Below are 57,671 nucleotides of genomic sequence, written 5' to 3' on the forward strand. Positions count from 1 at the left end.
AGCCTTTATACTCCATATTTTCTAAGCGAAAAAAATTAAATCTATTTCGGCTAGCCCAATGTTGTAACATCGCTAAATTCGGCTGGCTCTCATGTGTTGGCTGAAAAGCAACTTTCACCTGAATCAACAATACACCTTTTAGAGTTTGCTCCCCATTTCTTAGCACCGTCATAGCATCATGCAGATCGTCCAGCACAAGCATATCGACGTTTGGCAATGCTTCAATGCTATCCAAAGCCACAGTGCTTATAGGTAACTCAGCAAGCACCTTAAGCTTTTCACGCTGGCATTCTGGTTGCTGATCTTCCGGCAGTGGTTTTAGAGTACTGCCTTTTTCGGCATCTAGCGTTGCATATAATGTAGCAGGCTGACCATCGCCTAAAAGCGCATGCGGATAGTGATGCAGTTCACCATACTCTTTTAACTCATCTATTTTTTTGTTGAGCAAGCTAGATGGATCAAAGCTGATTACGGCCAGATGCCCACTTGCCATCCATTTAGGGTAGTCAGGATGACGCGGCATTACGGCGGCATTATCTACAATGATTATTGGCTCATCGAACTTCCATTCAAATGGCTTATCCTCAGCTAATTCTTCGCTCAAAACCTCGGGTATTTCAACCAGCTTGTCTTCATCAGCAAACCACATTTCACCCTCTTTGTTGAAGGTGAGAGCTTCGGGGGCTTTACCATCACAATAGCGTACCCAAATAGCACGTAGGGCATTATTAAAGTGGTTAGCAAAGCGTGGCGCATCGCATACGGGCGAATAGTGCAAAATAGTACGTAGTCCCGCACGTATAACCGCCAAATTAGGCAAGTCATTGGCAAGCTCAACTACTCGTTGACGATACTCATCCCAGCTATTAGTGACTAGTTCTGGCAACCCTGCATTAATCAGGTGGGTAGCACTATGTCGACCCGCGAAGGTGGGACCAGGCAAGGTGACTACTGGCACGCCCATTAATAAGGCTTCACAAGTAGTCAAACCACCTGAGTAAGGCCAAGTATCTAAGGCAATATCGATACGCTGATAGGTACCTATAAAATTTTTATGATCTGTCGGCCCTTCTAAAATTACTCGGTTACGCTCAATATCATGTGAAGCCATTTCATCCCATAACCAGCAACAGAAATCCTCGCTTTCATACTGCCCGCCTCTTAAAAGAAGTCGGCTATCAGGTATCTGGTGCATTAAACGCGCCCATTCATTGAGCAATTGACCACTGATTTTTGCAGGGTTATTTAAACAACCTAATGTAATAAAATTATTTTTAACTGCTGGCAGTGAAGATGTAGGAGGAGCATAAGCGCAAGGCATATAACAGATGTAGTCATCCGGTAGACGAATTAGCTTTTCAGTATATTGGCTATCCACGCCTTGAGGCGTCTCGATATGATCGGATAACAAATAGTCAATCGACTCAAGACCCATCGTATTGACAAGCCCTCCAACCCACTTAACACACAGTGGTGCAGGGCGCATCGAAATTGCCTGCAAGCAGCTGCCATCACCATGGCCAGAAAGATCTATTAGAATATCTATATTGTCGTCATAAATTTTTTGAGCTATCTGTTTTTGAGTAAGAGAGCGGATTGCACTCCACTGTTTACAGGATTTTTTAATCTGTTCGGTTACAAAATCATTATTATCATTTGTTGTGTACGCGTAAAAATCAATATCAGAGCGGCTATTTTCTAAAGCACTGGCAATCATTTGACCTACAGGATGTAAGCGGAATCCAGAGGAAACCAAACCAATGGAAAGCTTTTTTAAAGGTTCTTTAGAATTTTTATGTAAACCAAGTCTAGGTAAAGAAAACTTCTGCTCCCAGCTACGGCCAAGCTCCAAAATCTCTGATGTAGTTGAGTTAACATTATAATGCTTAGCGAAGAACAGATTGGAGTAAGCCATCCAATTATCGGGCTGTACTGCTAAAGACTTTTCATAATAAGCCTCAGCTTTCTTATGACGCCCTAAGTCTTTGTTGATATTTCCCAAGTTATTATATATGACAAAATTTTCTGGATATTCTTTTTCTAACCTTTCAAAAATAAGTAACGACTCACTAAACTCACGAAGCTGATATTTAATTGTACCTATTAGTACTTCAACACGTAAACTATCAATCCCCAGGACTTTTGCTTCTTCTGCATGCATTAATGCTTCTTTATGCAACCCTGACTCTTTTAGCATTTCAGCCAAGCGATATCTGGCTGGAGCATATTTCTCCTGTAAATTGACAGCATGTTTTTGATACTTTATTGCCTGCTCACTATTTCCTGTTTGATAAAATGCTGCCGCCAAACTTGTTAGCGCTAGAAAATCATTACTATCGATTTCTACAGACTTTAACAGGGGGTTTAATGCCTCACTAGGATTTTCAGCTTCCAGGTAGCTTGTACCTAATGCTTTCCAAGAAAAAGCACTTTGGGGATAGCGTTCTACCAAATGCTGCGCTGCCTGTTGCGCTTGTGGCAACTTCCTGGCGTTGTAGAGCGCCATAAATGCATCGACCATTGCTTGAGGTAACCCCAAATCAGCTCCATGGCGTGTGTAATTTTGGGCAACCGTTGATTTCTGCTTGCGTACTTTTTTCTTAGCCATGGGTCTCTACTTTACGTCGATCTATAAAGGGGATATGTACCACTATACTGATTAAATGCTTCTTACAAACGGCAAAAAACCCGGGCATTGGCCCGGGTTCTTTAGGTTTAAAACGGTCTTACTGGAGCAGAGAAAGAACGCTCTGCGGGGTTTGGTTCGCCTGGGCCAGCATGGAAGTGCCTGCCTGCTGAAGAATGTTGGCACGCGTCATGTTCGATACTTCTACAGCGTAGTCGGCATCTTCGATACGCGAACGAGCACCCTGCAGGTTGGTAGACGTAGTTTGAATGTTGTCCAGTGCTGTTTCGAAACGGTTCTGCATCGCACCTAAGTTACTGCGCTCTTGGTCAATAGACGCAATCATTGTGTCTACGGTAGCCATTGCAGTACTAGTACCTGCACCAGTTGCACGTCCTTCTAATACATCAAAACCTAAAGCTGCCACAGTACGGCCATCACCTGTACCGAACGCACTGAAACCACCTTGTACAGCAGTACTAGCTGTATCATCTAACTTATTCCAGCTAGATGCAGAGCCAACATCGATTTTGATGATTTGGCCATCTTTAGCGCCAACCTGGATAGAGAATGAAGCAGTTGCATCGGCAGAGAACAGGTCACGACCGTTAAACTGTGTTTGTGTCGTTACACGATCAATTTCTTTCAAGCGCTCGTTAACTTCTTCCTGGATGGAATCAATGTCTTGTGCAGTATTAGTGTCGTTTTGTGCTTGAACGGTCAGCTCACGAATACGCTGCAAGTTGTCGTTAACCTGATCCAGCGCACCTTCAGCGGTTTGCGCCAGAGAAATACCGTCGTTAGCGTTACGCGCCGCCTGGTTCAGGCCAGTTACGGTGCTGCTCATACGGTTGGCGATGGCTTGGCCAGCGGCGTCATCTTTTGCGCTGTTGATACGCAGGCCAGAAGACAGACGCTCTTGCGCTTGCTGCAGCGAGCTTTGTGCGCCTTTCAGGTTGTTTTGGCCAATCAACGCTGTGATGTTTGTATTGATAACGGACATTGTGAATCTCCTACGTATAGTTACTGGCCTGATCGGCCTGCCTGACGGCTTGCTGCCGTTATATTAATTAACGGCAGGCAGAGGAATTACTTAAATTTTTTATGCACTTTTTGTGTAATGAAATGTATCAAGCAGTAGTGCTTGCTATCTCTTTATTCATTAGCAGCAGGCCTACATCGACTAGCTGGAAGCTAGCTACAAAAACGCCAATAAAAAGCCCCTGCAATGAAGACAGGGGCTAATAGAAAGAAGGCTAACTCTTCACAAACTACTAATTATTTTTCATTTGCGAATTCATCATGTCCAATTGCTGGGCCAAATAGTCGCCTGTTGCGTTCATTTGCGCCATCATCATATCGAGCTGCGTGAACTGCTGGCGGTAGCGCTCAACGGTGCGCTCGATAGACGTTTCAGTCCGCTCAAAGCGGCTGTTCAGTGACTCGATACGCCCTTCGGCACTACGTTGGGCACTACCTAAGGCGCCGTTTTCGCTTAACACTCTCTCTAATACTTCGCTTACCTGCCCGCCCATGCCGGTATCATCACTTTCGCCTGCAAAAAACGCAGCCACGGCATCTTGATTATTGGCTACGGCATCGCTCATCTTGGTTGAATCAAGCTCAAGCGTGCCATCTGTTTTCAGCTCAATGCCGATATCTGTTAGGCGAGTAATATCACCGCCAGGCACATTACCTACCAGTGCTGAGCGCAGCTGAGACTCAATAGCACGAACGGCGCGGTCGCCGATCAAATCACCTGCCGCATCACCGCCGCCGTTGAAGGCGGTTAGCTCACCGATTTTGGTTTTAAGATCGTTGTAGCCTTTTACGAAGCCTTCAACCGCTTCACGCACGGCCAGAGTATTACGCGCGACGACGACGGTATTAGGGCTATCTGGTTCGGTCACTTTTTCTAAATTAAGCGTGACGCCAGCGATAGCACCTTGAACGGTGTTGGTTTCACTGGTGATCGCAATCCCATTGACTTTCAATTCGGCGCTGCGACCTTCATAAGCGGTCTCAGCAGCAAGCACTTCATCAACCGCAAGTTCCGAAAAGGTCATACCATCAATTGAGGCTTCTTTGCCTGTAGTAGCAGAGCTAAGCGCTAATCGATAACCGCTGCCATCGTTAACAATAGAAGCGTTCACTTTAGGCCCATCACCAAAGTCGAAATCATTGATCTGGTCGCGAATAGCTTCGAGAGAGCCTCCTTTCGTCAGGATGATCGTACGAGAGGTAGTAGGTTTGCCAGCAGCATCGTTACCGAAGTCCAGCGTGAGGCTTGCTCCGGCTCCCGTGAGCTCTCTAGTAAGCGCATCATCTCCTTGAATGCTATTCGTTGCTAAGCTGCCAGCACGCGCAAGCTGAGTAACTTCCACATCATAACGTCCTGCAGTCGCTTCACTGCTGGCTGTCGCTTTAATAGCAGTGCCGCCGCGTATTTCGGTAGATAAGCTTTGATAAAGCTCAGGATCGTTAAGTTTATTCACTGATGTCTGAAACTGAGACAAAGCGTTTTGTAACTGCCCGTAGCCAGAAATCTTGGCAGTCTGCTGCTCTTTCTGCTGCGTGATAGGCGCTAGCTTTTGGCGCTCTGCACCGCGTAGCTGTTCCAATAGACCAGTGAGATCTAGCCCTGATCCAACGCCAAGAGAGGTGATCGTAGCCATTGGCCCAGTTCTCCATATAATTAACTAAAATTGTCCATATAAAGTATATCGGCAGAAAAGGCGATAACTTTAGCCTTTTTTCTTAGTATCAAACGAGAAAAGCTAGGCTTGGCTAACCTGGCTTCGTACTTATTTATTTTTATGATAACTTACTGTTTTGGCTAATTTTGTGATGGCTGCTGATTCAACCCTGAAAGCTGTTGGGTCAAGTAGCTACTGGTAGAGTTCATTTGAGACATCAGCGTATCCAGTTGCGCAAATTGTGTTCGGTAACGCTCTACCGTCTCCTCGATACGACCTTCTGTGCGGGAAAAACGCTCACCAAAAGACTCTACTCGCCGCTCAGACCCACTGATGGCGCTTTGCAAAGTTCCAGAATCATTCAGCATTTGTCCAATAGCCTCATTGACCTGACCCGCCATACCACTTTTGCTATCGGCTCCTGTAAAGAAATTCGCCAGCGCATCAGGCTCGTTACCAATAACATTATCTAGCTTGTTCTCGTCTAGCTCTAAGGTGCCATCCACCTGCAGAGAAATACCAACGTCGGAAAGGGTTTGTAAGCCTTCCCCTTCCATCATCCCGCTGAGCACCCCACGTAGCGTTGACTCAACAACGCGAGTCGCACTATCACCATTCAGTTGGCCCGCCTGGCCGCTGGCAGCATCAAACGCTGTTAAATCGCCAATGGAACTTTTAAGCGTATTAAACGCTTCCACAAAGGCTTGTACTCCCTCCTTGATGGCTTGATTGTCCTGTGCAATGGTGATGGTGTTAGACGTATTCGCTTCGTTTAGATCTAATGTCACCCCCTGAATAGCACCTTCAATCTGATTGGAAGAGCTGACAATACCGATACCATTTACGTTAATACGGGCGTTTTGACCTTCTTGCACTACCTGCGCATCACTGGTGGTAACGTCGGTGGCTAAGATGTCACTGAAATTCGTGCTTTGGATGCTAGCATCAGCACCTGTTTCTGTTGCGTTAACAGACAACCGATATCCTTCGCCATCATTGATAATAGACGCGTTCAGGCGACCATCACTTTCTGTATTAATAGCATCACGAATACCTTCGAGAGAGCTTCCACTTGCAATAGCGATGGGATCCAACTCGCCGTCTGCAAGCGTAAATGTCAGTTCGGTATCACCATCAATAATCGTTTCATCTGGTGCTGTAACGCGCTCAGTTGCAAGACTGCCAGCAGTAGCCAACTGCTCTACTTCAACAGCATACTGACCCGGCTGTGCTTCATCACTGCTAGTTGCACGAACCCCATCTCCCTCTACAGAAGTGGTTAAGCCTCCATAAAGCTCAGGGTTATTAAGTGCAGATGCCGCAGTCTGTAGTTGCGACAAGCCACCTTTTAGCTGTCCATACGCGGATATTTTTGCTTCTTCAGATTCAACCTGTTGTTGAATGGGCACCAGCTTTTGCTGTTCTGCTTCACGCAGTTGATCTAATAAGCTTGTGAGATCTAAACCAGAACCAACGCCAAGCGATGTAATAGAAGCCATAAAACCAATGCCTTTTTTGAATACGTTTTGCTACGCTTGGTACTCCTCATTACCGCTTGTTCTTAAAGCTATGCGTAACACTATTTTTTAATACAATTACCTTAATATAACGGCTAAGTGAACTATAACTTGAATATTTGGCTGTTTTTTTCGTATTAAGACGTAATGCCAAGTAACAGTCCGTAATGCACGCTCGAAGTATTAAGGAAGGTCCGCTAGTAACGCCACGTCCTAATTACTCTTTCTCCCCACCCCAATGTAACGCAGCCCTGCCTCTTCAACGGCGTCGGGCGTGTACAAATTACGCCCATCGATAACGACGTTGTTGGTTAGCTGCTCAGCTAGCCAGGTGAAATCGACACTGCGAAACTCTTTCCACTCGGTGCAAATCACCAGGGCATCGGCGCCTTTCACGGCTTGAATCCGGTCGCCCGCTAGCATCAGGTCATCCCGCTCCCCATAAAGGCGGCGGCATTCCGCCATCGCTTCAGGGTCAAACGCTTGCACCTTCGCCCCCGCTTGCCATAGCGCTTCCATCAACGTGCGGCTTGGGGCTTCGCGCATATCATCGGTGTTGGGTTTAAACGCCAAGCCCCACACCGCTATGGTTTTGCCACTTAGATTGCCTAAGTTATCTTGCAGTTTTGTGAACAGGGTCTGTTTCTGGCGCAAATTAACCGCTTCGACGGCGCTGAGCAGTTCCGGCGTATAGCCTAACTGGCGCGCGGCGCGCTCTAACGCCTGAACATCTTTGGGGAAGCAGGAGCCGCCGTAGCCACAGCCTGGGTATATAAAGTGGTAGCCAATGCGTGGGTCGCTGCCAATGCCACGGCGCACGTCTTCGACATCGACTTCCAGCCGTTCAGCAAGGTTGGCGATCTCGTTCATAAAGCTAATTTTGGTGGCGAGCATGGCGTTGGCCGCGTATTTGGTCAGCTCGGCGGCCCGCACGCTCATAAACATCAGTTTTTCGTGGTTGCGATTGTAGGGGGCATAGCACTCTTGCATCCGCGCTTTCACCCGCTCGCTTTCCGTGCCGACAATAATGCGTGCGCCACGGGTAAAATCTTCAATCGCCGCTCCTTCTTTCATAAACTCCGGGTTGGAGCAAACGTCAAAGGCGTGAGATACGCCGCGCTGTTCAAGCACCTCGCTAATAGCGGCCTGGACTTTTTCGGCGGTTCCCACCGGTACGGTCGATTTATCGATCACCAGCTTGTAGCTATCCATATGCTGGCCAATGGTGCGCGCCACTTCCAGCACATAACGTAGGTCGGCACTCCCGTCTTCATCGGGCGGTGTTCCCACGGCGATAAATAGCAACTCGCCATCTGCTACGGCTTGTGCCGCATCGGTCGTAAAGCGTAAGCGCCCTGCGGCTACGTTGTGGGTAACGATAGTGCTAAGCCCTGGCTCAAAAATCGGTACGTCGCCCGCATTAAGCTGCGCAATCCGCTCGGCGTTAACATCCATGCAGGTGACTTGATGGCCCACATCGGCTAAACAAGCGCCCGCGACAAGGCCGACATAACCGGTTCCGAATACACTGATATGCATGACACATTGACTCGCTAAGATACGTTGCAGCGAGGGTAGCACATTGGCTTGAGGTTGATGAGCGCTAGCGCTTGAACGCGGGTGCAGATGATAGACCTTGGTCTAACATCGCCCTTAGTCTATAATGCGCTGCAACAAGCCCCTATTGGGCTGACCGCAGGAGATCATTCGATGCCTCCAGAACTAATGTCTTTAGAGCTTAGTCCTCCCGAGCTGGCAACAGAACGCCCTCTCCAAGCGTCTCGTGGGCTGCCAACCGCTGCGAACGTTCAACGCAGCCTTCGCCAATGTTTGTCGATTGCCGCTGAACTGCTTTACGACCACGGTCATGTGCTAGAAACCATCACCCTGCCCCAGCGCGGCTTAGCCCAACGCGAGCTTGTCGCGCTTAGCGCAGCTGCGCCCACCTGGGCGACCTGCCAGCAAGTGATGGAAACTAGTGAAGCCGCCACTTTTAATGAGTATGGCCGCTTTGTATTGACCAGCCTTGGCCGCGAGCTGATGTTTGATATGTTTGGTCAGGGTGCTGCTGATTGCGCTTAACTTTTGTGACTAACCCTCGCTTCCCTGTTTTTGCCACTCATCGTTAATAAACGTTGCGCATAAAAAAACCGCCCACAGCTTTCACGTGTGGGCGGTTTTTTGCTTGGCTTATTGTTTGAGGCTTAGCGTAGGCCAAGCATCGACAGAATGAACAGCACAACGACGATCAGGCCAATAATGTAGATAATGTTACGCATAGGGCGCTCCTTGCTTATTGCGTTTTAGGTAAAATCAACGGGTTGCTTACCCATGAGCCAACACCCCCATCCTAGCAGGCTTTTTCTTGTTTTGCGTAATTCCGCTGCCTCCCTCTAGCCGAAAGTGACTACTCCAGTGCTATCCAAGGTGTTGGTATTTTTCGTCAAAGGCGCGCTGAATAAGCTTCTGCTGCTGGTTATCGATCTCTAATTCATGACAAAGGGTCGGCCACCCAGCAAGGGCATCAAGGGTTTGCTCAATGTAGAGATCCGGATCTAAGTACCGAAAGGGTGCGCACACCTGTTTTAGCTTCTTCCGGGTAGCCACGCCTGCGCCGCTGATAGAGGTGGTGTGCTCATCTGCATAACCCCTAACAGGGGCATAAGTAAGGTCATAAGCTGGCGCCAACGTCCACCGCCCCTGATCATGCAAAAAAGCGAAGTTCTTTGCGTGGTCATCATGGTTGTGGGTCAGGGCATTGAACACCATCAGCCTCGCCATTCGCTCAACGTCTTCTGAATGGCGGGTGAACGCGTTAGTTGCCTTCAACAGGTCTGAATAGTCCAGCGATGGGGCGCTGTAATCAGCATAGAGAATACCGCTAGCCGTCATCATGTGAATTTTGCTATTACCATTGCGATCAAAACGCTGAGCGGAAAAGAAACGTTCGATGCCCGTTGCAGAGTTGATCTCAATCAGCCTACTCGCAGCCATTTTCACCCCAGCAAGCTCTGCCAGCAATGAATAGGCGTACTCAATGGCACCAGTGTCCCGATGCTCGGTGGGTGCGCGGAATTTCACTAGCCAGTGCTGGTAGCCAGCCGAAAGGTCTTTGAAAGAGGTACTGCAATGACGTCCATTAGGAGACAAAGCGACGACAACCTTGGGCCGGGCACCGGCCGGAGAACCACCAGCCAACCTTAGGACATCCAGAGTGGATGAAGTCTCACCTTCATAGACAGCATGAGAGGCCTGATAAAGTTGCTCCAAGTCGACATTGTCTTCATCGACGGTGCGCTCGAGAACGGGGCGATACTCTAGCGCTCCCATCCCCCTGTCGGCCATGTAAGCCAACCGGTCAAGAGGAGAAATGTCTCTCCGGTCTTTTTCATATTCGGCAAGAAAATAACGATCCATGAGCAGCATTCCCCAACCATCTGGCAGCGAGTCAGCAAATGCCCCCGGCAAACCAGCAAAAAGAAGTGGATCGGCCGCCTTTTGTGGTTGAGTAGTAAAAGCCATATTCAAGGGCGACAAATTGAAGCCTTCCGCCACCCACTGGGGGTGATAGGCAAAGTAGATCCCCTGTCGACTAGCGACCAGTTCCCCTACTGGGTTACCTGCTAGCAGCACCTCTATGGTGTTGATCCGCTTCATTTTCGCCCCCGGGTGCGACCTGTCCGTTTGATTTCTTCAAGGGATACTGGGTGTTCATGCTTGAATAGTTCGGCAATTTGACCTGTCGCGCCCAGTGCCGTGGCAATGAGCACAAGTCCTTCTAGGGTTATTTGCCCATGAGACTCGAATCGTTTAATAGTGGACTCGGAAACACCCGCCATCTGCGCCAAGGTTCTTCGGGAAAGGTTCTGCGCCAATCGGGCTGCCCGTGCGTTGGCACCGACCTGCTGGGCCAGTTCGCCAGGCGCAAGCAGAGAGTGAATCAGGGCCATAATAGCTCTCTCAATAAAGGGTCATTTATGATCTACTATATACTAAAATTGGCTATAAAAGCTCAAAAATGAGCCATTAATATAAATATTCATTTCCAGTCACAGGCGCAGAAAGTACCACCTAACCTTAATGCTCGCGGCTATCTGTTGCGGAACCTCTTCGGCTTCTTAGCCTCGAACCTTTGCCACTTATACTGAAGGTATTGCGATGCGCGTTACTGCTTTACTTGTTTCGTTTGCTGTTATGTCGTTTTTTACTACTTCTGCCGCGGCAGCAAATAAACCCTCTGCAACAGCACTCCAGGCACTAGACCAGCAAACCCGCCAGCTTGAACGCATTCACAGCATGGTAGTGGCCTACGATGGCGAGATTATCCATGAGCATCATCAAGGTGGGCCGGGTGTGGCATCGCCTGCCAATATTAAATCGCTCTCCAAAACCGTGCTGGCAGCGGTCACTGGTGCGGCGATTGAGGCGGATATTATCGACTCCGTCGAGCAGCCCATGGTGGATTTGTTTGGCGAGCATCTTCCTAGCGGTGTTGATCCAAAAGTCAGCGAGATCACGGTGGCCCATCTACTCGCACTGCAGGCGGGGCTTGAGCGTACCTCCGGCAGTCACTATGGCGCTTGGGTAGCCAGTGACAACTGGGTTAACGATGCCATTACTCGCCCTTTTGTGGATGAACCCGGCGGGGAAATGCTCTACTCAACCGGCACCAGCCATCTGCTTTCCGCCGCACTCACCCATGCCAGCGGTGAGACGACCCATGCACTTGCACAACGCCTGCTAGGCGATCCGCTCAATATCACTATCCGCCCTTGGCTGCGCGACCCACAAGGCATCTATTTTGGTGGCAATGATATGCAGCTTTCGCCACGCGCATTGATTGAGGTGGGTGAGCTATATCGCAACAATGGGTTAGTCATTGATGAGTCTGGAAATGAAAAGCGGGTTCTGCCGGAAGGCTGGGTAGAAACTTCTTGGCAGCCGCGCGGCACCTCTCGCTGGACAGGCGACGGATACGGCTTCGGTTGGTTTATTACTCAGTTAGCGGGGGAAAATGTTTACTACGGGCGCGGCTATGGTGGCCAAGCGCTGTTTGTTATTCCCGAGCGGGAAATGACGGTCGTGATCACCTCAGACCCCAACCCACCCTCGCCGGGCGGGCAGTTTCAGCAGCAATTGAATGGGCTCGTGGAGGGGCTGTTATCCTCCAATGAGTAGTCGCTTAGCCAGCCAATGCAGCCTTATTTACTCGCCTTTATGGCCTAGGCTCATCAAATAGAGCGCTGCTGCCAGTGCCAGCACTGAAAGCGCTAGGTAGATAGCGTCCAGGGGCGTTGCGAAGCGGATATCCACCACGGCGCGGAAGAACTCAATAATCACTGCCAGAATCACCACGCGGGCAATTTTGTCTTTCAGTTGGTCAAGCGATGCGACGTTAAAAGGGTGCCGGGGGTAACGCACTTCCGCTTGATCAATACGGGAGACAAACAGCCGGTAAACACCTAAACCAAATATCAGCAGCACGATGGCAATTAGATAAATATCGACCGCGATAATGATATCGGGCACCAAACTATCGTGAATGTTCTGCGAACTGCCCAGCAGGTAGTAGATGATAACGTCGCCCACCACTTTTAAGATATCCATGGTGCCGACGATAAACAACATTAACGAACCCAACAGGCTGGGTATCACCGCCAGCATGACCAAAAAGCGCGAATTCCATAGCGCCGTTTCTATGCGCCGCTCCCAGTGCCCCTGTTCTTCCGGCGGTTTAGGTGGCGTGGGTGGTGAAGCGTCTGACATTACACCGTTCCTTGTTAAAGCAGGTTCATCGCGATAAAGGCGCAGGTAGCGCCAAACAGCGCAAACCCCAGCAGCAGCGCCACGCCATCGCGGGCAACCAAGCCCAAGCCCAGCAGCAACAGCGCCAGCCCCGCACCATTAGCTGAAAAGGGAATAAACTCCATGGGCGGCATGGCGAGTGCGATAAGCAGGCATACCACCGCCGTTACGCGGATACCGATATACCCGGTCAGCCACGGCAGACGAACCTTCAGCAGCCCGTCCACCCAGCGGGCGGGCTTTTTCATGTAATGAATGCCTTTATCAAACTTTTGGCGCGAAATTGAGCGCTTTAATAGCCATTTAGGCAGCCAAAACGTTTCACTACCCGCTAATAATTGTACTGACACCAGCAACACCAGCGCGGCCATCAGCGTGGGCATACCGGGTATATCGCCAATAATCGGCGTCAGGGTAATTAAGCCAGCCACCAGCAGGAGCGGCCCAAACGAGCGCCGACCTACGGCATAAACCACATCATCAACGCTGATTCGAGGAGCGTCCTGCTCCATGTTCTCTATTGAGTCAATTAGGTCCATTAAATTCGAGTCTTCATTGCGGTTATGCATCGTGGTTATTGCGCTCCTCTACGTGCAGTTTGGTGCGGATAAAATCACTGTGGCTGACATGTAGCAAATCCGCGAGGCGGCGAATGCGGTGCTCTTCTAGCGGGTCAACATTGCCGTCGGCCCAAGCCAGTTGCCACATTTGTGCCACCAGCTCACAGCGCTGGCCGTAGTTATAGTGCTCTTTAATCAGGCTAACGAACTGGTAGTGATCAACGGCCTCATCTACTTCCGCCTGAGCAAGCGACATTAGCTCTTCTACATCGCTTTCGCTTAGTCGGTAGCGCTCAATTAGCATGCTGCGCAGTGTGGCCAGCTCTTCGTCGGTGGTGTCGTAATCAGCGCGGACGATTTCACACAGCAGCGCGGCGGTGGCAAGCTCCAGCGTCAGCGTTTGGTTTTCACGCTGTTCAGGTTGCGCCAGCGTGCGCTGGAAAAAATCACTAATGGCATTCAGCATTGGGGTATCCATTTAGCATGGTTAGTGCTGATCAAGCAGAACTTCCAAGCTATCTGCCGTCAGAATCTGCACTACCCATTCATCTAGCTGTGCGTCTGAAGCCAATGTTAGGCGCTGATCTGCCCAATCGGGCATCTCGCCAAACTTTAAGGCGATTTGCTTACGCAACGTACCTTCCACTCCTTCATGACGCCCTTCTTGACGCTCTTTCTCTCGCTCAAAGCGCTCAACAGTGTTGACATAAGGCATGTGTTTTTCCTCCTGTATGGCGTAGACCGCCTGGACAAACTCGGACTCCAGTGCTCTCGGTAGCTGAAGCATCCAGTCGATAATATTGAACAACCGTACAATCTGTTCACGGCTGTAGCCCCGTTCATACAGCAGCCGAATGAGAGCAATCTTGACATCTTTGCGCGTAGCGCCGTCCTTCAATCGCTTAGCGTAGACCTGGGCCATCACCACCAGCGCAAAGACATTGTCGCTGGTTTCCAGCTCCGTCCAGCGAGCTTCCCAATCAATCAGTTTAGCCGTGGGGAAGGTAAAGGTCAGCTCGCACCCCCAACGCTGATAGTGGAAAGTGGTGGGCCGGAAACTATCGCGGGTATCAGCCAACACCGCCAAGCTCACCACATCCACCCCGTAGCGGTCACGGAGCCGGTACTGATAGGTGTACATTCGCTCAGCAAAAGCTTCCTCCGGCTCCCCCTGAACTTCAACGTGGATCAGCACCCAAGTCTCGCTGCCATCTTGTGCATAGACCTTGATCAACTTATCAGCGTAACGCCTACCACTGTTGGCATCCGCCGTGATCTGCTGTAGCTCCTTATCGAGAAAGCTAAAGCCTTTCGACCAATCCACTTGTTCATGAATGGCTGGGAACAATAGCGCCAAAAACTCTTGGAAGTACCCTTCCAGCGCCATCTTCCAAGGGCTGTCGTGGTCGGCGGGTCGGGAGGTATCCGCTTCGCTCATGCAAGCTCCTATTTCAACTTCTCGAATCTAGCATAGAGCTCTTCTGGCTAGATATCCTTACCTCAATCCTGCTTGGTGAGCTGCTCTCTTAATTGCTTGGGCACTTGCTTAATGATTAAGCGATCCTGGGCAGCATCGTACTCAATGCTCGAACCGAGCAAGTGGGAGTCAAAACTAATCGAGACGCCGCCCGCGCGCCCGGTGAAGCGGCGAAATTGGCTCAAGGTGCGCTTATCTGGGGGGATTTCTGGCGAGAGCCCGTAATCGGCGTTGCGGATATGCTCGTAAAACGCTTTGGGCTGCTGCTCGTTGACCAAGCCGGAAAGTTCTTCTAGGGTCATCGGCTCGCCACGGCGCAATTGCTCATTGGCGTAATCGACCAGCGTGTCGGTTTTTTCACGACTCACTTCGTCGTCGTAATCCTCTTTCTCGACGTAATCGCTAAACGCTTTTAGTAGCGTGCGGGTTTCCGCTGGTGCGTCGACGCCCTCTTCCATGCCCAGTAAGGCAACCAAGCCCTCGGCGAGTTTTTTGCCGCCGCGATCTTTTAGGAACGAAACATACTGCGCACTCGGGGCATCGCTCTGCCACTGGGTAAGATTGATGCGCGCCGCCAGCGTAAGCTGGCTGGTATTGAGCTGTGCGGCGGGCACGGCGTGGTGCTCCGAATTAATGCCAATCCCTTCACGCTGGTGAACCAGTGCGATCAGCAGGGTTTCCGTATCGCCCTGGCGCTGGTGGCTGATCACTAAGTAACCACTGACTGACAGCTGCTCTTGAAGCTGCTTGGCCAGCCGTTCGGCCAGTGCCAAAGAGAGCTCGGCAAAACTCTGTTCACCGGCAAGGTAAGCGCGCAGCCACACCGCAAGCGGCCCGGCCTGCTCCCCCTCTTCGGCAAAGCGCCCCCAGCCTTTGGGCTTGGTGTTGTAGGTGTCGTTGAGCGCACCCACAAGGCTCGTCATCACTGGGTCATCGCTGGGGGCCGTCTGTTCTTGGGGCGCAGCGGTTAGGGTTAGGCGCTCACCGTCTAGCGTCGGGTCGAGGCGGTGCACAATACTTTGCAGTAGCGGCATAAGGGTCTGCTAGCATCCAGAAGTTAAACGTGAATTAGGGTTTAAGGCGGTAACCGGTGCGAAAAATCCAGCCAATCGTGACGAGGCAAGCGACCAGAAACAGGGTAATCATGCCTACACTCGCCGCTAGGCTAACATCGCTAATACCGTAAAAGCTCCAGCGAAAGCCGCTCACTAGGTACACCACAGGATTGGCCAAGGTGATGGTTTGCCAAAACGGCGGCAGCATATCAATAGAGTAGAAGCTGCCGCCCAAAAAGGTCAGCGGCGTGATCACCAGCAGCGGCACCAGCTGTAGCCGGTCAAAGCCATCCGCCCATATACCAATGATAAAGCCGAGCAGGCTAAAGGTGACCGCCGTTAGCACGAGGAAGAAGAGCATCCAAAAGGGATGAGCAATCTCCAGCGGCACAAAGAAGTTTGAGGTCGCCAGGATAATCAGCCCCAGCAAGATCGATTTTGAAGCTGCCGCGCCCACGTAGCCAATCACTATCTCTAAATGTGAAATAGGCGCTGAAAGCAGCTCATAAATACTGCCGGAAAACTTCGGGAAAAAGATACCGAAGGAGGCGTTGGAAACGCTTTGCGTCAGCAGCATTAGCATAATCAGACCCGGCACGATAAAGGCGCCGTAGCTAACCCCATTGACCTCACTGATCCGCGAGCCGATCGCGGCACCGAACACCACAAAATAGAGCGATGTGGAGATGACAGGCGAGACAATGCTCTGCAGTAACGTGCGGCGCGTACGGGCCATTTCGGCCATATAGATGGCGCGAACGGGGTGAAGATTCATGCGCGCTCCTTAACCAAATCGACAAAAATATCTTCAAGCGAGCTTTGCCGAGTATTGAGATCTTTAAAGGTAACCCCTTCCCGCTCCAGCGCAGTTAAAAACTCTGAAATCGCGTGACCGTCCTCTTCCTGGCTGCCATCGTAGGTATAGATCAATTCAAACCCTTCAGCGGCTAAGCTCAGTTCAAAGCGTTGTAGGTTCGCAGGTATCTCTGTCAGCGGGCTGTGTAAGTTCAGTGTTAGCTGCTTGCTGCCCAACTTGCTCATTAACGCAGCTTTCTCTTCCACCAGCACTAGTTCACCGCGATTAATGACGCCGATGCGGTCGGCCATCTCTTCGGCTTCTTCGATGTAGTGGGTGGTCAATATGATCGTCACACCGTTATCGCGCAGTTGGCGCACGACATCCCACATCTCACGGCGCAGCTCAACGTCGACCCCGGCGGTGGGCTCATCCAGAAATAGAATACGCGGCTCATGGGAGAGCGCTTTGGCGATCAACACACGGCGTTTCATGCCGCCCGAGAGCGTCATGAGCCGGTTGTTGCGCTTATCCCAGAGCGCCAGCGACTTGAGCACTTTCTCGATATGGGCCGGATTAGGCGCTTTGCCAAACAGACCACGGCTGAAACTGACGGTGTTCCAGACGGTTTCAAACGCTTCGTTGGTCAGCTCTTGGGGCACCAATCCAATGCGTTCACGGGCCTGGCGGTAGTGGGTAATATTATCGAACCCATCGACCATGACATGGCCAGCGGTGGGATTGACCAAGCCACACACCACGCTAATCAGCGTTGTTTTCCCTGCTCCATTGGGGCCAAGCAGCGCAAATATTTCGCCACGGTGAATGGTTAAATCAATATGGGTTAACGCCTGAAAGCCACTTTCATAGGTTTTATTCAGGCCGCTAATAGTAATAATTGGGTCGTTCAAGGCGTACTCCTCACACCGCGGTTTAACAACCGCGGTGCTTGACGGCCTTTTAGGCGAAATTAAGAGCGTTTGGTTAGGAAAAGTTAAGTGCGGCTGGTGATTTCTAGCAGGTGATAACCAAACTGGGTTTTCACCGGGCCGTGCACTTGGCCGACCTCGTCATTGAAGACGACCTTATCGAACTCAGGCACCATTTGGCCGGGGCCAAAACTGCCGAGGTCGCCGCCTTGGCGGCTGGAGGGACAGCTGGAGTGCTCTTTGGCGACTTCAGCAAAATCACGGCCGTTTTCGATTTCTTTCTTGAGTGCTAGGCACTGCTCTTCGCTGCTGACTAGAATGTGGCGGGCGCTGGCTTGTGTCATAAGTTGCTCCTGACTAAGTAGGTTCTGAGAATCATTCGGGGCAGTAGTTTACCACGGCTTACCCAGGGCTCCGCTATAACGCAACGCTTCACCGACACTGGCCAAGGCGCGCTCGTGAGCGCTTACCGCCGCTGGCCCGCGAGTACAGCTAACGATCACCCACGGCCCTTCGGTGGTGGTCTCAACGTTGGCACGCTCGGCAATACCGGCATCGCAACTGCGCCGCTGCTGAGTGCCGGTTTTATGGGCAAAGTTTATGCCTTCCCCCAGGCCCGCTTTAAGACGCCGTTTGCCGGAACTGGTTCGCTGCATCACCGCTAATAGGGTTTGTCGCTGCTCGGCGCTTAAGTCATCTATGCCGCCGTGCAGGCTAGCTAGTAAGTCGCCAAAGGCGCGTAAGGTGCCCACGTTTTCGCCGGTGGCTTCGTAGGCATCAAACGCCTGGTCGTAATCGGGCTGGGTAAAGGATTCTGTGCGAACGCCTAACGCGCGGGCCAACGCCTGGGCACGCTGGCTTACCGCATGCTGGCGCAGAGCGATAAAATCCATTCCACCAAGCGCGCGCGCATCAGGGTGAAGCTCGCCATAAACGCCCTGGCGCACGCCGACCAGTTTAGAGATGGGGCCGATCTCGTCAGGGTTGCCGCCGCTTGCCGCGATCATGGTACGAGCGCGCTCGTTGACGGCATCCAGCCCCACTCGATCAATCAACATATCGGTAGCGGTGTTATCGCTGACGGTAATCATCTGCTCCATCAAGTAGCGGATGGAGATGGGCGTACCGGGGTCGTGCCAGTTGGTAGGTCCCGCGCCATCGACAAAGTCACTTTGGGCAAGCGTTAGCCGCTCATCCAGCGTCAGGGTGCCTGCCTGACGTTCGGCCAGCACTTGCGCCGCCACCGGTATTTTAATCAGCGAGGCTAAATACCAAGGAGCATCGGCACGCCAGGAGTAAGCTTCGCCACTGGCAAGGTTTTGCACATAAACGCCCAGTTGGCCCTCAAATACCCCTTCGATAGCCTTCAAACGAGAGGCTAAATCGCCCTGCCAGGCGCTCTTTTTATCGACCTCATAGTACCAATTTGTTTCGTACCCATCGGCCTGCACGGGCAGTGCCATCAGCAGCACGAAAGCTATAAGCCCGTATTGAATCCAGTGTCGCAAATCGTAAGCTCCAAAAGTATTTATCGCGTTTAACGGTGATTCGCCATCCATCGGGTCACCCAAATCCATGCCGCGGCGCCCAATACCAACAGCCCGCCTACGCCAAGCGCCTGTGGATAGGTGTACATTCCCTCGCCTTCCCACAAAAAGCGCAGCACTAAGAAGATCATCACAATATGGAAAATAAATGCTTTCAGGGCATCGGAACCGACAATCGTCAACGGCATTAATACCTTGGCTACTTTGGCGCCTCCGGCTAACGCCAGGGCTAACAGCACCAAGGCGCCGCCTAAGCTAAACAGCATAAACTCAAGTCCTGGCGGATGCTTACCGACATTGTTGGCCACGGCGAGCATCGCCGCGTGCACATCGCCATTGGCAAAGGCCAGCGCATAAAATCCTGCCACCATTAGCGCGCCTACCCCCAGCAGTGTGAGCACTAAGCGCTGGCGAGTAGTCGGTTCAAAATAGCAGCGAAGTAGTGCTTCACCGATAAGCAGCCCGACTAGAATCATCGGTGCGCGGCTGATCTGCCCCCAGGCATAGTGGTCTTCATGATCCACCAGCAGCGCTTTCAGAATATCGTTGCCGCCAAACGTTAGGCTCTGCAGCCAAGTGGTAAGGGCGATTAACGCACCAATCGTAGCGAGTCGGCTCCACAGCGGCGCCCGCGCCCATAGCGGTAACATCAGCGGCACCCAAAGCAGCGCAATGGCATAGAAACCTAAGATTTCGACCCAAATCGCAAAGCGCCCATAGAGCAAGGCATCGACGATCTCGTTAGGTGGGTAGTAGGGAAGCATTTCAAAAACAGTCAGCGCTTTGTACCAGAACCATACTTCTACGGCGCGGAGCCAGAGTTTGAGCCGTCGTTTAGGCCAGTCTTCGCTCTGAGTGTGAGCAAGAAATGCCACTGCCAGCGCAATGCCAAACACTATAATGAACAGCGAAGAGGAGAACTTGGTCAGAAAATGAATCGGCACCATTCCCCAATCAGGCACATTACGAATACCGACGAGACCACTGACAGCATGGCTTATGATCATCAAGCCAATGGCTAAGCCACGTGCCAAATCAATCGCTTCTATACGGCCTTCCGCTTTGGGTAGTTGGGGCTTATCTGTCCATTTTACGGGCATCCAATTCAGCGGCATCGAAACGTCCTTGTAGGGGCAAGGATCAAATCATTACGCAAAACGAGGCGTTACACCATAGCCAACAGACCTCCTCTAAGCCCAGCCAGCGTCCACCGCCAGCTCTTGGCCGGTAATGGCCTGGCTTTCGTCGCTGGCTAAAAACAGCACCGCGGGGGCAATATGGTGGGACTCAAGGCGCATTTTTAGACACTGGCGCTCTTGAATGGTCACTTCATCGTCGGGGCTAATCCATTTTTCGAGCTGTCGTTGGGTCATTACCGCGCCAGGCACCAGGGTATTAACGCGGATATTGTGCTCGCCCAGATCGCGGGCCAGGCTGCGGGACAAACCGTGTACCGCCGCTTTGGCCGTTACATAAGCGGGCAAACCACCCAGCGCCATTTGCACGCTAACCGAGCCAAAGTTGATGATCGAACCACCGCCGGCTTTCATCATCTGTTCAGCCGCCGCCTGAGCGGCAAAGAACATCGGCCGCAGATTGAGCGACATGCGCTCATCCCAGTAAGCAACATCGACATCCTGCCAAGCGTGGCGATCATCGCTGGCAGCATTGTTGACTAGGGTATGGATTGGCCCGACGTTTTGGCCGGTCTCAGCGATAACCTGCTGTAGGCTTGCCACATCGCGAATATCACAGTGATGAAAGCGCGGCGCGGCGCCGGTCTCGACGCGGAGCTCTTCGACCAGCGCCTCACTGGCTTCATCGTCGATATCGACAAACACCACCCGGGCGCCCTGATGATGAAAGGCGCGAGTAAGCGAAGCCCCGATGCCACTGCCTCCTCCAGTAATAAAAACCACCCGCTGCTCAAGGCTCGCATAGCGCGCTGAAGGTTGGTTCATAGGTGTCTCTCTTCCATTTATTGTTATTGCCGAAGACCGTTTCTACATATCCACCCACTGCCCACCGGCGGCGGACGAGGCCAGTGCACGGGTAATGAACGTCAAACCATCGACACCATCGGTGACGCCGGGCGTTGGCATTGCCAATGCGTGGGCACTTTCCCCGCTTTGATGGGCATGAATCTGCACGGCGAAATCACGGTAGAGCTGGGCAAAGGCTTCGAGATAACCTTCCGGATGCCCTGGAGGAATACGCGCGGCTGCCAAGGCGGCATCCCCCAGCCCGGGGCCGTTGCGAGTCAATAGCCGCGTGGGCTCACCCAGCGGCGAATGCTCCAGCTGATTAGGATTTTCCTGGCGCCAGGCAAGGCCACCTTTGCTGCCATAAACGCGCAGCTGCAGGCCGTTTTCGTTGCCCGGTGCGACCTGGCTCGACCACAGCATTCCCCGGGCACCGCCCTTGAAGCGCAGCAGCATATGGACGTTGTCATCCAACGCTCGCCCTTCGACAAAGGTGTGCATATCGGCGGCAAGGGATTCGAGCTCCAAACCGGTCACATAACGCGCCAGATGGTAGGCATGGGTGCCGATATCACCCAAGCAGCCTGCCGGGCCGCTGCGTTTGGGGTCGGTACGCCACTCGGCCTGCTTGATGCCGCTCTCTTCCAGGCGGGTGGAAAGCCAATCTTGTGGGTACTCCACCTGCACCACGCGTAGCTCGCCCAACTCACCGTTGGCGATCATCTCGCGCGCTTGGCGAACCAACGAGTAGCCGGAGTAGTTATGGGTCAAGCCGAAGAAAAGTCCCGTCCGCTCCACCAGCTCGGCGAGGGTTTGTGCCTCTTCCAGGGTGATCGTCATTGGCTTATCGCAGATCACGTGAAAGCCCGCTTCGAGAAAGGTGCGTGCCACGTCAAAATGCACATGGTTGGGGGTCACTATGGCGACCACATCGATACCATCCGACCGCTGGCGCTCCGCTTCTGCCATGGTTTGGTAGTCAGGGTAAGCGCGTTCGGCGTCAACGTGGAGCTCCGCGGCGGCGGCCCGACTGCGCTCAGGGTCAGAGGCAAAGGCCCCGGCCACCAGCTCGTAGTGGTCGTCCAATCGGGCGGCGATACGGTGCACACCGCCGATAAACGCTCCCTGGCCACCACCGACCATGCCCAGGCGCAGCCGACGCGGCGTGTCGTGTTGAGTGCTCATATCGTATTGCCCTCCGCTGTCGTTGAATTAATTGATGCACGTTATTAAAGACCGAGGATGCGCCGATTGGCAGCGTCGTCAGACCCGCCGCTGGCAAAGTCGTCAAACGCCCGCTCGGTGACTTCGATAATGTGGTCACGAATAAAGGTCGCGCCTTCGCGGGCGCCGACTTCTGGATGTTTCAAGCAGCACTCCCACTCAAGCACCGCCCAGCCGTGGTAGTCGTTGGCCGCCATCCAGGAGAAGATCGACTTGAAGTCGATTTGGCCATCGCCCAGGGAGCGGAAACGTCCCGCGCGCTCCGTCCACGACTGGTAGCCTGAGTAAACGCCCTGCTTGGGGCTGGGGTTAAACTCGGCATCTTTAACGTGAAACATTTGAATGTGGTCGCGGTACACATTCAGAAAGCCGCGATAGTCGAGCTGCTGCAAAATCAGATGGCTGGGGTCGTAAAGAATGTGGCAACGCGGGTGATTGCCGACCCGCTCGAGGAACATCTCAAAGGTGATGCCATCATGCAGGTCCTCGCCGGGATGAATCTCGTAGCAGAGATTCACACCCGCCTCGTCAAAGGCGTCCAGAATCGGCCGCCAGCGTTTCGCCAGCTCATCGAACGCTGTTTCGATCAATCCTGCCGGACGCTGGGGCCAGGGGTAGATGAACGGCCACGCCAGCGACCCGGAAAAGGTGCCGTGATCGGTGAGGCCGAGGTTTTGCGATGCCTTGGCGGCCAGCTTTAGCTGTTCGACGGCCCACGCCTGACGCGCTTTGGGGTTACCACGCACTTCGGGCACCGCAAAGCCATCGAACATCTCATCATAAGCGGGATGCACCGCCACCAACTGGCCCTGAAGGTGGGTGGAGAGTTCGGTGAGTGCTAAGCCGTGCTGGGCCAGAGTGCCTATCACCTCATCACAATAAGTGCGGCTCTCGGCGGCGCGCTTTAAATCGAACAGGCGGGCATCCCAACTGGGAATCTGTACGCCCTGATAACCCAGCCCCGCCGCCCAGCCAGCAATGCTATCGAGGCTATTAAAAGGAGCTTCATCACCGGCGAATTGGGCGAGAAAGAGCGCAGGCCCTTTGATTGTTTTCATAGGACTCTCTCAATATCGTTTGGATTAAGTGAGCAGATAGGCGCGGGTGGGATTGGTGCTTTTCACCCGCGCCTTTTGGTCATACCGTGATCAGAACGGCGAGTCAGGGAAGTAGTACTGCTCGGCGTTCTCCTGGGTAATCAGCGGCGAGCCTAGAATGTACTCACCCAGTACCGGGCCATTGGAGACAAAGTGCTGCACGGTCAGATCCATGGCGGTGGCGATCATGGCAGGCGGATAGAGCACGTCCACCGGCACCAGCTCATCGCCGTCCATGACCCGCTTGATGATGTCCTTCATGCCCGCCCCGCCGACGATAAACAGCTCTTCTTCGCGATCCGCTTGGCGTACCGCCTCAATGACACCCAGCGCAATGTCGTCATCCTGGGCCCAAACGGCATCGATGTTCTCGAAGCGTGCTAGGTAGTCTTGCATGACCTCGAAGCCATCATCGCGATTCCAGTTGGCGTGCTGCATATCGAGAATATTGATTTCAGAGCCTTCAATCGCCTCTTGGAAACCTTGCACACGTTCGTCGTCAATCACCGTGGGAATACCGCGCAACACGACAATATCGCCTTCATCGTCCAGCTGTTCACGAATGTACTCGCCGGAAACGCGGCCTAACTCATGATTGTTGCCCGCCACATAGAGATCCTGGATCCCCTCTTCCGTCAGACCACGATCTACCACGGTCACGAACACGCCGGACTCTTTAACCCGGCGCACCGGATCGGTCAGCGGGCCAGACTCGAACGGCAGCACCACCAGCGCATCAATATTTCGCAGCGACACTAAATCCTCTAGGTCATTGGCTTGCTCGCCAGCGGTGCCCGCCGTGGAAATAGTGATCTCAATGCCGGGATAGAGCTCCTCAAGGCGTTTTTTAGCCTCTTCGGCATGGTAGTTAACGCCGCCTGTCCAACCATGGGTGGCAGCGGGAATGGAGACACCGATAGTGTACTCCTGGGCAACCGCGGTGCCGGAGAGTCCTATCGCTGACGCAAGTGCAGCGGTAGTGACGCAGGCCTTCACTGTTGTTTTGATGATTCGCATGGTGATGCTCCTTTCGTGTTTGTACTTGTTATGTTTCGCTGCTTGTCGTTGATGTTGCGCTGTTAGCGAGTGAGTTTATGGTTCTGTTTTCCTCCACGATGCCCGCTGCAGATAGACCGCCACAATGATGATGATCCCTTGCACCGTACCGTTGAGATAGTTGGAAATGGCATCGGTCAAATTGAGAATATTGCCAATCATGGTGAGCATGATGGCGCCCACCACCGTGCCCCAGATGCGCCCATGCCCACCCTTCAGCATGGTCCCGCCAATAATCACCGCGGCAATCGCTTCAAGCTCCCAGAGCACACCGGTAGCCCCCGAGGCAGAACCCAAACGCGGCACATAAATAATCGTTGCTAGTGCCACACACACGCCTTGCAGCATGTAGGTTAGGGTTTTCACGCGATCCACATGAATGGCACTGTATTCGGCGACCTTTTCATTAGAGCCGATGGCAAAGCAGTAGCGACCAAAGCGCGTATAGTTGAGCAAGATGTAGCCGATGACGGCCACTGCCAAAAACACCCACACAGGTATGGTGATGCCCAAAAAACTGCCGTAGTACACCGGGCGGTAGATATCGCGCACGGCCCAATCCAGCGTCAGCGTTCCGCCATCAGAAAGGTAGGTCACCAGCGAACGATAAATACCCATGGTGCCAAGGGTGACGATAAACGCCTCAATTTTGCCCTTGGTTGTCACGATGCCGTTGATAAAGCCTGCGCAAACCCCCAGCAGCAACGAGGCGCCAATACCCAGCAGTATGGTGGTCCACCCCGCACCGAACTGCTCGACGAGGCTATTCATTAGAATAATCATCACCCCGGCAATAAAAGCCGCCATGGCCCCCACCGAAAGATCCAACCCACCGGCGGTAATTACAAACGTAGCGCCGATGGCGATGATGCCGATAAAGGCACTGCGGGTGAGCATGTTCGAAAGATTATCCAACCCCAGAAAAGCCGGGTTAATCAGCACGCCCAGTAGCCCTAAAGCCACCAGCGCCACAAACGGCCCCCAGGTTTTTAGGTCAATCGCGAAGCCTTTTTGAGTAATCATTTTATCAGCTGCTTTGTTAGTCGTTTTGTTATTAGCCATGACGCTGCTCATCGACCCCTACTCCTTTAATACCGGATGCGTACTGCATAATTTCTTCTTCATTAATTTGTTCGCCTTCAAGTACGCCAGTGAGCACGCCGGCACACATAACAGACACTCGGTGGGATAGCCCAATCAGCTCGCCCATCTCCGACGAGATCAGAATCACCGAGCAGCCTGAATCCGTTAGCTCGCGGATAAAGTGATAAATCTGGTGCTTGGTGCCCACATCAATGCCCCGGGTCGGTTCATTGATAATCACGATTTCAGGATCGATGGACATCACCTTGGCGAGCAGCAGCTTCTGCTGGTTGCCACCAGAGAGTTCAGCGGCGGTGCGTGCAGCCGTGCGCAGCCGGATATCGAAGCGCTCAACCGCCTGTTGAAAGGCTTGTTCTTCACGGCGGCGATCGATCAGCGGCTGGCAATGAGCGCGCAGGTTGAGCAAGGTAACGTTGGAGCGCAGATCCATATTGAGCACTAAGCCTTTGCCCTTGCGATCCTCGGTGAGATAGGCGATGCTCTGGTGCACCGCATCGCGCAGGTGGCGCATGACCACCGGCTGGCCGTTGCGCAACACCTGCCCAGCGCTTTTGCGGCGCAAACCCAGCACCGCTTCAATCAACGCGGTGCGCCCCGCCCCTACAATACCGCCGAACCCCAACACCTCACCCCGGCGCAGGGTAAAGCTGGCGTGCTTAACGGCACCGGGCACTACCATATCGCGTACTTCCAATACCACCGGCGCATCGTCAGGAAGGTGGGTACGCGGCGGATACATTTCAGTGATCTCACGCCCCACCATCAACCGCGCCAACTCCTCTTTGCTGCGCCCGGCCATGGGGCCGCTATCCACCAAATGTCCGTCGCGCAATACCGTCACGCGGTCGGCGATCTGCTCGATTTCACGCAACTTGTGGGAGATATACAAAATGGCCACGCCCCGCTGGCGCAGGCGGTCGATCAGTGCAAACAGCACCTTTACTTCGTTTTCCGTCAGGGTGGCGGTAGGTTCGTCCATGATCAGCACGCGCACATCACGGGTGACCGCCTTGGCGATTTCCACCATCTGCTGGTCTGAGGTGCTGAGGTCTTTCACGCGGGCGCGTGGATCGACATGCGTTTCAAGCTCCGCCAGCGCCGCCCGGCTACGTTCGCGCATGGCGCGTCGGTCTAGAAACAGCCCCCGACGCAGTTCGCGGCCCAGGAAGATGTTCTCCTCCACGCTGAGCTGTTCCGCCAGTGCCAGTTCCTGGTGAATCATCACCACACCGTCGGCTTCCGCCTCACCGCTGGAGCGGTAATGCCGTTGGCGGCCGTCCACCAACACGTCGCCAGATGTCGCGCTAAGGTAGCCGGCCAGAATTTTGACCAACGTCGATTTTCCCGCGCCGTTCTCACCCAACAGGGCATGCACTTCACCTGCCTGAAGGTCGAGATCAACGTCGAATAAGACCTGGTTTTCGCCAAACGAGCGGCAGAGTTTGCGCGCTGATAAGAGCATGGAGCCACCTGTCGTTACTGTTGTTATTATGCGTTTAAGGCTTACCAATATTATTTATATGCCGTGCGATGCTTTATTTACTTTAGGTGCTAAAATAAATAAACGCATATGCAACTTAGGTCGCATTTTGCGATTTTTCACCTCAAACAATAACGGCATTTTTATGGCGCTTACGTCAACTGATACCAGCCGCTATGACAACACGCTGGCGGTTATCCGTACCCTGCGAGACCAAGGACCGGTTGCACGTGTTGACCTGGGTGCGCTGAATGGCATCAGCTCAGCCACGGTGACTTCCATCAGCGCCGAGCTTCTTCAGCAGGGCCTGATCAAGGAACGGCCGCCAGAAACACCCCGCCCCTCCGGGCGTGGGCGGCCCAAGACGCTGGTTGAGCTCAACCCGCAAGCGGCCTGCGTGGTTTGTATCAAGCTATCGATCAATGAGATTCAGTTGGTGGTGGGCGATTTCTCAGGCCAGGTACGCCATAGCGAGCACTACGCGGTGCCCACCCTGACACTGAGCGCCGACGACCTGGAAACGCTGCTGAAAGAGAAGATCAGCGCTGTTTGCGCGCAACAGCTAAACGGGTTTCAACGTTTGGCTGGGATCTGCTTGGCCGTGCAGGGGGTAGTCTCGTCGCAAAGCGGGTCGATTATCTGGTCCCCCGCTTTAAGCTTTCGCAACGCACCGATATCGGCACAATTAGCCGATCGTTTTCACTGCAGCGTGCTGCTGGAAAACGATGCCAACTGCATTGCCGGTGTACTCGCGGCAAAACCTGACTATGCAGACTGCCCCAACCTGGTGGTCATTATGCTGGGCTACGGCATCGGTATGTCGGTACTGATTAACGGCGTGCCTTATCTGGGCGCCAATGGCTCAGCGGCCGAGTTTGGGCACAGTAAATACCAACCCGATGGCGCCCTATGCGCCTGCGGCCGACGAGGCTGTATTGAAGCTTATGCCAGCGACTACGCGCTCTACCGCGCCGCCGCCGACCATTTAAACCTCCCCGCTGACGATAGCGCTCACCCTTCAGAGCAACAGATGCAGGCGCTAACCCAGATGGCGTTGAACGGCGACCCGTCGGCGCAACGCATCTATGCTGAGGCGGGGCGTGCGTTGGGTTATGGCATCGCCAATATCTTGGCGCTATTTAACCCTGACATAGTACTGATTACCGGTTCCGGTGTGCGCGGTTTTGACGCCATGCAGGCCACCATGCACACCGCCATTGATGAAGCCCTAGTGGCCGAGCTGAGAGGCACCACCCGCATCGAAAGTTGCGCCTGGGATCGCGACATGACCTGCATGGGCGGCATCGCCATGGCGCTACACGCTACCGATGGCGAAACGCTGTCGGAGAGCCAGGCTAAGTCCGGATCGGCTACTTGCCTGTAGCCAAAAGGTCGATTAGCATGAAAGTATGTAAAGGAGTATTTTCATGTCTCTTCATGAATTGACACAAAAAGTTAAGGCCGCTGGGCAGAACCGCACTCATGAGCAAAGAATGAAATTGCTTAAAGATGCGCGCATCCTTGATTCACAAGGATATCTTGATAAGCGGTTTTTCAGTTCTTCAAAGTCTAAAGACAATCATACGGCACACATCAAGACCTAATGTATTCATCAAAACCGACAATTGTCTATGGTTTCCATGGGTTAGATAAAGATACTGCCATCAGCATTTTGACTCAAAAATCTGAGTTCAAACACAGTAATAATAAATATGATTGGCTGGGCAACGGCGTTTACTTTTGGGAAAACAATCTTGAAAGAGCGCATCAGTATGCCGTTCAAGATAGCCAGCGAACTTCTTCTAATGTCAAAATTCCCTTTGTACTGGGTGCGGTAATTGAGCTTGGTAACTGCTTGGATCTGCTGGATCAAAAATATAATGATTTTCTTAGCATCGTTTATCAGCAGCTAAAAAGTGATTTAGAGGCAGAAGGTACACCACTGCCAGAGAATAGGTCGTTTGGAAAAACAGATTTTGATTTTAAAGCCCGTGAGCTTGATTGTGCTGTCATCCGTTATGCATGTGCGTTGGCCAAGGAGCAGGGCGAACCCTTTGATTCTGTTAGGGCTGCTTTTATCGAAGGCGATCCACTTTACGATGGCGCAAGATTTTTCTCTGAAAATCATATTCAACTTGCCATCATTAATCCAGATTGTATAAAGGGTATTTTTTTGCCAAGAAAATCTACCCAAGAGGTTGAGCTCTCTGAAGAAAAACCGAGTACTAACCTTTAAAGATTGTGAATACCCTCTAAACTCTCTTCTCACTATATCCAAACCTTTCTTGCAAACACTCCACAGGCATTAAAACCGTCAGTCGTGGTAGACCACGCTGCGTCCGCCATCAATCGTTAAGCAGCTTGCGTTGATAAAGGGCGCCTCATCTGAGGCCAGAAAGACGACCGTCATCGCCACTTCCTCGGGTTTCCCTAACCGCCCTGGAGGCAGCAGTGCTTCGATGCGGGCCTTCGCCGCTGCGGGGTCATCGAAGGTGTGCCAATGCGCCTCTACCGCCGGGGTGTTGATATAGCCTGGCGCAATGGCATTGACCCGCACGCCGCGTGGGGCGTACTCAATGCCGAGCGATCGGGTTAAGCCAATCAAGCCGTGCTTGGCTACCGGGTAGGGAAAGCAACCGGGAATAATTGAGAAGCTGTGGGTGGAGGCAATATTGATAATGGCACCGCCGCCCTGCTCAATGAGATCCGGCAGCACTGCCCGGCTACAATACCAAGCGCCCTCCAAATCCACTGCTAGGCAGCGCTGCCAAGCCTCGTCCGGCATGGCGAGCGGCTCATAGAAAACGTTCATCCCGGCGTTATTGATCAAGGTGGTCAATGGGCCGTTCTTCTCCCGCGCTTTTACTACAGCGGCATCGACCGTTGCGCGGTCAGCGATATCCGCCATCAACGCCTGGACGTTGTGCCCTTCACTACGCAGCTCCGCCGCCAGCCTCTCGACGCTATCGCCGTCCTGATCCAGCAAGGCGACCGTGGCGCCCTCGCGGACGCAGGCCTCAGCAATGGCGCGTCCGATGCCCGTAGCCGCCCCGGTGACTAGAATGTGCTTGGCTGCCAGCCTGGCGGTCATGGCGTTTCCTCTTGCTTGCGTTCCGTTAGCCAGTCAAACATCAATGCGAATGACGCGGTACATCAGACCCGCGGCAGCCCACCAGGAAGTCAAAATCACAGCCCTCGTCTGCCTGGAGCACCCGCTCAATGTAAAGCTGGCGGTAGCCGCCCTGGCTGGCGATCAGCGTCGAGGCGGCGGTGGGGTCGCTTTCGGCTAGGCGTGAGGCCAACTCTTCATCGCTGACTTCCAGATGCAGTCGGCCGCTTTCGCAGTCGAGCTCGATCCAGTCGCCGTTGCGTACCGCGGCTAGCGGGCCACCGGCGGCGGCTTCGGGCGCGACGTGCAGCACCACGGTGCCGTAGGCGGTGCCGCTCATGCGGGCATCCGAAATACGCACCATATCGGTAATGCCCTGGGCGAGGATCTTGGGCGGCAGGCCCATGTTGCCCACTTCAGCCATGCCGTGATAACCCCGCGGGCCGCAGTGCTTCATGACCAAGATGTCGTTGGCTTCCACGTCGAGATCCGGGTCGTTGATGCGCGCCTTGTAGTCGTCGAAGTCTTCGAATACTACCGCGCGACCGCGATGCTGCATCAGTTCCGCCGTCGCCGCCGAGGGTTTGAGCACCGCGCCGTTGGGCGCCAAGTTACCGCGCAACACACAGATACCGCCATCCGCGGTAAGTGGGTTATCCAGCGGGCGAATCACTTCGTCGTTGTAGAGCGGTGCGTCCTGAACGTTCTCCCAGATCGTTTTTCCGTTAACGGTGAGCGCGTCCTTGAAGGGCAGCCGGTCGGCTTCGCCTAGGCGTCTAAGCACGGCGGGTAACCCACCGGCGTAGTAGAACTCCTCCATTAGGAAGCGCCCCGAGGGTTGCAAATCCACCACCGTGGGGGTACCGCGCCCTACCCGGCTCCAGTCGTCCAATTTGAGATCGACACCGATCCGCCCGGCAATTGCTTTGAGATGTATCACCGCGTTGGTGGAACCGCCGATCGCGGCGTTGGTACGGATGGCGTTGTCGAAGGCTTCCTTGGTGAGGATTTTGGAGAGCCGCAGGTCTTCGTTGACCATCTCGACAATCCGATTACCGGAGAGGTGCGCCAGCACGTAGCGGCGAGAATCGACGGCCGGAATCGCGGCGTTGTGGGGCAGCGACGTACCCAAGGATTCGGCCATGCAGGCCATGGTGGAGGCAGTGCCCATGGTGTTACAGGTGCCCGCCGAACGGGACATGCCGGCTTCCGCGGCCATAAAGTCGTGCAGCGATATTTCGCCTGCCTTGACCTGTTCGGAGAGCTTCCAGACCACGGTGCCGGAGCCAATGTCCTTGCCCTTGTGCTTGCCGTTAAGCATCGGCCCGCCGGTGACCACGATGGTGGGGATATCGCAGCTCGCCGCGCCCATCAGCAGCGCCGGGGTAGTTTTGTCGCAGCCCACCAGCAGCACCACCGCATCGATGGGGTTGCCGCGAATGGCTTCTTCGACGTCCATGCTGGCCAGGTTGCGGGTAAACATCGCCGTGGGGCGCAGATTGGATTCGCCGTTGGAAAAGACCGGAAACTCCACCGGATAGCCGCCCGCCTCCAGGATGCCTTTCTTTACGTGCTCCGCGAGCTTGCGGAAGTGGGCGTTGCACGGCGTTAGTTCCGACCAGGTGTTGCAAATGCCGATAATCGGCTTGCCCTGAAACTCATGATCAGGAATACCTTGGTTTTTCATCCAACTGCGGTACATAAAGCCGTTTTTATCAGCCGTACCAAACCATTCAGCGCTGCGTAGTGGACGTTGACGTTGGCCCATGAAGTTAACTCCTTGTTTTAGTTCGGTGACAGCTGACGGCCTAGTGGTATATGTCGATGGCTGTTTTGAATTTGCACGACACTAAACCACCTTCAAGAGATAGTCGACCATACAAAAGTATATGTTGAACAATTGCTCTTAATGTTCAACATTACCCTCTCCATATGGGTCGCTGACCCCGTTCACCACCACTTTCTCCACAACAAGAATCTTGAGGAATAGTGCCATGCTCACATCGAAATACAGTTTGCTACTCACTGGCTCAGCGCTGCTGCTAGGCCTTTCAACGGCTCAGGCGGCCGAATACGAGTGGAAGTTTCAGGCGTCAGAAACCTCGGGCGAGCCCAGCTTTAAGATCAAACAGGAATGGGCTAATAAGATCACAGCAATGACCGATGGCCGTGTTGAGATTGAGGTAATGCCGATTAACGCCGTGGTTGGCCCCACCGAAACGCTCTCGGCGGTCAGTGCCGGTATTCTGCAGGGTCATATGACCGACCCCAGCTACTTTTCTGGCCAGGATCCCGCGTTCGGCATGCTCGGCAACCTTGTTGGCGCCTGGCAGAATCCCTACGACTTCTTGGAGTACATGAAGTACGGCGGCGGCGAAGATCTGTACAACGAACTAGTCGAACCTTATGGCGCGCATTTGATCAGCGCAGCGACCTTTCCGCTGGAGTCAGTACCCTCCACGGTACCTATCGAATCCATCGCCGATTTTGAAGGGCTTAAGATCCGCGCCCCCCAAGGCATGGTGTACAACATCTTCGAGCGCATTGGCGCCACGCCCGTCAATCTGCCGGGCTCTGAGGTATATACCGGTCTGGAAAAAGGTGTGATCGACGCTGCTGACTCCACGGTGCTCTCCAACAACGACGCCATGGGCCTGCACGCCTTCGCCCCTTACCCGCTTTACCCTGGCTTTCACTCAATGCCAATGATCGCTGTCTCGATCAACAAGGATATCTGGGATGGCCTGCCCGAGGAGCTACAAACGACGTTAAATACCGCCTTTGATGGCATGGCGTATGACCTGATTGCGCGCCTCAAAGAGCAGGATATTGAGACCTTGCAGCGGCTTCAGGATGACCCAGACGTTCACCCCTTCAACTTGCCCGAAGAAGAGCGTAAGAAATTCCGCACCGCGGCTGAGCAGGAGTGGAAAGAGTGGGCGGGTGAAAATGAGATGACCCAGAAAGTCTATGACTCGGCGACCGCCTTTTTGCGCTCGCGCAATCTGCTCTAACGCCCTGTTCTCAATTTTCTGCCTCACTAACCTAACCAACGCATCGCTCGGGAAACATCCCGAGCGATGCGCGTAGAGTCGCGCCATGTCTCAAAAAACGCCTGACAATCAATATCGCTCTCCTCCCACACATGATCTTCCCGAGATTCTCGAAACGGTAGAGGAGATCTCTCCCGAGCGTAATGCGCTTGACCGATTGATCGCCCGTGGTGGCCAAGCTGTTTCCTGGTTGGTGCTGGTGGCAATGGGTATCAGCGTCGTCGAAGTCTTTATGCGTTACGGCTTTAACAACCCGACCTCGTGGGTGCACGAAACCGTGGTGTTTCTAATCGCCGTCATCTTTGTGCTGGGCGGCCCAGCGGCCATGGCGCGCAATAGCCATATTCGCGTCAAAGTGCTCTACGACAGCGCCGGGCCACGCTTAAAATGCTGGATGGACCGCTTCAACGACCTACTCACCCTGGTTTTCTGCCTGTCTATGAGCTACGCCGCTTTTCATATGTTCTGGGGAGCGTCACATAACCCGCTTGGCGAATGGTCGCTGGAGCGCTCTGGCACCTCCTGGAACCCACCCTTTCCCGCCATGGTGAAGGGCATGATTCTATTTGCCCTGGCATTGATGACCCTTCAAGCCTCACTGCATTTGTGGCAATCGATCCGAGCTAAGCCTAGCGCTGCAAGTGAGGAGCCTCGCTAATGGATATTTCAACTGCAACGATCCTCATGGTCGGAGCCATTTTCGCGCTGCTGGTCACTGGCCTGCCGCTGGCGTTTATCACCGGTTTGGTGGCGATGGCGTTCACATTCGGCTGGTTTGGCGAAGCGGCGCTGCCGCTGGTCACCAGCCGCGTCTATGGTTTTATCACCGAGTATTCGCTGGTAGCGGTGCCCATGTTCGTGTTGATGGCATCGCTGCTGGATCGATCCGGCATCGCTAAAGATCTGTTCAACGCCATGCGCGTTTTCGCTGGCCGCTTGCCGGGCGGCGTTGCTGTGCAAACCATCGTCGTGGCGTTTTTCCTGGCTGCCCTCTCGGGCATTATCGGCGGTGAAATCGTACTGCTAGGTATTTTGGCGTTGCCGCAAATGCTGCGTCTCGGCTATGACAAGCATCTCTCCATCGGGGTAGTGTGTGCCGGTGGCGCCCTGGGCACCATGATGCCGCCCTCAATCGTACTGATTATCTACGGTCTGATCGCCAGCGTATCGATTGCCGACCTGTTCGCCGCGGCCGTGACGCCAGCAGTGATTCTGATGGGGTCTTATATTGCCTATGTACTGGTGCGCTGCTTAAAAAATCCAGCCCTAGGGCCGCCGTTAGATAAAAATGCTCAAGATAACCCCTTCGCCACCAAGCTGGACGCGGCGAAAGCCATTTTGCTGCCTGGGCTGATTGCCTTTTTGGTGCTAGGCACTATCTACGGCGGGGTCGCCTCGGTCACCGAAGCAGCGGCCATGGGCGTCTTTGGCGTACTGCTTGCCACCATCATTCGCGGCGAATTCACCCCAGGCATGCTGCACCACAGCTTGGGCCAAACCATGAATACCTGCGGCATGATCATCTGGATCGGCATCGGCGCCGCCGCTCTGGTGGGCGTCTATAACCTGATGGGGGGCAACCGCTTTGTCTCAAGCTTGATTCTGGGGCTTGATGTAGCGCCGATTGTGATTATCCTGGTAATGATGGCGATTATGCTGGTGTTGGGGCTATTCCTCGATTGGATCGGGATTGCCATGCTGGCACTGCCAATCTTTCTGCCCATTGTTATTCAGCTCGGTTTCGACCCGATCTGGTTCGGCATTCTGTTCGCCGTCAATATGCAGGTGTCGTTCTTGTCACCGCCCTTCGGGCCCGCCGCTTTCTACCTTAAAAGCGTGGCACCCCCGGATATCAGCCTGAAGGATATTTACCTATCCGTACTGCCCTTTATGGCTATTCAGCTGTGTGTACTCGCGGCGCTATTGATGTGGCCGCAACTCGCCATCTGGCCGCTTTGATAACGACTACAATAGGTTTCATAAGGAGATCACTATGCGACTGATTCAGTGTGACTACCAAGGCCAAGTTCGCGCCGCGCTGGTAGAGAGTGAACAGCAAGTTAGGCTGCTCGACTGCGACACCTATACGCTCGCCAACCGCGCCATTAACGCTGGTCAGTCACTTAGTGACTCTGTGACCGCCGCGCTGACCGACACGCGTTTGGATTACCAAGCGTTAGTCGACGATAAGCACCTGCTGCCACCATTGACCCATTCCGATCCGGCCCACTGCCTGGTGACCGGCACCGGCCTCACCCACCTGGGCAGTGCCGACACCCGCTCGGCGATGCATGCTAAAGCCCAAGCTGCGGAAGAAGATCTAACCGACTCCATGCGCATGTTTAAGCTGGGGGTGGAAGGCGGCAAACCCAACGCGGGCGAGATCGGCGCGCAACCTGAGTGGTTCTACAAGGGTGATGGCCAGTGTGTGGTAGCGCCGGAAGCAGCGATCCCGTCGCCAGCGTTCGCTCAGGATGCAGGCGAGGAACCCGAACTGGCAGGCCTTTACGTTATTGGCAAGGACGGTCTACCCTGGAGAGTCGGGTACGCGCTGGGCAACGAGTTTTCTGACCATGTCACCGAGCGCTTTAATTATTTATGGCTGGCTCACTCCAAGCTACGCGCCTGCAGCTTTGGGCCCGAGCTATTGATTGGCGAGCTGCCAGCCCATTTAGAAGGCTCCAGCTCGATTCAACGTAACGGCGAGACCGTATGGGAAAAGCCTTTTTTGACCGGCGAAGCCAATATGGCCCACAGTCTGGCCAACCTTGAATACCATCACTTTAAGTACCCAGGTTTCCGGCGCCCTGGCGATATCCACGTACATTTTTTCGGCACTGCTACGCTAAGCTTTGCTGACAACATCAAAGTGCGCGAAGGCGACCGCTTTGAGATCCGTATCAACGAATTTGGCCGGGCTCTGCGCAATCCGCTTCAGGTGGAGGCAGACGCACCGGCGGTTACCGTTCAATCGCTTTAACACCATTTTTTAGCACCAGCAGGAGGTTATATGAATTTGGAAGGCAAACTACTAATTGGTCAGCAGGCCATTAGCGGCCAACAGGCTGACATTCAAGCCGTTAATCCCGCCACCGGTGAAAAGCTAAGCCCCGCCTACCCTGGCGGCAGCAAAGCCGAAGTCGAACAGGCCTGTGCGTTAGCCGAAGCAGCATTTGATAGCTATCGCGAAACCGGCCTAGAGGCGCGGGCAACGTTTCTTGAGACGATTGCCGCTGAAATCGAAGGGATCGGTGATGAGTTGGTTGAGCGCGCCATGGCCGAAACCGGCCTGCCCCGCCCGCGCATAGAAGGCGAACGGGGTCGCACCTGCGGCCAGCTTCGTCTGTTCGCCTCGGTAGTACGCGCCGGGGAGTGGTTGGATGTGCGTATCGATCCGGCCATGCCCGATCGTGAGCCGCTACCGCGCGCCGACCTGCGTCAGCGCCATATTGGGCTAGGCCCGGTGGCGGTGTTTGGCGCCAGCAACTTCCCGCTCGCCTTCAGTGTGGCCGGTGGCGATACCGCCTCTGCGCTGGCGGCTGGCTGCCCGGTCGTGGTTAAAGGTCACTCTGCCCACCCCGGCACTTCCGAGCTGGTAGGCCGCGCCATTCAGCGCGCCGTGGCCGCGTGCAAACTGCCTGAGGGCGTCTTCTCACTGCTGTTTGGTTCTGGCAAAGAGATCGGTCAGGCACTGGTTGCTGATCCGCGCATTCAAGCCGTTGGCTTTACCGGTTCACGCAGCGGTGGCACGGCATTGATGGCCACGGCCCAGGCACGGCCCCAGCCGATCCCGGTGTATGCTGAAATGAGCTCGATCAACCCGGTGTTTCTGCTGCCCGAAGCGCTCAAGGCGCGCGGTAAAGCGATTGCCGAAGGGTTTGTCGGCTCGCTCAACATGGGCGCTGGCCAGTTCTGCACCAACCCTGGGCTGGTCATTGCGGTGGAAGGCCCTGAGCTGGATGCCTTTGTTGCGGCAGCCGGTGAAGGCGTTAAGGGTAGCGCAGGCCAAACCATGCTGACGCCGGGCATTCATGACGCCTATCAGCAGGGCGTTAGTCGGCTCGCAAGCCATGACAAGGTCACCGAGGTGGCGCGCGGTCAGGCCGGTGAGACAGCACACCCCTGCCAAGCGGGGCTGTTTGTCACCCAGGCTGAGGCGTTCCTGAGTGACCCTGCGTTGCAAGAAGAGGTGTTCGGTTCCACGTCACTGGTCATCGCCTGTGCCGATGCTCAGGAAGTGGCCCGTGTGGCGGCTCAGTTGGAAGGTCAGCTCACGATTACGCTGCAGATGGATGACGGTGACTTGGCGACTGCCAAGCAGCTGCTGCCGACGCTAGAACGCAAGGCGGGACGCATTCTGGCCAACGGCTGGCCGACGGGCGTAGAAGTATGCCACGCCATGGTACATGGCGGCCCTTATCCGGCGACGTCGGATTCACGCACCACCTCGGTAGGTAGCGCAGCGATCTTCCGCTTCCTGCGCCCGGTGTGCTACCAGGCGCTGCCGGAAGGCCTGCTGCCGGAAGCGATTCGTGATGGTAACCCGGCTGGCGTATCACGCTTGGTCGATGGTAAGCGGGAATAAACCAGCGTCACTCAAGACGTTACTCAATGAAGGCGTCGGTGGTTTCTCGATGACCGTATAGAAACGCATCGGCGACTTGGCGTAGCGGGGCAACATCTACCTCGCTGCGCCTGTTTGCGATTAGCTCAGCAAAACGTGCGTAGAGGCCTTGGTACTCGCGCTCTTCGGCTTCCACCACGAGCTCGCCGTCAATCATCAAGCAGCAGCCGCCTTGGGTAAGACTCAAGCGACTGCCATCACTACTCTCGACATGCATATCCCAGGTGGGCGGACCGCTCTGACGAAAGTCAAAGGCTGCCGCAATGGCTGCGCCTTCAGGATCTGTAAAGAAGAGCTCCGCCGCAATCGGCGTTTGCGCATTGCTCGGCACTAGCAGCCGCGCCTGTTGCAGAAAAAACGGTTGAGGTAGGATTTCAGTCGCAATCGATAGCGCGTTAATACCGGGATCAAACACGCCCATGCCACCAGGCTGCCAGATCCACGCCTGCCCCGGATGCCACACCCGCACATCCTCCTTCCACTCGATCTCAACCCGCTGCACCTGACGGTCGGCTAACCACTGCTGTGCGTGCACGACGCCGGGCGCAAAGCGCGAGTGCCAAGCCGCGAACAGGCTGACGCCTTGTAGCTTAGCGCAGGCAATCAAGTCCTCTACTTCGCTTAACGTCGCCCCTGGCGGTTTTTCCAGCAGTACGTGTTTACCGCGCATCAACGCTGCTCGCGCCTGTGAATAGCGCAAATGCGTTGGCGTACAAATGGCGACGGCGGTGATGTCAGGATGTGCGTCAAGCATCGCCTCCAGGCCTTGATAAGCAGGTGAATCCGGCAGTGAGGCGTGGGGGTCTGCTGTGGCCACAAGGTGGCAGTTTGGAGTGGCGGCGATTGCCGGTAGGTGTTGGTCGCGAACAATTTTGCCCACGCCCACCAGGCCGAGCTTAAAGCCAGAGCTGAAGTCAGACATACGCTTGCCTCTGTTTTAAGAGAATAATCGTTTTAAGAGAAAATCGTTGTAAGGGAAGAATCGTTTTAACGAAAGCAACGAACCCAGAATCGCTTAACTGAAAGTGGCTAAGAGGGGTCAGGTCAATGGGTGTTATGGGGCAACTCGACACTGCGGCCCAGTGAGCTGGCGCTGTGCTCTAAGCCCAACGCAGCGGCGGTGCCTGCCAATACAGCCTGAGCCGCTAAAAATGCTTCGCGGGGGCGGCGCAGGCGAATGCTCTCCATCAGCTGACGATGACGCTCCAGGCTTTCATCGGGGTCAACGGCATTCTCGTTGGACATGGATACCAGCATAAAGATAGAGGGCCGCAGGATATGCGATAGCTGCGCCCAGACAATATTGTGGGTCGCTTTGAAGATCGCCTCATGGAAGGCAACATCACACTCGCTATGCAGCCGCCGCTCCTCTTCGCAGGTGGCATTGCGCAGGTTCTGCCCCAGCCCTTCAAAGGCTTCTTCGATGGCCACCAGATCCCGCGCCTTGGCGCGCTTGGCGGCGGTCATCGCCACATAGGGTTCTACATCCAAACGAAAGGCGAGGATTTCGCGCTGTATTTCCGGATTGGGGGCGGCGTAGCGGGTCAGCCAGTCGGTCACCTGAGCGTCGAGAATATGCCACTCTGAATACTCGCGTACTTTGGAACCATGCCCAGAGATACGCTCGATAATGCCCGCCTCCACCAGTTGGCGCAGGTCGCTGCGCACCGCCGAGCGATTGATCGCAAAGCGTTCACATAGATCCATTTCACGCGGCACAAGATCGCCGGGATGATAGCGCCCGCCAAAGATCTCCTCGGCGAGGTATTCGGCGATACTGGGGCGAGCGGCTGGCTTGCTGAGAGATGACGTCACTACGTTAAGACCCTATTTCGATTCCTGCCCATCATAACGTACTTGACCGGTCTACTGTTATCGGTGAGGCAGGTTCAAATCCGGCGCGCATGCGTAGCTCAAGGCGCCTTTCATAGAGGCCCTTCGCACTCAGTGTGCCCAGTACCAGAAGGCCGCCGACCATGGCGATCGGCGCGGGCTGCTCGCCTAAAATCCACCAAGCTAATAGCGTCCCCACCACCACTTCAAGCAATAGCAGTAGGCCCACTTCCGCAGACGGTAGATAGAGCGGCCCGCGCTGTAGTAGCGTCACCCCGCAGGGCACGATAATCAGACACAGCAGGATAACCACGGCGAGTTGGTTGGTGGCTGGCAGGCTCGGTTCACTGCCCGCCAGCCAAAAGATTCCCGCAACGCTACCGACGACAAGTCCGTTAAATACTAGCATCGGGCTCATGTCCACCCCCGGCCGCGTGCGGCAGAGAGTGAAGTTAATGGCCAGGGTGGTTGCTGCCATCAAGGCGAAAGCGTTCCCCACCCACGAGCCGGCACCCGCATCATCCAGCGCGATCATCGCTATACCCACCATGCAGAGACAAATTGCCAGCCAAGTACGCCTGGGCAACCGCTCTTTGAGGATAATCCAGGAGAGAACAGCGGCGATAATCGGCGAACTAGCCAGTATCATCAGCACGTTGCCTGCCTTGGTGTACTGGTTGCCCAGCACGAAGCCACAGGTGGTCAGGCTGAATAGCAGCGCCACGGCGATGCCGGTCCAGCCACAGCGACGGTAGGCTGCCAGCGTGCCTCGGCCATAGCGAGCCAAGGCAATCAGCAGAAAACCCAGCCCGGAGAGAAAACCGCGCCACATCAGTATTTCCGCGTCGGGCAGGTCAGCTACCTTGATCAGCAAGGCATCCGGCGCCATGATTATCGCGCCGCCGCCGGTCAACAGCAGCCCCTGCTGACGATGCGAAAAGGTACTCCAACGACTCATGTGTGGTAACAAATCCTTTAGTGATTGTCTCTAGGCGGATGCTGGCGAGCGACATCGCGATATTTGGTAGCGGGTTCCAGGGTCATCCCGCGATCCAGCGGCTCGACCATCGTGCGCTGAATTTCCTGCCAAGGGGTCTGATGACCAGGGTAGCGGTAGCCACCCTGCTCGGCCAAACGCGTCCGGCGGGCTTCCAGTTCACTCGCTTCAATCAAAAGCTGTACCTCGCCACGCTTAAGATCGACCCGCAGCCAATCGCCGCTTTCCAGCAGCGCCAGGCCGCCGCCAGTAGCGGCTTCTGGAGAGGCATTAAGGATCGACGGCGAGCCAGAGGTGCCTGACTGGCGGCCATCGCCCAGGCACGGTAGCGATTCAATGCCCTGTTTGATCAGCGCTTCTGGCGGCTGCATGTTGACGACCTCGGCACCGCCGGGGTGGCCAACCGGGCCTGCGCCGCGCATGACCAGAATGGTGCGGGCGTCGATGTTGAGCGCCGGGTCATCGATACGGGCGTGGTAATCCTCCGAGCCGTCAAACACCACGACCTTGCCTTCAAAGGCTTCCGGATCGTTGGGATCATTGAGGAAGCGCTCGCGGAAATCCCGGGAAATCACGCTGGTTTTCATCAGCGCTGAGTCGAACAGGTTGCCCTTGAGATTGAGGAAGCCTGCGTGCTCGACCAGCGGATCGCCGTAGCGACAAATCACATCGGGGTCCTGGGTTTCACGACCCTGTAGATTATCGCCTATCGAGCGGCCGTTGACCGTCAGGGCATCGCCGTGCAGCTTACCGGCCGTTTGCAGTTCATGGAGAATTGCCGGCACACCGCCAGCGCGGTGAAACTCTTCACACAGGAAAGCGCCAGCAGGCATCACGTTGGCCAGCAACGGGATTTCATGGCCTAAACGCTGCCAGTCATCATTGTTAATCTCGATCCCCGCATGGCGGGCAATCGCATTAATGTGCACCGGCGCGTTAGAGGAACCGCCCAGCGCGGAACACGCCACAATCGCGTTCTCAAACGCTTCGCGGGTCAGAATATCCAGCGGGCGCAGATCTTCCCAGACCATATCGACAATCCGCGTGCCGGTGTCATAGGCGACCATCGCACGCTCTTTATAAGGCGCGGGAATCACTGCAGAACCAGGCAGGCTCATGCCCAACACTTCCGCCATGGAGTTCATGGTAGAGGCGGTGCCCATGGTGTTGCAGTGGCCTATCGAGGGGGCTGAATCGCTGGCGCGGGAAAGGAACTCCGCGTAGTCGATATCGCCCGCTGCCAGGCGCTTACGTAGCTCCCAGATAATCGTGCCGGAACCCACTCGCTCGGCGCCGCGCCAGCCGTTTAGCATCGGCCCACCGGAGAGCACGATAGCGGGGATATTCACCGTTGCCGCCGCCATCAGCGCAGCCGGCGTGGTTTTATCGCAGCCAGTCGTTAACACCACACCATCTAACGGGTAGCCGTGCAGCACTTCCACGATGCCCAAATAGGCAAGATTTCGATCTAACGCCGCGGTGGGGCGGCGCACGTTCTCATGAATCGGGTGCATGGGAAATTCAAACGGCACGCCGCCTGCGGCGCGGATACCGTCTTTAACCCGCTTCACCAAATCAATATGGTGGCGGTTACACGGGGTTAAATCCGAACCCGACTGACAAATACCAATAATCGGCTTACCGCTGGTCAACTCATCCAGCGTGATGCCGTAATTGAGATAGCGCTCAATGCACAGCGCCGTGGTACCGGGGTGATCAGGGTTATCAAACCAGTAGCGTGAACGCAGCTGCTCAGGCGTTATGCGTTGAAAATTGGCCATGGGGACACTCCACGCCTAAAGTAAAGGTTGTAAGAACGGTCGTAAGAACTATTGTAGGAACGGTTTTTACAAACCGTTCTTATAAACAAAGAAAGATTGCCACGAAGGTACGCTTTCTTTAATGCGGCGTCGATACATACAAAAGTATATGTTGAACATATACGAAAAACGTTACACATTCACCTAAGGGTTGTGGTGCTGACGCGTTAAAGCCAGCGCCGTTGCCAGACAACAACAACAGCCACCACGCTGTAGCTCGCTTAGAAGACTCCCTTAGTAAAGCGGCCTACAGCACGCCAGGAGAATGACGATTATGCATTATCTTTGGAAGCGCACTCTGTTAGTGACCGGCGCTACGCTGCTCAGCTCAGGCATGGTTTACGCGCAAACACCCGATCTATCCGACCCGCCGGAGATTGAGGGCGACACCGTAGGTGACCACGGTAGCGTCACGTTACGCATGGGGCTTGGGTTGGCCGAAAGCTCGCCACAATACCTCTCTAGCCAATATTTTGCGGATATTCTTGACGAGCGCAGTGAAGGGCGCATTACCGTTAATATTTTCCCTAATAGCCAGCTTGGCGATGACGTGCAGATGATGGAAATGCTGCAGACCGGCACGCTGGATATGACCTATCCTTCCTCTTCTCCCGCCACGGGCTATGTTGAAGAACTGGCGGTTTTCGACTTACCGTTCTTGCTGCCCACCCGTGAAGCGGCCGTTAAGGCCATGCGCAGCGATGCTGCCCAGGAGATGCTTGACGCGTTCGATGGCACCGGCTTGAAAGCACTAGCGTTCTCTGAAAATGGCTTCCGCCAGCTCTCCAATAGCGCCCGGGAAGTCACTTCCCCAGAAGATGTGGCGGGTCTAGATGTTCGCGGCTTGTCGATTCGCACCATGGAAAACCCGGTGCACTTAGCTATTTGGGAAGCGCTGGGCGCCAACCCCACCCCCATGGCATTTGGTGAACTGTTCTCTGCCATGGAGCAGGGCGTAGTGGATGGTCAGGAAAACCCCTGGAGCACCATTCTGACGTCCAATTTCCATGAAGTGCAGGATTATGGCTCCGAAACCCGCCACGTCTATACGCCCTTTATTAAAATGATTTCTCAGCGTACTTGGGACGAACTCGACCCTGAATATCAGGAACTTGTTCAGGAAGCCGCGCTGCAGGCTGCCGATTACGAAATCCAACTTTCCAGCGAGTACGACGACTGGGCGCGCGAGCAGCTTGAAGAACGTGGCATGCAAATCACCCGTCTTAATGACGAGCAGATTGCCGCTTTCCAGGAAGCTGTGCAGCCTGTTTACGAAGAGTGGGCACCGCGCATTGGCGAAGATCTCGTGGCTGAATTCCAAGAGATTGCTGAATCGACAATGACCGAGTGATGCCATCCCTGCCGCCGAATAAAAAAGGCGGCAGGACTATTTATATGGCCTATAAAGCATTAAGAAGCGTCCGAGAGGCGCTTTTTTAGTTGCATATAAGTGCCGTAATGACGATCGAGGTGGCGCCGCATGGCCGCCTCGGCCGCATCCGGGTCGCGGGACTCAATGGCAGCAATGATTTCGGTGTGGGCAGCGGTCGCGGCTTTATCTTCATCTTTTTGCTGCAACACCAGCGCACGGCGATCATCAAGCCATTCGGAAAGCGCCACGTGAATGGCATCGAAGATGGGGTTACGGCCAATGCTGGCCAACACGCCGTGGAAGTCGTTATCAGAGCGCTTGAAGCGCGCTTCGTCACCAATGGCATCGCGGTTATCCGCTAATGCAGCATGTAGCCTAGCAAGGTCCTCCTCGCTGGCGTGGCGAGCCGCGTAGCGTGCCAGGGATATCTCGAACATGGCCCGCGCTTCCTGAAAATACTGCTGACCATCGGGCTTGGAAAGCAGCTGTCGGGTGACGCCAGAAAGCCTGGCCATCACTGCATCGGCGGTGGGACGAATCACCCTGGCGCGTGTGCCACTATTAATAGCGATAAGCCCAAGCTGCTGCAGGTGGAAAAGCGCCTCGCGCACGGCGGGCCTGCCAACGCCAAACTGCTCCATCAATTCCCGTTCTGACGGCAATTGATCATTTTCACTTAGCCGCCCTTCGAGAATCTCCGCCTCGAGCTGTTCAGCGACCTGTTCGGACAGCGTTTTACGCTCGATCCGGTATCTGCTCATAGGCAGTCACCCCTGGTTAACCTGGAATTCGCCGCCATTTTACTGCATTTCTCGTCATTATCCTTCAAACCAGCTGAGAGAGCGGCGTTATTTGGTACTGCTCGGCGATCTCGGCATAGGCTATTTGATTGGCAGAATCGAGCGGAATACCTTCGGCGTCGCGCTGGGCTTGGCAGCGCCATTCACGATCCCCAGGCGCCATTACCTGGGCATTGGGTGCAGCAGGCTGGGCACGCAGGTCGGCTAGGTACTCGGCCATTCCGTGCGCAAAGGTGCCCGCCTCCACAAACGCATCTGGCTTCATGACCAGGAAGAAATGCCCTACCCCGCGTGGCGTCGACATGTCTGGCCCGCCCATGGGCAGCAGCTTGAAGCCATGCTGCATGCCCGACAGCATCGAACTCAGAACCTCCACCATGCCCCCCAGTCCTGCGCCCTTAAAGCCAAAGCCATTGCCACCTAACGGCAATAGTGCAGCGATTTCACTGGGGTTGCGGCTCACCTTTCCATCAGCATCCGCCGCCACCTGATCCGGCAGCTCGCGGCCAATCGCACCGAACTGCTGCACACGATTCCAGGGCACCGAGCTGGTCGCCATATCCAGCAGGTAAGGCGACTCGCCCGCTACCGGCGCCGCAAAGGCGATGGGGTTGGTGCCGTGAAAGGGCTTGGCGCCCTCATGCAGCAGCACAAAAGGGTCCGAATTGCAGAACGCCATCCCCACATAGCCACACTCCGCCGCCGCCAGCGCGTAGCACCCGGCTGCTCCAAAATGCGATGAGTTACCCACCGCCACAGCGCCGATGCCTGTCACTTCGGCCATGGCAGTGGCGTGCTCCATAGCGGTGTATCCCGCCAAGTGGCCCAACCCGTCATCCCCATCTAAAAAGCCCGTGGCTGCTAGGCGCTGGTTAAACACCATGTTGGGGGCGCCGTTAATACGCCCCCCTTTGAGGGCCTGCAAATAGTGGGGCAACAGCCGTAAACCGTGGCTATCGGTCCCCATCCGCGAAGCAGTGACAAGGGCTCGGGTTACTGCATCCGCTGATGCCTGATCAGCTCCCGTAGCCGCCAACGCGGCTTGCATAAAACGGCTAAGGTCTTCACGGTTCACGCGAAACTCTTGCAACGTACCTGGCAACGTATCACTCATGGGTTAGATACTCCTGGTCTTAATATTAATCCGTTACCGGCACAACCTAGCGATAAATAAGTGTGGGTAGCCACATGGAGATCGCCGGAATAAAGGTCACCAATAGCAGGCAGATGACCAAGGGAATCAGGAACGGCATGGTGCCGCGCATGCAGCGCTCGAAGCTGACGTTAGAGACCCTGGAAAGCACATAAAGCACCATGCCGACCGGCGGGGTTAGCAGCCCTATCATTAAATTGAGCACCATGATCACCCCAAAGTGAACCGGGTCGACGCCCACGGCAACGGCCATGGGCAGCAGCACCGGCACCAGAATAGTGATTGCGGCGATGGTTTCCATAAAACAGCCAACGATAATCAACACGATATTGGCCATCATCAGCACGGCGAACTTGCTGTCAGCAAAGGGGCCCATTAGAGCAATCACGTTCTGGGTGACCTGATTGCTGGTGAGGATCCAGGCAAAAATCGATGCCGAGGAGACAATAAACAGGATGACCGCCGTGGTCTCGATGGTTTCCATACTGACTTTCAGCAGCTTGCGCCAAGTCAACGTGCGGTAAACAACCACGCCCAGAAGCAGCGCATAGAACACCGCCGCTACCGCGGCCTCAGTGGGTGTAAAAGCCCCGGTGATGATCCCGCCAACAATAATGATCGGCGTCATCAGCGATAAGAAAGCCCGTTTAAAGGTATGGCCAAGCACGCGCATCGAGAACACCGCGTCGCGTTGATAGCCACGCCGACGCGAGATAATGAAGATCATCAGCATCAGCATGGCGCCCATCAGCAGTCCTGGAATCAGCCCCGCTGCGAACAGCTGGCCCACCGAGGCCGAGGCCATCACGCCGTAAATCACCATGGGTAGGCTAGGTGGAATAATCGGGCCGATGGTAGAGGAAGCAGCGGTAATACCTACCGCGAACTCCTCATCGTAGCCAGCGTCTTTCATCGCCTTGACTTCAATCATGCCTAGGCCGCCGGCATCCGCCACAGCAGCCCCCGACATTCCGGAAAACACAATGCTGGCACCAACGTTGACGTGACCCAGGCCACCGCGCATCCAGCCCATTAGAGCCTTGGCGAAATTGAAGATCCGCTCGGTAATGCCGCCGTTGTTCATCAAACTACCGGCAAAGATAAAGAACGGAATCGCCAACAGCGGGAAGCTGTCGATGCCGTTAATCATGCGGTGGGCCACCACGATATTGGGGACTTGTCCGGTAATCAGCACAAACATCAAGCAGGCGCCCGCTAGGCTGATGGCAATCGGCACGCCCAGCACCAGCATGGTGAATAGCGCGAAAAACAAAAAAGCAAGATGGTAGCCCATCAGCGGTAAGATCACGCAGCCCAACACTGCCAACGCCGCCAGCAGCGGGGACACCAATGGCGTCTGCCAGCGCATCAAGGAAATTCGGGACATGGGAAACCTCTCAATGAAAATGGCACGACCGGAAACCACCCTTCACGCATCATTGGTACGATCCCGATACTTCAAATAAAGCCGCTGCACGGTGCGAAACGCCATCAGTACAAACGCCCCGCACACGGTGAAATAGATAATGCTCTTGGGTAGGTCGATGGAGACCATCAAACTACTGGTGCGGGATGCCAGTTGGTAAGTCACCCATGCCATCGCTATATAGAAACTAAGACTTACGAGGTTAACGAGCCGCTCCAGCAAAAGGGCTTGCCACGCAGGCATATAATGGTAGAAAAACTCCACCATGATATGGCTGCCATTGCGGGCAGCCATCACGCTACCCATAAAGCCCACTCCGATCAGCAAATAGCGGGCTATCTCCTCAGTCCATCCAATAGAGTCACCCATTACGTAGCGGCTAAAAAATTGGGCAAACACCACTAAAATCAGCGCCCAAAAGAGGATAAGGGTCACCAAATCTTCAATCCGGTAATCACTTAGCCTAAACGGAGCATCATCAAAGGCGGATTCAAAATCGATCATGGGATCGCCGATTGGCGCGGCGTCTTCTCGCGTATCATTCATGGCACCAAGCTCCAGGCACTCCGCCCGATCAAGAGCGGAGTGCTGCTAACCAAGGGTTGGATTACTGGCCGATAGCCTGAAGACGCTCGTAGGTTTCCTCATCCCACGTGGCAGCGTCGCCATTGTGGGCAGGCACTACGGCTTCACGAAAGATGTCGCGATCCACTTCGTTAACCGTGTTGCCCTGCTCCTCGAACCACGCCACCAACTCTTCCTCGGATTTGAGGATATCCTTAGTGTTGTTCTCGGCGGCTTCCTGGAAAACCTCGCGGAATATTTCACGATCCTCTTCGGAGAGCTGGTTCCAACGTGGGCCGCCGACAATAGTGATTAACGAGTCGGTGATATGGCCGGTCAGATTGATGTAATCCTGCACTTCGTGGAAAGCCTTGGCACGAATGGTAGGTAGCGGGTTTTCCTGTGCGTCTACCACGCCTTGTTGCAGTGCTAGATAGACCTCGTCAAAGGCGATGGGGGTGGGGTTTGCGCCAACGGCTTCGGGCATCATCATATACATCGGCGCGTTGGGAACGCGGATCTTCAGGCCTTCCATGTCCGCCGGCTCGTTGATTGCCTCATTGGAAGTGACATGACGCTCGCCATAGTAGTTGAGCGCCAGGGGAACGTTGCCTGTTTGATCCTGATAGCCCTGGGAAATCTCCTTGAATAGGTCACTGTCGGCAAAGGCCTGCCAGTGATCAAAGTCGCGGAACATATAAGCAGCACCGGCAATGCCGATAGGGCCGTAAGCGCGTCCAGCAAACTGTGTGCCGGTATAAATAACGTCCACAGTGCCCAGTTCAAGCCCTTCGTTAATATCCTCTTCTTTACCTAACGATGAGGCAGGATGCACCTGCATGGTGTAGCGGCCATCGGTTCGTTCCTCGATCTCATCAGCGGCCCATAGCGCCCATTTGTGGAAGGGCTCAGAGGTTTCATAAACGTGGGCGAAGCGCAGATTTTCGGCGGCCTGAGCCGCAGCGGTAAAACCGATGCCTGCAGCGATTAGAGTGGCGGTCAGCAAGCGGGCCATTTTGATATGGCGTTGGCTTTTGTGGCTCATCGTGTACTCCTCACAACCATTGGATTTGTTGTTGGTTATAGTGCGAGTGGCAGTAGCAACGTAACCGATCATAGTGCTATATACGTGTCATACCACCCTATTTCAAACCTAGTTGGTCGCCCACCATTGCGCAACCCTCCCGATAAGGGTTTTCATCATGTTGATGACTACTAAGACGGCGGAGTGAGCTGTTCATGTAAACGCACTAGCAGCTGTGGATCGCCAAAGCCGCCCGCTTTCGTCATCACCCGCCGCCGCGAGTCGCCATCCATACATCCCAGCGCGACCCCTGGCGACCACTCAGCCTTTACGTTGATGTAGCTCACACCCTGCTGCGAGAGCACGGCCATGGCAATATCGCCTCCGGTTAAAAACAGCAAACTCGATTCCTCGCCTCGCCAAGCAGACGTCATCTCAGCCACGTGGGCAGCCATCGCCTCGGCTACTTGGCTTGCCGTTCGCTCTTCATCTTTTCCATCTTCTCCAGGCACCACGGCACAGACACCCATTGCAGAGTGGAGATACGTGTCACCACTGGCCTCAATAACAGCCAAAGCGGGTAAGCGCAGGCGCAGTTGCTGGAGCTGTTCGGCAGCGCGCGGGCTTCTAGATCCTACGGCATAAAGCACATTTTCGACGTTATTTAGCGAGCGAAAAGGAGCATCGGTTGATCCGCAAAGGTTCTTGGCCAGTGCCGTTGCCAGCCCCGCTGCACCCGCCATGGCCCAGTGATTGCCAGCACTCAGCACGCACTGATAGAGCGCTGAAAGCGCCTCATCGCTTTCGGCATCGGCGATGCAGTCTCCGCTAGGGAGCGGAACCTCACGTCCAGATTGATAGCGCTGTAGCGGCAAACCGCTGGCGGCAAATGCCAGATCAATCGGGCCGACCAGGGGCGTAGATCGGGCATCCTTTTGATAGGTGGTATCAGCCAGTGGAGTGCCATCCACCCACACTTCGGCATGACGCACTGTTCGCCCCTGGGCCGGTACGGCGGGTGCCAGCAACAGGGGAAAACCAAGCGCTTCTCGCAGTGCCATGCACTCTGCAATTACCTGACCACGCAGGGTGGAATCGACTTTCTTGAACCACTGCTGCGGCGCTACTCGGGTGAGCAAACGCACTGCTTCGCTCACCCTAAGCGCCGCCGCCTCGGATGGAAGATGGCGCGACTCAGTATTCACCGCGATAACCGCTGGCCACTGGCCTTGCCAGGTCTCCAGCGTTGTAGCTAAGGCCTCCAGGCTGATCACCACGCGGGCATCTGCGCCCCGCGCGGCGAATGGGGCGGCCGTGTCCAGCGCGCCTGAGAGGTCGTCGGCAATAATCGCCAACCGGCAGCTACTCATGCCTTGGCGCCACTGGCTAATCGACGGGCGTAGGCAATCGCTGACCCCATATTGGTAGCATCGGCTTTGCCCTGCCAGGCAATATCAAAAGCGGTGCCGTGATCTACCGAGGTGCGCTGAAGCGGCAAGCCGAGGCTGACATTCACCGTAGTATCAAAAGCAATCAGTTTGACGGGGATATGCCCCTGGTCGTGATACTGGGCGATGACCAAATCGAATTCGCCTTTTGAGGCGCGGTAAAACACCGTATCCGCCGAGATAGGCCCGCTCACATCGAAACCGCGCTCGCGCAAGCGCTCCACTGCCGGAGCGATACAGCGGCTATCTTCGTCGCCAAAAATACCCCCTTCGCCACAGTGGGGGTTGAGGCCTGCCACGGCAATGCGCGGATCCTTCATGCCCAACGCGAGCAGATGCGCATGCCCCGCCTCAACGGTGGCAATGATGCGTTCGGGGGTAACCCGGTCGATCGCATCGCGTAGTGACACGTGGGTGGAAACATGCAGCGTCGAGAGCGTCTCAGATGCCAGCAGCATGAACGACGAGGGCGCTCCAGTCAGCGATGCCAGCATCCCGGTATGGCCATCGTAATGGTGCCCGGCTTCATGCAGTGCGGCCTTGTTCAGCGGCGCGGTCACAATCACCTTCGCTCGCCCCGCCTGCACCAATTCCACGGCTTTGTGAACGCAGCGAAACGCCATATCACCCGCCCCGGCGCTGATTTGACCATCGGGAATCTCAACGCCTTTCGGCAGCTCGACAATACCGACCGCCACATGATCCTTACCGCTTTCTGCCTGCTCCAGTGGCACGAATTCAAGCGCGGCGCCAATACTCGCCGCTGCCCGGCGATAAATCGCCGGGTCACCGATGACCATCGCCGTGGCGCGCTCAGCAGCGGACATGGCACTCAAGGCGCGGCAAATGATCTCCGGGCCGATACCGGCAGGATCGCCCATGGTGATCGCAATGTCGTAACCGTTTTGACGTTCAACAGGTGGCGAGCTATTCATGGCATTAGCTGCCCGCCGTTGACCTCGATGATCTGCCCGGTGACATAGCCACTTAGCGTCTCTGTTCCGAGGAAAACATAAGCCCCGACACACTCTTCCGACGTGCCCAAGCGGCCCATCGGGATCGATGCCCGCGCTGCGTTGAGGTGCGCCTCGCTTGAGTGACGATCATGAAAATCGGTGGCAATGGTGCCAGGGGCAACGGCGTTAACGCGGATATTATCTCCCGCCAGCTCCTTGGCCATATTGCGGGTGATGGTACTCACAAAGCCTTTGGCAGAGGCGTATAACCCAGCGCCACCTCCGCCGCCATTACGCGCGGCAATCGAGGTGGTGTGAATAATATTTCCGCCGCCTGCGCGGCGAAAATGCGGCAGCGCTGCGCGGCTGGCCATGACAACCGAGCGAACATTGAGGTCCATGACCCGGTCATATTGATCATCGTCCATTTCCTCTAAACCAACACGGCCCAGCATGTCGCCAGCGTTATTGATCAACAGGTCTAAACCGCCCAGACGCTCGGCGGCCTCATCGACCAGTTGTTGGGTCTCGCTAGTGTGGCTGACGTCTGCTTTCAGGGTAAAAGCGTCGCCACCCGCATCGCGAATCGCCTTGGCTACTGCCTCCGCGGGCGCTTCACTGCTGTGATAGTGCACCGCGACGTGCGCTCCCAACGCCCCCAGCTGTTTCGCAACCGCCGCGCCAATGCCACGGCTGGCACCGGTGATCAATACTCGCTTACCTTTCCACTCGTCTAACATGCCATTCTCCTGACCACTTTTTGTTTTATGGTGAGCGTTGTACTTAGCGCACCGGAGTCATCGCGAAAGATTTAACTATCGACCCGAAATGGAGCGGTGCGCTAAAGTAAGCCATTAACTGGCATACCTGTCATACAACACGACATCTATAACATGATAGGCCATGGCGTACTAACCGCCAGCCGACACCACTGCTAACGTTTAATAACGACTTATAAAAAGCTAATTTTAAGAACGAATGGAGACGCACATGAAGCCACTTTCATCGATGGACACACTTCCCGCCGACCTGGGTAACGCGCTGCTGGTTGGCCGCGTTTGGCTCGAGGGCAGCCACCCCGGCCCCGCGCTGGTAACTGTTAACAACGGCCAGGTCATCGACATTACCGCCTTTGGCCCCACCATGGCTGACCTGCTGGAACGCGACGATCTACAGGAAGTCGTGCAACGGGCGGAAGGGCCCCATCTGTGCAGTGTCGAAGCACTGCTGGAAAACTCTCAGTTATCCCAACCCCAGGCGCCCTACCTGCTTGCGCCTTGTGATGTACAGGCCGTTAAAGCGTGCGGCGTCACCTTTGCCGTCAGCCTTTTGGAGCGTGTGATCGAAGAGCAAGCAGGCGGTGATCCGGCGCGCGCTGTTGATCTGCGTAACGATCTACAGTCGTTGATCGGCACCGACCTTTCCAAGATCGCCCCGGGCTCTGAAGAGGCGATGTCGCTGAAAAAGGCGCTTCAGGCGCGCGGTGGGTGGTCACAATACATGGAAGTCGGCATCGGCCCTGACGCCGAAGTGCTCACCAAATCCCAGCCGCTCTCATCGGTGGGTTTTGGCACCCCAGTGGGCTTGCACCCCTCCTCTCAATGGAACAATCCTGAACCCGAAATCGTGCTGGCCGTCGATAGCCACGGTCAGGTGCGCGGCGCCACGCTGGGCAACGACGTCAACCTGCGTGACGTCGAGGGGCGCAGCGCCCTGCTACTCGGCAAGGCGAAAGACAATAACGCCTCCTGCTCACTCGGCCCGTTCATTCGGCTGTTTGACGACCACTTCGATATCGACAGCGTGCGCAACTGCCAGGTGTCGCTACGTATCGAGGGCGAAGACGACGACTTCCTGCTCCAGGGCGAAAGCGATATGCGTGAGATCAGCCGCGACCCGTTGGATCTGGTTAGCCAAACCATCGGCGCCCACCACCAATACCCGGATGGTTTTATGCTGTTCCTGGGCACCATGTTCTCGCCGATTCAGGACCGCGACGGCCAGGGCCAGGGCTTTACCCATCACCTGGGTGATCGCGTCACCATCGCCACCCCAGCCCTGGGCGCACTGGTCAACCGGGTAGGCAGAAGCGATCAGCTACCGCCCTGGACCTACGGCATTCGCGAACTGATGCGCCACTTAGCGCGCCGCTGATACTGACACTCAACACACCACTCATGACACCGCCAAGGAGAGCACAATGACAACGATTACTCGCGTCGAGATTCAAGACATTCGCTTCCCCACCTCGCGCTCGCTGGATGGCTCGGATGCCATGAATGCCGCGCCAGACTACTCCGCCGCCTACGTCATCCTGCACACCGATGACGGCAGCCCCGAAGGCCATGGCCTGACCTTCACGATTGGTCGCGGTAACGAAATTGTCGTTACAGCACTGCAATCGCTGGCGCCGCTCATTGAAGGGAAAACGCTTTCCTCAATTACCGACAACATGGGCACTTTCTGGCGGGAAATCACCGGCGACAGCCAACTACGCTGGATCGGCCCCGATAAAGGCGCGATTCACTTAGCCACAGCGGCCATCGTCAACGCCGTGTGGGATATGTGGGCGAAAAAAGAAGGCAAGCCGGTGTGGAAACTGCTGGTGGATATGACGCCGGAACAGCTGGTGCGCTGCCTTGATTTCCGCTTTGTGACGGATGCACTAACCCCAGAAGAAGCGATCTGCCTGCTACGCCGCCAAGCTCCTGGAAAAGCAGCACGGGAAGCTGAAATGCGCAGTGAAGGCTACCCCGGCTACACCACCTCAGCAGGCTGGCTGGGTTACAGCGATGAAAAAGTGCGCAGCCTGGCGCGTGAAGCGCTGGCCGAAGGCTGGACTCACTTCAAACAGAAAATTGGCGGCGACATCGAAGAGGATGCCCGCCGTGCGGCGCTACTGCGCGAAGAGATCGGCTGGGACAACGTGCTGATGATGGACGCCAATCAGGTGTGGGAAGTCGACGAGACGATCATCAAGATGCGCCGACTGGCCGAGTTTGATCCGCTGTGGATCGAAGAGCCCACTAGCCCTGACGATATTCTCGGCCACGCCGAAATCCGCCACCGGGTTGCGCCTATCGGCGTCGCCACTGGCGAGCACTGCCACAACAAGGTGATGTTCAAGCAGTTCTTCCAGGCGGATGCCATCGACTACTGCCAGCTTGATGCAGCACGCTTGGGCGGACTAAACGAAGTCATTCTGGTGGTACTGATGGCCGCTAAATTCGGCGTGCCGATTTGCCCCCATGGCGGCGGCGTTGGGTTATGCGAATACACCCAACATATCTCACTATTCGACTACATTGCGGTATCCGGCAGCCTTGAAGGCCGCGTACTGGAGTACGTAGACCACCTTCACGAGCACTTTATCGACCCGGTAGTCATCAACCGTGGCCGCTACCAGGTGCCCGAAGCGCCGGGGTACAGCATTGCCATGCACGTAGAATCCCAAGCACAGCACCGCTTCCCTGAGGGTGCAGCCTGGCAGGAAGAACGTTAATGACCGACACCACCACCTTTCTAAATGAGTTAACCAGCCTGCTCGGCGAGCGGGGGTTACTGCGCGAACCGGACACCATGGCGCGCTACGTGAGCGACTGGGCAGGCGATACGCTGGGCATGCCGCTGGCCGTGGCTCGCCCGGCCAATACCGCTGAAGTCGCCGAGGTAGTAAAGCGCTGCTATGCACAAGGTGTCGCGATGACACCCCAGGGCGGCCATAGCGGCCTGGTGGCAGGCGCCTTGCCCGCCGCCAATGGCCAGGAGCTGGTGATCAGCTTGGAACGCCTAAACAATGTGCGCGCCATTGATCCCGTCAACTTCACCATCACAGTAGACGCGGGCTGCATCCTTGAGAACGTTAAGCTGGCCGCCTTTGATCATGATTGCGACTTTCCCCTCTCGCTAGGGGCTCAAGGCAGTTGTCAGATTGGCGGCAATATCGCGACGAACGCAGGCGGACTTAACGTGTTGCGCTACGGCATGATGCGCGAGCTGGTGCTGGGCCTTGAAGTAGTGCTGCCTGATGGACGCGTTTGGGAAAGCCTGAATGCGTTGCACAAAGACAATCGCGGTTACGACCTTCAGCAGCTGTTCCTCGGCAGCGAAGGCACCTTGGGCATCGTCACCGGGGCGGTGTTAAAACTATCACCGCGCCCCACCCAAAACCGGACGGCGCTGCTGGGACTGCCCTCCGTTCAGGCGGTGATTGACCTTTATGGTTTGGCACGCCGAGAGTGCTGCGATCTGCTAACGGCTTTCGAGCTGATTCCCCGCCGCTGTATTGAGCTGGCGATCGAAGCGACCCCGGAACTGCGCGACCCGCTGGATAGCGCCTACCCCTGGTACGTGCTGATGGAAGTCGCCGCCACGGGCCCCGTGGACCTGACCGCCTTACTGGAAGCGCTGCTGGAAACCGGCATGGAACGCGAGCTGGTGCTGGACGGCGCGCTGGCTGGCAGTGACACCCAGTCCGCCCAGCTGTGGCAGTTCCGCGAAAGCATGCTGGAAGGCCAGAGGCGGCGCGGCGAGCATCTGCGCACCGATATTTCGGTACCCATCTCATCGATTCCCGACTTCGTTAGCCGGGCCAGCGAGGTGGTGATGGCGGCGTCACCCGAGTGCGACATTATTGCCTACGGCCATGTAGGCGACGGCAATCTGCACTTCAATATCCTACCGCCCACGGCAATGGCGGATAGCGATAAGAAAGCCCATCTGCACGAGCTTGAAGAGCGTCTTTTTGAGGTGCTGGATGACTTCCACGGCAGCATCAGCGCTGAGCATGGCATTGGCCGCACCAAGCAAGCGCCTTATCTGGCGCGGCTATCGCCGATTGAGCGTGAGATGGTCAGCGGCGTTAAAGCGCTGTTCGACCCCAAGGGGCTGATGAACCCAGGCAGAATTTTGCCTGCTGGGGAGTAAGCCCCAGCGTAGTTCACACTATTTGGTTCATTCCTGCCTGAAACGCTCCGCTAGACCGCGCAATGCATTGGCGTAAAGCAGCGTATCGATGCCGACACCCACGAAGGTACAGCCCGCGGCGAGATAGCCGCGGGCGGCCTGCTCGTCCACCGTGACGATACCCGCTGCCTTGCCCGCAGCGCGTATCTTGTTAATGGCGTCACTAATCGCGTCTGTCACTTCAGGGTGGTTGGCATTGCCGAGATGCCCCATTGACGCCGACAAATCCGCCGGGCCAATAAACACCCCATCGACACCTTCTACTGCGGCGATGGCCTCCAGGTTAGCCAGCGCCTGGGGGCTCTCCACTTGCAGCATCAGGCAAATCTCGTCATCGGCGCAGGAGAGATAATCTTCTGCCTGCCCCCAGCGCGAGGCACGTGCCAGCACATGACCAACGCCGCGAATCCCGTAGGGTGGGTAGCGCGTAGCCGCCACCAGTTCAGCCGCTTGTTCGGCAGTCTCGACCATGGGGATGAGCAGGTTCTGCACGCCAATATCCAGATAACGCTTGATCAGCACCGCATCGCCAGTGGGTGGACGTACCACCGGGTGGCTTTGATAGGGGGCCAGCGCCTGCAGCTGAGCAAGTAGGCTGGCTAGATCATTAGGGGAATGTTCCGCATCGATCAGTAGCCAGTCGAAGCCCGCCGTGGCGGCAATCTCAGCGGTGTAAGCACTGGTCAAGCCGAGCCAAATTCCTGTTTGGGGTTGGCCCGCCAGTAGCTGTTGCTTAAACGCGTTGTGCGGCATTTTCATACGGGCTCCTTCTGAATTAGTACCCCATGATATCTGGCAGCCAAGTGGCCAACCCTGGCACGGCAATCAACAGCAAAATAGTTGCTATGATCGGCAGCAGGAACGGCAGTATCGCGGTCACCACTTGGCCATAACGCAGCCGTGTAATGCCCACCATTAAAAACAGCACCGTGCCAAATGGCGGCGTAATGACCCCCACCGACAGCGTGATCACCATCACGATACCGAAGTGAACAGGGTCTAATCCGGCGCTTAGCGCTGCGGGCACCACAATGGGGGTAAAAATCAGGATGCTTTCGATCACTGACATAAAGCAGCCGATCAGCAAAAAGAACAGCGCAAAACAGAGTAGCAACGCAAACATCGGCATATCGATGCTGGCGACCTGGCCCGCTAACGCCTGAGGAATCCCCATGCGTACCAGTATCCAGCCGTAGAAGCTGGAGACCGCGATAATCAGCAGAATGACCGCACTGAACATCAGGGTGCGGCGAAAGGCGCTGAAAAGGTCCCGCCAATTCAAGTCACGATACACCAGGCCGCCCAGAATCACCGCGTAAAGCGATGCAATGGCGCCAGCTTCCGTCGGGGTGAAAAAACCACCCCAGATACCGCCAACGATAATCGCTGGCATCATCAAAGGCAGAATAGCGCGCTTACCGGTACGGACGACTTCGCAGGCGTCAAAGGGCGTGGGTTTGGGCATTACCACCCGGCCGCTGGCAGAGAGCAATACGGTCATGCCCATTAGCAGCAGCGCCATCAAGATACCCGGCAGCAGCCCCGCCATGAACAGCCCGCCAATACTCACATTGGC

52 protein-coding genes and 1 pseudogene (2 of these 53 only partly in view) are annotated in these 57,671 nt (G+C 55.2%); 14 read left to right on the top strand and 39 right to left on the bottom strand.

The window, feature by feature from the left end; translation table 11 throughout:
• The 5 genes from ACWI0H_RS18095 to ACWI0H_RS18115 all read right to left on the bottom strand — a co-directional run.
• Window positions 1–2,608, bottom strand: the 5' portion of a protein-coding gene (locus ACWI0H_RS18095) for an FkbM family methyltransferase (RefSeq protein WP_485874134.1). 1,832 nt of this gene lie to the left of the window's left edge; 2,608 of the gene's 4,440 nt are visible here — the first part of the coding sequence; it begins with the start codon at window positions 2,606–2,608; its stop codon lies beyond the left edge, outside the window.
• Between the two features lie 118 nt (window positions 2,609–2,726).
• Window positions 2,727–3,629, bottom strand: coding sequence for a flagellin N-terminal helical domain-containing protein (locus ACWI0H_RS18100; RefSeq protein ID WP_485874135.1), 903 nt, complete (start codon window positions 3,627–3,629; stop codon window positions 2,727–2,729).
• A 271-nt stretch (window positions 3,630–3,900) separates the two neighbouring features.
• Window positions 3,901–5,301, bottom strand: coding sequence for a flagellar filament capping protein FliD (gene fliD, locus ACWI0H_RS18105; RefSeq protein WP_485874136.1), 1,401 nt, complete (start codon window positions 5,299–5,301; stop codon window positions 3,901–3,903).
• Window positions 5,302–5,462: 161 nt separating this feature from the next.
• Window positions 5,463–6,821 (bottom strand): flagellar filament capping protein FliD, encoded by a 1,359-nt coding sequence (gene fliD / locus ACWI0H_RS18110; RefSeq protein ID WP_485874137.1) that lies wholly within the window; start codon window positions 6,819–6,821, stop codon window positions 5,463–5,465.
• 231 nt (window positions 6,822–7,052) lie between these two features.
• Window positions 7,053–8,378 (bottom strand): UDP-glucose dehydrogenase family protein, encoded by a 1,326-nt coding sequence (locus ACWI0H_RS18115; protein WP_485874138.1) that lies wholly within the window; start codon window positions 8,376–8,378, stop codon window positions 7,053–7,055.
• 171 nt (window positions 8,379–8,549) lie between these two features.
• On the opposite strand from ACWI0H_RS18115, the gene ACWI0H_RS18120 reads away from it, so the two are divergent.
• On the top strand, window positions 8,550–8,921 hold the full coding sequence (locus ACWI0H_RS18120; RefSeq protein WP_246286872.1) for a hypothetical protein: 372 nt from the start codon (window positions 8,550–8,552) through the stop codon (window positions 8,919–8,921).
• 336 nt (window positions 8,922–9,257) lie between these two features.
• Here the strand turns inward: ACWI0H_RS18120 and ACWI0H_RS18125 are convergent, their stop codons facing one another.
• On the bottom strand, window positions 9,258–10,496 hold the full coding sequence (locus ACWI0H_RS18125) for a type II toxin-antitoxin system HipA family toxin (RefSeq protein WP_485874139.1): 1,239 nt from the start codon (window positions 10,494–10,496) through the stop codon (window positions 9,258–9,260).
• Complete coding sequence (locus tag ACWI0H_RS18130) at window positions 10,493–10,789, bottom strand: helix-turn-helix domain-containing protein (protein ID WP_485874140.1); 297 nt, start codon at window positions 10,787–10,789, stop codon at window positions 10,493–10,495. Before ACWI0H_RS18130 ends, ACWI0H_RS18125 begins: the two co-directional genes overlap by 4 nt.
• Before the next feature lie 208 nt (window positions 10,790–10,997).
• Between ACWI0H_RS18130 and ACWI0H_RS18135 the strand changes: the two genes are divergently transcribed.
• Entirely contained in the window at window positions 10,998–12,017 is a 1,020-nt protein-coding gene (locus tag ACWI0H_RS18135; protein WP_485874141.1) for a serine hydrolase domain-containing protein, read from the top strand.
• 27 nt (window positions 12,018–12,044) lie between these two features.
• On the opposite strand, the gene ACWI0H_RS18140 is transcribed toward ACWI0H_RS18135, so the two are convergent.
• From ACWI0H_RS18140 to ACWI0H_RS18215, 16 genes and pseudogenes are all read right to left on the bottom strand, one after another.
• Complete coding sequence (locus tag ACWI0H_RS18140; RefSeq protein ID WP_485874142.1) at window positions 12,045–12,605, bottom strand: YqhA family protein; 561 nt, start codon at window positions 12,603–12,605, stop codon at window positions 12,045–12,047.
• A gap of 14 nt (window positions 12,606–12,619) precedes the next feature.
• Window positions 12,620–13,213, bottom strand: a complete 594-nt coding sequence (locus tag ACWI0H_RS18145; RefSeq protein ID WP_485874143.1) for an exopolysaccharide biosynthesis protein — start codon at window positions 13,211–13,213, stop codon at window positions 12,620–12,622.
• Window positions 13,206–13,670: a tellurite resistance TerB family protein gene (locus ACWI0H_RS18150; RefSeq protein WP_035561485.1), complete on the bottom strand. Its 465-nt coding sequence runs from the start codon at window positions 13,668–13,670 to the stop codon at window positions 13,206–13,208. The genes ACWI0H_RS18145 and ACWI0H_RS18150 overlap by 8 nt, the downstream gene beginning before the upstream one ends.
• 21 nt (window positions 13,671–13,691) lie before the next feature.
• Window positions 13,692–14,642, bottom strand: a complete 951-nt coding sequence (locus tag ACWI0H_RS18155; RefSeq protein ID WP_485874144.1) for an RpnC/YadD family protein — start codon at window positions 14,640–14,642, stop codon at window positions 13,692–13,694.
• Window positions 14,643–14,704: 62 nt separating this feature from the next.
• Window positions 14,705–15,715 carry a nucleoid-associated protein gene (locus tag ACWI0H_RS18160; protein WP_485874145.1) on the bottom strand — a complete coding sequence of 337 codons (1,011 nt, stop codon included), beginning with the start codon at window positions 15,713–15,715 and terminating at the stop codon, window positions 14,705–14,707.
• Between the two features lie 34 nt (window positions 15,716–15,749).
• Complete coding sequence (locus ACWI0H_RS18165; protein WP_485874146.1) at window positions 15,750–16,511, bottom strand: ABC transporter permease; 762 nt, start codon at window positions 16,509–16,511, stop codon at window positions 15,750–15,752.
• Entirely contained in the window at window positions 16,508–17,443 is a 936-nt protein-coding gene (locus tag ACWI0H_RS18170; protein ID WP_101146426.1) for an ABC transporter ATP-binding protein, read from the bottom strand. Before ACWI0H_RS18170 ends, ACWI0H_RS18165 begins: the two co-directional genes overlap by 4 nt.
• A gap of 83 nt (window positions 17,444–17,526) precedes the next feature.
• Window positions 17,527–17,808, bottom strand: a pseudogene (locus tag ACWI0H_RS18175) (peptidylprolyl isomerase); the annotation flags it as partial.
• 45 nt (window positions 17,809–17,853) lie between these two features.
• Window positions 17,854–18,924 carry a serine hydrolase gene (locus ACWI0H_RS18180; protein WP_485876266.1) on the bottom strand — a complete coding sequence of 357 codons (1,071 nt, stop codon included), beginning with the start codon at window positions 18,922–18,924 and terminating at the stop codon, window positions 17,854–17,856.
• 74 nt (window positions 18,925–18,998) lie between these two features.
• On the bottom strand, window positions 18,999–20,123 hold the full coding sequence (locus tag ACWI0H_RS18185) for a heparan-alpha-glucosaminide N-acetyltransferase domain-containing protein (RefSeq protein ID WP_485874147.1): 1,125 nt from the start codon (window positions 20,121–20,123) through the stop codon (window positions 18,999–19,001).
• A 75-nt stretch (window positions 20,124–20,198) separates the two neighbouring features.
• On the bottom strand, window positions 20,199–20,969 hold the full coding sequence (locus tag ACWI0H_RS18190) for an SDR family NAD(P)-dependent oxidoreductase (protein WP_485874148.1): 771 nt from the start codon (window positions 20,967–20,969) through the stop codon (window positions 20,199–20,201).
• 42 nt (window positions 20,970–21,011) lie between these two features.
• Window positions 21,012–22,175 carry a Gfo/Idh/MocA family protein gene (locus ACWI0H_RS18195; protein ID WP_485874149.1) on the bottom strand — a complete coding sequence of 388 codons (1,164 nt, stop codon included), beginning with the start codon at window positions 22,173–22,175 and terminating at the stop codon, window positions 21,012–21,014.
• A 44-nt stretch (window positions 22,176–22,219) separates the two neighbouring features.
• Window positions 22,220–23,272 (bottom strand): sugar phosphate isomerase/epimerase family protein, encoded by a 1,053-nt coding sequence (locus tag ACWI0H_RS18200; RefSeq protein ID WP_485874150.1) that lies wholly within the window; start codon window positions 23,270–23,272, stop codon window positions 22,220–22,222.
• A 90-nt stretch (window positions 23,273–23,362) separates the two neighbouring features.
• Complete coding sequence (locus ACWI0H_RS18205; protein ID WP_485874151.1) at window positions 23,363–24,328, bottom strand: ABC transporter substrate-binding protein; 966 nt, start codon at window positions 24,326–24,328, stop codon at window positions 23,363–23,365.
• Between the two features lie 75 nt (window positions 24,329–24,403).
• Window positions 24,404–25,429 (bottom strand): ABC transporter permease, encoded by a 1,026-nt coding sequence (locus ACWI0H_RS18210; protein ID WP_485874152.1) that lies wholly within the window; start codon window positions 25,427–25,429, stop codon window positions 24,404–24,406.
• Window positions 25,422–26,933 carry a sugar ABC transporter ATP-binding protein gene (locus ACWI0H_RS18215; protein WP_485874153.1) on the bottom strand — a complete coding sequence of 504 codons (1,512 nt, stop codon included), beginning with the start codon at window positions 26,931–26,933 and terminating at the stop codon, window positions 25,422–25,424. The genes ACWI0H_RS18210 and ACWI0H_RS18215 overlap by 8 nt, the downstream gene beginning before the upstream one ends.
• Before the next feature lie 163 nt (window positions 26,934–27,096).
• Between ACWI0H_RS18215 and ACWI0H_RS18220 the strand changes: the two genes are divergently transcribed.
• The 3 genes from ACWI0H_RS18220 to ACWI0H_RS18230 are packed head-to-tail and all read left to right on the top strand — an operon-like array spanning window position 27,097 to window position 29,187.
• On the top strand, window positions 27,097–28,335 hold the full coding sequence (locus ACWI0H_RS18220) for an ROK family protein (RefSeq protein WP_485874154.1): 1,239 nt from the start codon (window positions 27,097–27,099) through the stop codon (window positions 28,333–28,335).
• Window positions 28,336–28,378: 43 nt separating this feature from the next.
• The gene (locus ACWI0H_RS18225) at window positions 28,379–28,555 is read left to right on the top strand and encodes a hypothetical protein (protein WP_485874155.1); all 177 of its coding nucleotides are present in this window, start codon (window positions 28,379–28,381) and stop codon (window positions 28,553–28,555) included.
• Window positions 28,555–29,187, top strand: a complete 633-nt coding sequence (locus ACWI0H_RS18230) for a hypothetical protein (RefSeq protein WP_485874156.1) — start codon at window positions 28,555–28,557, stop codon at window positions 29,185–29,187. The genes ACWI0H_RS18225 and ACWI0H_RS18230 overlap by 1 nt, the downstream gene beginning before the upstream one ends.
• Before the next feature lie 78 nt (window positions 29,188–29,265).
• Here ACWI0H_RS18230 and ACWI0H_RS18235 read toward each other — a convergent pair whose 3' ends face one another.
• Complete coding sequence (locus ACWI0H_RS18235) at window positions 29,266–30,042, bottom strand: SDR family oxidoreductase (protein WP_485874157.1); 777 nt, start codon at window positions 30,040–30,042, stop codon at window positions 29,266–29,268.
• 40 nt (window positions 30,043–30,082) lie between these two features.
• On the bottom strand, window positions 30,083–31,828 hold the full coding sequence (locus tag ACWI0H_RS18240) for an IlvD/Edd family dehydratase (protein ID WP_485874158.1): 1,746 nt from the start codon (window positions 31,826–31,828) through the stop codon (window positions 30,083–30,085).
• Window positions 31,829–32,054: 226 nt separating this feature from the next.
• Here ACWI0H_RS18240 and ACWI0H_RS18245 point away from each other — a divergent pair, with 226 nt between their 5' ends.
• The 5 genes from ACWI0H_RS18245 (at window position 32,055) to ACWI0H_RS18265 (ending at window position 37,698) form a co-directional block, all read left to right on the top strand.
• The gene (locus tag ACWI0H_RS18245; protein ID WP_176304033.1) at window positions 32,055–33,074 is read left to right on the top strand and encodes a TRAP transporter substrate-binding protein; all 1,020 of its coding nucleotides are present in this window, start codon (window positions 32,055–32,057) and stop codon (window positions 33,072–33,074) included.
• Between the two features lie 85 nt (window positions 33,075–33,159).
• On the top strand, window positions 33,160–33,771 hold the full coding sequence (locus ACWI0H_RS18250) for a TRAP transporter small permease subunit (protein ID WP_485874159.1): 612 nt from the start codon (window positions 33,160–33,162) through the stop codon (window positions 33,769–33,771).
• Complete coding sequence (locus tag ACWI0H_RS18255; protein WP_008959428.1) at window positions 33,771–35,072, top strand: TRAP transporter large permease; 1,302 nt, start codon at window positions 33,771–33,773, stop codon at window positions 35,070–35,072. Before ACWI0H_RS18250 ends, ACWI0H_RS18255 begins: the two co-directional genes overlap by 1 nt.
• A 34-nt stretch (window positions 35,073–35,106) precedes the next feature.
• Window positions 35,107–36,093, top strand: coding sequence for an AraD1 family protein (gene araD1, locus ACWI0H_RS18260; protein ID WP_008959427.1), 987 nt, complete (start codon window positions 35,107–35,109; stop codon window positions 36,091–36,093).
• Window positions 36,094–36,123: 30 nt separating this feature from the next.
• The gene (locus tag ACWI0H_RS18265; protein ID WP_485874160.1) at window positions 36,124–37,698 is read left to right on the top strand and encodes an aldehyde dehydrogenase (NADP(+)); all 1,575 of its coding nucleotides are present in this window, start codon (window positions 36,124–36,126) and stop codon (window positions 37,696–37,698) included.
• 19 nt (window positions 37,699–37,717) lie between these two features.
• Here ACWI0H_RS18265 and ACWI0H_RS18270 read toward each other — a convergent pair whose 3' ends face one another.
• The 4 genes from ACWI0H_RS18270 to ACWI0H_RS18285 all read right to left on the bottom strand — a co-directional run bounded on the left by ACWI0H_RS18270 (window position 37,718) and on the right by ACWI0H_RS18285 (window position 42,348).
• Window positions 37,718–38,659 carry a Gfo/Idh/MocA family protein gene (locus ACWI0H_RS18270; protein WP_485874161.1) on the bottom strand — a complete coding sequence of 314 codons (942 nt, stop codon included), beginning with the start codon at window positions 38,657–38,659 and terminating at the stop codon, window positions 37,718–37,720.
• Between the two features lie 122 nt (window positions 38,660–38,781).
• Window positions 38,782–39,552 (bottom strand): FadR/GntR family transcriptional regulator, encoded by a 771-nt coding sequence (locus tag ACWI0H_RS18275; RefSeq protein ID WP_008959424.1) that lies wholly within the window; start codon window positions 39,550–39,552, stop codon window positions 38,782–38,784.
• Between the two features lie 31 nt (window positions 39,553–39,583).
• Window positions 39,584–40,528 (bottom strand): DMT family transporter, encoded by a 945-nt coding sequence (locus tag ACWI0H_RS18280; RefSeq protein ID WP_035561426.1) that lies wholly within the window; start codon window positions 40,526–40,528, stop codon window positions 39,584–39,586.
• 17 nt (window positions 40,529–40,545) lie between these two features.
• The gene (locus ACWI0H_RS18285) at window positions 40,546–42,348 is read right to left on the bottom strand and encodes an IlvD/Edd family dehydratase (protein ID WP_485874162.1); all 1,803 of its coding nucleotides are present in this window, start codon (window positions 42,346–42,348) and stop codon (window positions 40,546–40,548) included.
• Window positions 42,349–42,661: 313 nt separating this feature from the next.
• Between ACWI0H_RS18285 and ACWI0H_RS18290 the strand changes: the two genes are divergently transcribed.
• Window positions 42,662–43,738 carry a TRAP transporter substrate-binding protein gene (locus ACWI0H_RS18290; RefSeq protein WP_485874163.1) on the top strand — a complete coding sequence of 359 codons (1,077 nt, stop codon included), beginning with the start codon at window positions 42,662–42,664 and terminating at the stop codon, window positions 43,736–43,738.
• Between the two features lie 59 nt (window positions 43,739–43,797).
• Here the strand turns inward: ACWI0H_RS18290 and nanR are convergent, their stop codons facing one another.
• The 8 genes from nanR to ACWI0H_RS18330 all read right to left on the bottom strand — a co-directional run bounded on the left by nanR (window position 43,798) and on the right by ACWI0H_RS18330 (window position 51,870).
• Window positions 43,798–44,520 carry a transcriptional regulator NanR gene (gene nanR / locus ACWI0H_RS18295; protein ID WP_008959420.1) on the bottom strand — a complete coding sequence of 241 codons (723 nt, stop codon included), beginning with the start codon at window positions 44,518–44,520 and terminating at the stop codon, window positions 43,798–43,800.
• A 64-nt stretch (window positions 44,521–44,584) separates the two neighbouring features.
• A complete protein-coding gene (locus ACWI0H_RS18300; protein WP_485874164.1) occupies window positions 44,585–45,673 on the bottom strand; it encodes an Ldh family oxidoreductase in 1,089 nt (362 codons plus the stop codon).
• Between the two features lie 46 nt (window positions 45,674–45,719).
• Window positions 45,720–47,099 (bottom strand): TRAP transporter large permease, encoded by a 1,380-nt coding sequence (locus tag ACWI0H_RS18305; protein WP_008959418.1) that lies wholly within the window; start codon window positions 47,097–47,099, stop codon window positions 45,720–45,722.
• 42 nt (window positions 47,100–47,141) lie between these two features.
• Window positions 47,142–47,684 carry a TRAP transporter small permease gene (locus ACWI0H_RS18310; protein ID WP_101148060.1) on the bottom strand — a complete coding sequence of 181 codons (543 nt, stop codon included), beginning with the start codon at window positions 47,682–47,684 and terminating at the stop codon, window positions 47,142–47,144.
• 61 nt (window positions 47,685–47,745) lie between these two features.
• Window positions 47,746–48,747: a sialic acid TRAP transporter substrate-binding protein SiaP gene (locus tag ACWI0H_RS18315; RefSeq protein ID WP_008959416.1), complete on the bottom strand. Its 1,002-nt coding sequence runs from the start codon at window positions 48,745–48,747 to the stop codon at window positions 47,746–47,748.
• Between the two features lie 170 nt (window positions 48,748–48,917).
• Entirely contained in the window at window positions 48,918–50,096 is a 1,179-nt protein-coding gene (locus tag ACWI0H_RS18320) for a four-carbon acid sugar kinase family protein (RefSeq protein ID WP_485874165.1), read from the bottom strand.
• Window positions 50,093–51,109 (bottom strand): 4-hydroxythreonine-4-phosphate dehydrogenase PdxA, encoded by a 1,017-nt coding sequence (gene pdxA / locus ACWI0H_RS18325; RefSeq protein WP_485874166.1) that lies wholly within the window; start codon window positions 51,107–51,109, stop codon window positions 50,093–50,095. The genes ACWI0H_RS18320 and pdxA overlap by 4 nt, the downstream gene beginning before the upstream one ends.
• Window positions 51,106–51,870 carry an SDR family NAD(P)-dependent oxidoreductase gene (locus tag ACWI0H_RS18330; protein ID WP_176304021.1) on the bottom strand — a complete coding sequence of 255 codons (765 nt, stop codon included), beginning with the start codon at window positions 51,868–51,870 and terminating at the stop codon, window positions 51,106–51,108. Before ACWI0H_RS18330 ends, pdxA begins: the two co-directional genes overlap by 4 nt.
• Before the next feature lie 250 nt (window positions 51,871–52,120).
• On the opposite strand from ACWI0H_RS18330, the gene ACWI0H_RS18335 reads away from it, so the two are divergent.
• From ACWI0H_RS18335 to ACWI0H_RS18345, 3 genes are read left to right on the top strand one after another with little or no spacing between them, the layout of a single operon-like run.
• A complete protein-coding gene (locus tag ACWI0H_RS18335; protein WP_485874167.1) occupies window positions 52,121–53,284 on the top strand; it encodes a fumarylacetoacetate hydrolase family protein in 1,164 nt (387 codons plus the stop codon).
• 46 nt (window positions 53,285–53,330) lie between these two features.
• Window positions 53,331–54,632 (top strand): L-fuconate dehydratase, encoded by a 1,302-nt coding sequence (locus tag ACWI0H_RS18340; protein ID WP_336273865.1) that lies wholly within the window; start codon window positions 53,331–53,333, stop codon window positions 54,630–54,632.
• Entirely contained in the window at window positions 54,632–56,056 is a 1,425-nt protein-coding gene (locus ACWI0H_RS18345) for an FAD-binding oxidoreductase (protein WP_485874168.1), read from the top strand. The genes ACWI0H_RS18340 and ACWI0H_RS18345 overlap by 1 nt, the downstream gene beginning before the upstream one ends.
• Window positions 56,057–56,083: 27 nt before the next feature.
• On the opposite strand, the gene hpaI is transcribed toward ACWI0H_RS18345, so the two are convergent.
• Window positions 56,084–56,854 carry a 4-hydroxy-2-oxoheptanedioate aldolase gene (gene hpaI, locus ACWI0H_RS18350; RefSeq protein WP_485874169.1) on the bottom strand — a complete coding sequence of 257 codons (771 nt, stop codon included), beginning with the start codon at window positions 56,852–56,854 and terminating at the stop codon, window positions 56,084–56,086.
• Between the two features lie 16 nt (window positions 56,855–56,870).
• A protein-coding gene (locus ACWI0H_RS18355; RefSeq protein WP_485874170.1) for a TRAP transporter large permease crosses the window boundary here: on the bottom strand, window positions 56,871–57,671 show its 3' portion. It continues 495 nt past the right edge of the window; 801 of the gene's 1,296 nt are visible here — the last part of the coding sequence; its start codon lies beyond the right edge, outside the window; its stop codon occupies window positions 56,871–56,873.

The organism is Halomonas sp. NYA30 (assembly GCF_976980765.1).

Coding starts and splice junctions, on each gene's coding strand:
- ACWI0H_RS18100 (WP_485874135.1), bottom strand. CDS start 3,629: ATGTCCGTTATCAATACAAACATCACAGCGTTGATTGGCCAAAACAAC.
- fliD (WP_485874136.1), bottom strand. CDS start 5,301: ATGGCTACGATCACCTCTCTTGGCGTTGGATCAGGGCTAGATCTCACT.
- fliD (WP_485874137.1), bottom strand. CDS start 6,821: ATGGCTTCTATTACATCGCTTGGCGTTGGTTCTGGTTTAGATCTCACA.
- ACWI0H_RS18115 (WP_485874138.1), bottom strand. CDS start 8,378: ATGCATATCAGTGTATTCGGAACCGGTTATGTCGGCCTTGTCGCGGGC.
- ACWI0H_RS18120 (WP_246286872.1), top strand. CDS start 8,550: ATGCCTCCAGAACTAATGTCTTTAGAGCTTAGTCCTCCCGAGCTGGCA.
- ACWI0H_RS18125 (WP_485874139.1), bottom strand. CDS start 10,496: ATGAAGCGGATCAACACCATAGAGGTGCTGCTAGCAGGTAACCCAGTA.
- ACWI0H_RS18130 (WP_485874140.1), bottom strand. CDS start 10,789: ATGGCCCTGATTCACTCTCTGCTTGCGCCTGGCGAACTGGCCCAGCAG.
- ACWI0H_RS18135 (WP_485874141.1), top strand. CDS start 10,998: ATGCGCGTTACTGCTTTACTTGTTTCGTTTGCTGTTATGTCGTTTTTT.
- ACWI0H_RS18140 (WP_485874142.1), bottom strand. CDS start 12,605: ATGTCAGACGCTTCACCACCCACGCCACCTAAACCGCCGGAAGAACAG.
- ACWI0H_RS18145 (WP_485874143.1), bottom strand. CDS start 13,213: ATGCATAACCGCAATGAAGACTCGAATTTAATGGACCTAATTGACTCA.
- ACWI0H_RS18150 (WP_035561485.1), bottom strand. CDS start 13,670: ATGCTGAATGCCATTAGTGATTTTTTCCAGCGCACGCTGGCGCAACCT.
- ACWI0H_RS18155 (WP_485874144.1), bottom strand. CDS start 14,642: ATGAGCGAAGCGGATACCTCCCGACCCGCCGACCACGACAGCCCTTGG.
- ACWI0H_RS18160 (WP_485874145.1), bottom strand. CDS start 15,715: ATGCCGCTACTGCAAAGTATTGTGCACCGCCTCGACCCGACGCTAGAC.
- ACWI0H_RS18165 (WP_485874146.1), bottom strand. CDS start 16,511: ATGAATCTTCACCCCGTTCGCGCCATCTATATGGCCGAAATGGCCCGT.
- ACWI0H_RS18180 (WP_485876266.1), bottom strand. CDS start 18,924: ATGGCACTGCCCGTGCAGGCCGATGGGTACGAAACAAATTGGTACTAT.
- ACWI0H_RS18185 (WP_485874147.1), bottom strand. CDS start 20,123: ATGCCGCTGAATTGGATGCCCGTAAAATGGACAGATAAGCCCCAACTA.
- ACWI0H_RS18190 (WP_485874148.1), bottom strand. CDS start 20,969: ATGAACCAACCTTCAGCGCGCTATGCGAGCCTTGAGCAGCGGGTGGTT.
- ACWI0H_RS18195 (WP_485874149.1), bottom strand. CDS start 22,175: ATGAGCACTCAACACGACACGCCGCGTCGGCTGCGCCTGGGCATGGTC.
- ACWI0H_RS18200 (WP_485874150.1), bottom strand. CDS start 23,272: ATGAAAACAATCAAAGGGCCTGCGCTCTTTCTCGCCCAATTCGCCGGT.
- ACWI0H_RS18205 (WP_485874151.1), bottom strand. CDS start 24,328: ATGCGAATCATCAAAACAACAGTGAAGGCCTGCGTCACTACCGCTGCA.
- ACWI0H_RS18210 (WP_485874152.1), bottom strand. CDS start 25,429: ATGGCTAATAACAAAACGACTAACAAAGCAGCTGATAAAATGATTACT.
- ACWI0H_RS18215 (WP_485874153.1), bottom strand. CDS start 26,933: ATGCTCTTATCAGCGCGCAAACTCTGCCGCTCGTTTGGCGAAAACCAG.
- ACWI0H_RS18220 (WP_485874154.1), top strand. CDS start 27,097: ATGGCGCTTACGTCAACTGATACCAGCCGCTATGACAACACGCTGGCG.
- ACWI0H_RS18225 (WP_485874155.1), top strand. CDS start 28,379: ATGTCTCTTCATGAATTGACACAAAAAGTTAAGGCCGCTGGGCAGAAC.
- ACWI0H_RS18230 (WP_485874156.1), top strand. CDS start 28,555: ATGTATTCATCAAAACCGACAATTGTCTATGGTTTCCATGGGTTAGAT.
- ACWI0H_RS18235 (WP_485874157.1), bottom strand. CDS start 30,042: ATGACCGCCAGGCTGGCAGCCAAGCACATTCTAGTCACCGGGGCGGCT.
- ACWI0H_RS18240 (WP_485874158.1), bottom strand. CDS start 31,828: ATGGGCCAACGTCAACGTCCACTACGCAGCGCTGAATGGTTTGGTACG.
- ACWI0H_RS18245 (WP_176304033.1), top strand. CDS start 32,055: ATGCTCACATCGAAATACAGTTTGCTACTCACTGGCTCAGCGCTGCTG.
- ACWI0H_RS18250 (WP_485874159.1), top strand. CDS start 33,160: ATGTCTCAAAAAACGCCTGACAATCAATATCGCTCTCCTCCCACACAT.
- ACWI0H_RS18255 (WP_008959428.1), top strand. CDS start 33,771: ATGGATATTTCAACTGCAACGATCCTCATGGTCGGAGCCATTTTCGCG.
- araD1 (WP_008959427.1), top strand. CDS start 35,107: ATGCGACTGATTCAGTGTGACTACCAAGGCCAAGTTCGCGCCGCGCTG.
- ACWI0H_RS18265 (WP_485874160.1), top strand. CDS start 36,124: ATGAATTTGGAAGGCAAACTACTAATTGGTCAGCAGGCCATTAGCGGC.
- ACWI0H_RS18270 (WP_485874161.1), bottom strand. CDS start 38,659: ATGTCTGACTTCAGCTCTGGCTTTAAGCTCGGCCTGGTGGGCGTGGGC.
- ACWI0H_RS18280 (WP_035561426.1), bottom strand. CDS start 40,528: ATGAGTCGTTGGAGTACCTTTTCGCATCGTCAGCAGGGGCTGCTGTTG.
- ACWI0H_RS18285 (WP_485874162.1), bottom strand. CDS start 42,348: ATGGCCAATTTTCAACGCATAACGCCTGAGCAGCTGCGTTCACGCTAC.
- ACWI0H_RS18290 (WP_485874163.1), top strand. CDS start 42,662: ATGCATTATCTTTGGAAGCGCACTCTGTTAGTGACCGGCGCTACGCTG.
- nanR (WP_008959420.1), bottom strand. CDS start 44,520: ATGAGCAGATACCGGATCGAGCGTAAAACGCTGTCCGAACAGGTCGCT.
- ACWI0H_RS18300 (WP_485874164.1), bottom strand. CDS start 45,673: ATGAGTGATACGTTGCCAGGTACGTTGCAAGAGTTTCGCGTGAACCGT.
- ACWI0H_RS18305 (WP_008959418.1), bottom strand. CDS start 47,099: ATGTCCCGAATTTCCTTGATGCGCTGGCAGACGCCATTGGTGTCCCCG.
- ACWI0H_RS18310 (WP_101148060.1), bottom strand. CDS start 47,684: ATGAATGATACGCGAGAAGACGCCGCGCCAATCGGCGATCCCATGATC.
- ACWI0H_RS18315 (WP_008959416.1), bottom strand. CDS start 48,747: ATGAGCCACAAAAGCCAACGCCATATCAAAATGGCCCGCTTGCTGACC.
- ACWI0H_RS18320 (WP_485874165.1), bottom strand. CDS start 50,096: ATGAGTAGCTGCCGGTTGGCGATTATTGCCGACGACCTCTCAGGCGCG.
- pdxA (WP_485874166.1), bottom strand. CDS start 51,109: ATGAATAGCTCGCCACCTGTTGAACGTCAAAACGGTTACGACATTGCG.
- ACWI0H_RS18330 (WP_176304021.1), bottom strand. CDS start 51,870: ATGTTAGACGAGTGGAAAGGTAAGCGAGTATTGATCACCGGTGCCAGC.
- ACWI0H_RS18335 (WP_485874167.1), top strand. CDS start 52,121: ATGAAGCCACTTTCATCGATGGACACACTTCCCGCCGACCTGGGTAAC.
- ACWI0H_RS18340 (WP_336273865.1), top strand. CDS start 53,331: ATGACAACGATTACTCGCGTCGAGATTCAAGACATTCGCTTCCCCACC.
- ACWI0H_RS18345 (WP_485874168.1), top strand. CDS start 54,632: ATGACCGACACCACCACCTTTCTAAATGAGTTAACCAGCCTGCTCGGC.
- hpaI (WP_485874169.1), bottom strand. CDS start 56,854: ATGAAAATGCCGCACAACGCGTTTAAGCAACAGCTACTGGCGGGCCAA.